Genomic DNA, 57,671 nt, shown 5'->3' on the forward strand with positions numbered 1-57,671 from the left:
ATAAAGCAATCGAAAAAGTATTATCAACAATTCTTACAGAAGACACAGCAAGCGAGTTAGCAAACTTGAAAGGCAAAGCACTAGAAGAAACGTTTGAATGTTTGTACGAGCAAATGGACTATCAAAAATTGCTACCAGAAGAACCAACGGTAAGCGGAGTATTGCGTGGCTTGAACGATTTAGTACAAGCAGAGTTTAAAGAACGACTTTCTATTGAAGAGTATCAAGAAATTTTGTATCAGCAAGTTGAGTTATTGAGCAGTATATTAGGTATTGAATTGGAAGGATAAAACATGAATAAAGGCAGAAAAAAAGCCTTAACTCACTTAGTCTTGGCGGACAGAGTTAAAGGCATCACAACGGCTAATACAGCCTAATTCTGCCTTCATTCTAACACAAACAAATGGAGGAATAAAACAAAATGAATAAAAAAATAATCGATCCAGTTGATTTAATAATAGATTCTACAAATATTGCAAGCGCCTTAGAAGGCTTGGGCCTTTTTGCAAGTGAACTCACAGTAAACTCTTTAAAAAGAAATGACTTAAATATTTTAAATGGAATGATTGCAGCTGTCGCATGTTTAGCAAAGCAACACTCGGATGATATTGTTCATTTTGAAAGTGAGGTACCTGTAAATGAGTAAGCGTAGAAATCTGTTTTTACTAGCCTTTCTTTTTGGATCGCTCACTAAGTTGTTACCTTTTATTTTATGGCTGATTTGTGTAGTACCTATTGCTGTATGTTTGTTTTTGGCCTTTGATTTTTGGGAGTATGAGAGACATGTAGGAGGTACAAGCAATGATTTATATAGGTAAAGTCCGACCGTCCATCATGGAACCACCAATTGATAAAAGTATTATTCAATTTTTTTCAGAATATACACCGATTAAAGTTGATGTTTCTGATGATCCCGAAGAACAGAAGAAATTAAAGACGATGGGAATTGACGGTTTTATAGCTGGTGAAATGAAGACGGCACACCAAAGGCAATTTTTGCTAGTTAGGAGGGAAGTTTATTGGCAAATAATTATCAAGCAGCAACGGAATTACAAAAGTCGGGATGGTCAATTTACCCCTTATCTCCTGGAACTAAAATTCCAATAAAAGGCTCTAGTGGTTGGAATGATGCAACTAACGATTCTAATCAGATTAATGAATGGTGGACGGAAGATGCAACTAGAAATATTGGGTTAATGCTTGAAGATCATCAAATGATGGTAGTTGACCTAGATCAACATTCTGAAACACGAAACGGCGTTAAGAATTATAAAAAACTTGCTTCAATGTATGATCCATTTCCTTCTACTTATACGGAAATCACACCAGGTAAAGGAATTCATTTCTTCTTTAAAATTCCTGATGGTGTAATTATCCAACAAGAAACAGGCGCATTTGCTGATATCTTTGGGCGTGATGATAAAGGTAAAAGTTTAAGCGGGATTGATATTATCACTAAAGGAGTTCCAATAGCGCCAACTATGATTATTTCAGGAAGTGTTGGGAGAGCATATGAACCTATTGAAAACGTATCTCTAAATAATATTGCACCAGCTCCCGATTGGCTAGTGAACCTACTGCTAAAAAAACCGCAAGAAATAAAGACTCAATACCGACCCGTAGCAAAAACAGGGACAGCAAAAAAATTAGATATGATTGTTCAAGGCGCTGGCGAAGGTAGTAGAAACGATCATTTAACTAAGTTATGCGGTTGGTTGCTATGGCACGGTGTAGATAATCAAACTTTAGCAGAATTAATTTATACAGCAAATGCGTACAATGAACCACCGCTAAAAGATAAAGAAGTGAATCAAATTATTCGATCGATGATTAAAAAAGATTTGAGGGGGAAAGCTCATGGCGCATAAACATAAATTAGACAGTGTTTTAGACTTTCCCGAAGCCAGCGAGCGTGAAGATAACATCGTTGAATTGAAAGCTTGGATGTCCCGATTAAGATGCAATAAAGACGATCAGATTAAAAGTAACAGTGTTGTGAATGCAGAATTGATTTTAACCAATGATAGCAATTTAGCTGGAACAATTGCTTATAACGAATTTAGCGGATACATTCACTTATTAAAAGATTCTCCCTGGATCAATCGCACTGCTGGAGAATGGGAAGACAGTTTTGAGGATGCCTTAACAGCTTACATTGAAGAAAACTATAACGTGGTCTTTGATGATAACAAAATCCATAAAGCGGTAGTAAATGTAGCTAGAAAGAATGTTTTCAACCCAGTAAAAGAACGTATCGAAAAAGTTAAATGGGATCAACAGCCTAGACTGGAAACACTGTTTATTGACCTTTTAGGGGTAGACGACAACCTTTACACACGAGAAGTAACAAAACGTTGGATAGTCGGATCAGTCGCACGTATCTATAAACCAGGAATAAAGTTTGAGATCGTTCCAGTTTTGGATGGACCGCAAGGGATTGGTAAGAGTACCGTTCCAGCATTACTTTACACGGATGATTTTTTCACCGATTCATTAGATTCGTTAGGTGAAAAGAAAGATGATTATATGCAACTTCAAGGCAATGTAATCATTGAACTTGGAGAATTATCTTCAATGGGCAAAACTAAAATAGAACAGATAAAAAACTTCATTAGTGCCAAGATCGATAAAATTAGACCTCCTTATGGTCGGAATGTCATAGCTTGGGCAAGGCAATGTGTATTTATTGGAACATCAAATGATGGGCAGTATTTGAAAGACGATACAGGAAACCGCCGTTTTTATCCTTTACCTTGTAAGAATAAGCCGAAGATGAATCCGTTTAAAACAAAGGATGAATATTTTCTTCAAGTGTTAGCTGAAGCAAAGGTGCTTTTTGATAAAGGACAACGAATCTATTTTAGTCCCGATGAAGATAAAGAAGTCTTAGAAATTGCAAAAGACTATCAAGAGGATGCCAAGGTGGAGAATCCAATTAAAGAAGCAATCACTAAATATTTGGAAATGGAAATCCCGTATAAATGGGAAGAAGCTCCAGCGTGGGCGAGACGTTCTTATTATCAGAACTATCCTGACAGTAAATGTAATGAGAAAAATTTACAGCATTTCTACAATGGGGCTACTATGCAACAAAAGTTTTATTTAGTTGATAGCGTACTAACCGCTGATATTTTGGAAGCTGTTTTTGATAAACAAGCAAAGGATTTATTGAATGGTCGATCAGATGCAGAAACTAAAAAGATTGCCTTGATTATTACCAGTATTCCTGGTTGGGAACGGAAGCAACTGTATAGCAGAGGAATGCGCCGAGGATTTTACAATAAAAGAAATGCTGGAATGAACAAAACGAAAAGAAACAGAAATACTTAACAGGTCTTAACGGGTACTTAACACCTAGCCCGTTAAGTGATAAGCCATACTCCCCCAAGGGATACAAAGATTTCTTAACAGGTTAACACCTTATTTCCTTAAAACTTTTGAAATAGTTAGCTAATACTCAGGAGGTAATGTTACTGGGTTTTACCCGTTAACCCGTTACGAAAATGCTGTAACCCTTGTGTCCGTTGGGATGAATACTTAACAGGTACCCGTTAAGGTAGGCGTTAAGTACGTGTTACGAATCGAGGAGGAAAGTAAATGCTCAATATTATTTCAACAAACAAAGCACCGAACTTTCAATATACAGATGAAATGGATCGGTTTCTAATGAACACGCTGGCATTTAGTGTGGGATTGGTAACAGAAGATTATTCCACATTTGATCCAGAAGTATTAAAGATAATGGAAGAAGAACCTGATTGGCTGCAGGAGTCAGTAGTGTGGTGTCAATCGCTTATCGTTGGTTCACTGGCAGATAGTGGCAACTATGATGATACAGGTGAGCTAATGGATGAATTTAATTGTCTGCTTAACCTATATGATCAAGCGAGACAACGAGAGCTTATACCGAGCGAGGATGATTTATTTTTGAACATTCACGATAAGTTCTTGGCGTTGTTACTGACTGATGATGAATTGATAACTAACTTATTGGAGGTAGAATAATAATGAAAGAAAGTATTAGATATTTTAATGGTGAACGATTAATTGAGTATTCAAACACTCAAGAAGATGTAGAATTTATTAGTTGTGAAAAGGATAAATCTGTCAAGGTTAATTTTAAAGATGGAACGTGCTTGAAGATAGTTTCGCCTTATATGGAATATAAATCAAAATGGACTCAAGAAGATTCTGACGAACTAGATCGCTTTGGTTGGTAATCTATGGCAGTTAAAAAACAATGTAATCATGCTGGGTGTAAAGTATTGGTCGATTATAGGCAAAAGTATTGTGAGAAACACAAACCAACAACGAAACAGACCAACGCTGACCGATATGAGCACCGCAAACGTACTGGTGGGAAGTATTTCAAGTTCTATCACTCGAAACAATGGCAAAGAGCTTCACAATTATACAAGCTAAATCATCCATGTTGTGAGATGTGCTTAAAAGAGGGAGTTGTCCGCAAAGCAGATATAACTGACCATGTGAAAGAATTGCGTGACCGATGGGATTTACGGCTTGATGAAAATAACTTTATGGCGTTGTGTCACTATCACCACAATCTTAAAACGAGACAAGAGAAGGCGAAAAGAGCCACCCTTAACAGTTAGGGGGCTGGGTATCTGGTCGCTGGAAACCGAGGGATGGGTCATTTTCTCATGAATAACCGTTGTAAAAGGCTTCATAGCGAGTTTAGCATAATGATTACAATTGTAATCGCAAATGAAACAGTATATAATGAAAGTAGGAGATTTAGTGAAAAATACAGTTGTCATTACTGATGAAACAGGGAAACAGCGCACCATTGAGTTACCTCATTTTGGACAGGTAACCATTCAAATGCAAAACGGAAAAATCATTTATATAGATAAATTAGACAAAGAAAAATTCTGATCGAAAAACGAAGGAATGTTGGCTTAATTGCTGGCGTTCCTTTTTCTTTTGTCTGAAAGGAGGATAACATGGGACACCCAAAATTATTGGAAGATACAAAAGGCAATATATCAAGCGAAGAAAAGGCAATCCGTGTGGACGCTAGAGAAGAATTGTTCAAGCAGCAACCATTAATAAATATCACGCCCCCTGACTGGATGGCGGCGAGTGCCAGAAGTGAGTGGAAACGTGTAATCACTGCTCTAAAAAAAGATTATCCATTGAGTGAAACGGATTATGGGTCATTGGTGGCATACTGTTTAGCCTTTGCACGAGTCAAGACTGCGGAAGCAGAAATTAAAAAGTCAGGAACGTTTGTTACTTGCGAAAATGGCGTAAAAAAAGCCAATCCAGCGGTTCGGGTTCAATCACAAGCCATGAGCGATTTGAAAAAACAAGCCACGTCATTAGGTATGACCTTAGAATCACGATCAAGACTAGCTTTGAATAAGGTTAAAAATGATGAACCCGAAGACCCATTCAAAGAGTTGATGAATTCATGAATGATTACATTGAGAAAGTCCTATCAGGTAAGCTGACTGCACCCAAGAAAATTATCCAAGCGTGTGAGCGCCATATAAGCGATTTGGAGCGTTCTAAGTCAGATAGCTTCCCTTATGTGTTCGATGAAGAACAAGCCACCAAAGCGATTAAATTCATGCAATTACTACCAGCAACGAACGGTGACAAGATTGATATGCTAGGCTTTCAGAAGTTTATTATTGGTTCATTGTATGGGTGGCGAACTAAAGAGAATGATTATAGGCGATTCAATCGAGCGCTAATCTCAATGGCACGTAAGAATGGAAAGACATATCTAGTGAGCGGCTTAGGAGCTAATGCGTTGATTCTTGAGAAAGAACCGGCGGAAGGAAGACAGGTATTGTTTACCGCTAACAGCCATAAGCAAGCTAAACTGGGCTATGACATGCTTTCTAATTCGCTTAGAAACGTGGTCAAATCTAGTAAGTTTTTAAGACCACAACTAAAGATTATGAACTCTAAGATTCAGCATTTACCTTCTAATTCGTTCGCTATGGCATTGGCTAGTGAAACCAGCACGTTAGATGGATTTGGCGCCACGGTTGCTATCAGAGATGAAGCTCATGAGAACAAAGATAGAAAGGTTGAAAACGTCCTTAAATCGGGTATGGCACAACAAAAAAATGGGTTACTTGCTACTATTTCAACCGCTGGTCTATCGTTGAATGTTCCACTTTATGAAGATTATTTGCTTACAAATTTAATTCTTGAAGGTAAGGAGCAAGCTGACAGGTATTTCATAGCGATATGGGAATTAGACGATCCCGAAGAAATTCACGACCAAGAAAAATGGATCAAAGCGAACCCGATTTTTGAAAGCGAAGAAATCAAGAAAGTAATGATTCCGACCATTCAAGATGATGTGGACTTGGCATTGAAGCAGAACAATCTAAATGCTGTGCTGGTTAAATCATTCAACTTATGGCGACAAGCCAGTGAGGACAGCTATATGATTGCTGAAGACTGGCAGGCAACCGAAGTAGAACCACAAGATATTACAGGCAAGCCCGTTTATATCGGAGTGGATTTATCTAAAACAGATGATTTAACTAGCGTTTCATGGATCGTACCGCTAGATAACGGCGAACTTTATTGTGATTCTCATAGCTTTGTAGCCACCAAATATGGGCTTCAAGACAAAGAAAAGCGCGACGGTTTGCCTTATCGAGAACTAGAAAAAGCTGGTGAGTATTCCATTACTCAATTAGAAAGTGGAATCGTGGACTATGACCAAGTATTTCAGTTTATTCAAGATTTGATTCAAGAAAATGATTTGGAATGTATGGGGATTTGTTATGACCCGTATAACGCTAATTCGCTTATTAGTAAAGCTGAAAAAGCCAACTACCCAATGTTAGAAGTAAGACAAGGAACGATTACTCTAAACGTTCCGACCCGAACTTTTAGAGAACAAGTTTATGAAGGCAACGTTATTCACAATAAAAATACGATTCTCACCCATGCAGTGAACAACGCTATTTTAAAAACGGATAACAACGGCATTCAGATTAATAAATCAAAGAACAGTAACAAAATTGATCCAATAGCTGCATTAATCAATGCCTATGTGTTTGCAATGGATTACTTCACCACAACGGAAGGAGCGAAAGCAGACAATGAATTTTATACAAGTGAAGAATTTTCTTTCTAATTACATTCATACCGTTCTTTTACTTCTCGGATTGGTGTGTGTGTTGGTTGCAATCACCTTACTAACAAATGTCTACTATGGCTTGTTAGCGCTGGGCATAGTGCTTATTGGGGTAGCGGTCATGCTAAATACAGAACAGAAGGGAGGTTAAAAGATGGCATTTTTTAAAGCGAGACAAAATACAACGGGAGATCCTTTCCTACAACATGTGGTATCAATCCAATCGGATGATTACACCACCAGCTTTACAAGCGTTCGTGCATTAAGAAATAGTGATGTGTTTGCAGCCGTTCGAATTATTGCTAGTGATATTGCTTCAAGTCCGATTCAATTGGTCAAAAACAATATGCCACAAGCTGATAATGAACTGGTGAAGTTACTAAACGAGAAACCTAATTCAGAAATGGATGGTTGGCATTTAAAGTTTGCTTTGGCGGTCAATATGTTGCTAAACGGTAATAGCTTTGCAGAGATTAAACGCAACGGTGAAAAGGTAGAAGAAATTCACTTATTACCTAACTCAAGTGTAACGGTTACTCAATTAGATAATGGTACGTTGTCTTATCAGATTGGTGATAAAAAAAGACGTGTGAAGTCTAGCGATATTTTGCACTTCAAATATTTCACCCAAGATGGTTTAACAGGATTACCACCACTTTATGCGTTACGTGATGAACTGAAAATTCAACAAGCTGGCAACCGCACATTGCACAATTTCTTTACTCGTGGTGTCAGTGGGTCAGGTATTTTGAAGGTTCATAAGTCAGATTTAGACGGATCAGCAAAGAACGCAATTCGTGAAAAGTTTGAAGAAGCCAACGGTTCAAGTAGTGGAGATAATGCTCTTAGAACGATCATTCTTGATGAAACAATGGACTACAAAACATTAGAAATAAACACCGATGTTTTGAAGCTTATCAATTCCAATGATTGGAACACAAAACAAATTGCCAAGGCGTTTGGTGTACCGATTGAGCGTTTAGGCGTTGAAAATGAACATTCTAGCACAGTTCAAAGTAATCTCCAATACATTCAAAGCACATTGATTCATTACTTTAATGTCTTTGTGAGTGAATTTGATACAAAACTAGAAACCAACACACGCTTTAATTCCGATCAGTTACTAGAGACTGACCCCGAAAACAAAGTAAAGAACGTATTGGAACAGGTCAAAGGATCGCTACTCACAATTAATGAAGGGCGGTCGAAAATGGGGCTACCCCCAATGGATGGCGGAGATCGTTTACTAGCAAGTTTGAACTTTACTTATTTAGATACATTAGAGAAATACCAATTAAAAGAACAGGAAGGAGTTACACCAGTTGAATAACGAAGAAGAAAAAGAAAAACGGCTGACAGAAGAAGCCGATCTAAAAGCCGATTCTCCCAAAGTGGAGAAAGAAAATGAAGAACAACCAACAGACGGTAAAACTATTTCAGGCTATGCGTTGAAATTCGGGCAACCGTCAAAAGATTTAGGCGGCTTTGTGGAAGTCATTACACCCGAAGCATTAAAAGAGGTGGATTTATCAAATGTGTTCTTATTGCAGAACCATGATTATAGCAAGCCTTTAGCAAGCGTTAAAGCAGGCACGTTAAAATTAAACATTGATGATGTTGGTTTACATTTTGAAGCAACATTGAATGATACCAGCTATGCCAATGATGTATATGAGAATGTCTCAAAAAAATTGCTTGATTCTATGTCATTTGGTTTTGTGTTAGGGATCGATTCCTTCGACAAAAAAGAAGATGGTGAGGTAGTCCGATCCATTGAAAAAATGAAAGCCTTGAATGAAATTAGTGTCGTGACCGTTCCCGCTTATGATTCATCAAATGTCCAAGTCAATAAGCGTTCTTACGAATCGTTTATGAGTAACAACCAAGCAAAGCAAACAAACAATAGCTTAGAATCCACTTCTAAAGCACAAAAGGAGAGTAATAACATGGAAAAAACTTTAATCGATAACGAAAAAACAGAAATGCGTGGGTATGAAGAATATATCCGTTCACAAGGCGAAGTGCGTGATGGAGTCACTACTGTAAATGCGGCGGCAGTTGTACCAGAAGAAGTAATTGGTGAAGTATTTGACTTGAAACGTTCAAGTTATAATTTGGCACAATATGCAACAGTAAAAACAGTATCAAATGGACAAGGTAAATATCCAGTAGCAACTAACCAACAAGCAGTGTTAGCAACAAAAGCTGAACTCGCTGAAATTGGTGATATTGACGCTGAAATGTTTACTTCAGTTGATTATAAAGTAGAAACTCGTGCTGGCAAGATTGCCTTATCAAATGAGGTTGTGGAAGATTCAGCAGTAAATATCGTTCAAGAAGTCAAAGATCAGTTAGCGAAATTGGTTGAAAATACCGACAATAAGCATATCGTGGATTTGTTGAAAACATTCACCAAGAAAACGGCTGCTACGTTGGACGATTTGAAACAACTATACAATGTGGCATTAGACCCAGCATTAAATAAAATGGTAATTCTAAACCAAAGCGGATATCACCACCTAGATACATTGAAAGATTCAGATGGACGTTACATTTTACAACCCGATGTGACAGCGCCTAGTGGTAGATCATTGTTCGGTATGCCAGTAGTAATGATTGCAGATACATTGTTTGCCAATCCTAAAGTTGGAACATTCCCTATGATTATGGGGGATATTGCACAATCTATCTTTGTTGCTCGTAGAAATCAAGTAACGACTCAATGGGAAAAATTCGATTATTATTCTCAAGGTTTAGCGGTAATTGTGCGAAATGATTACAAGAAAATTGATGAAAATGCTTCAGTTTATATTGAGTTTACGCCAGTTGTAACACCAAAAGTATAGAAAAATATTGGGCGGCGGAATTTTCCGCTGCCATTTTCATTAGGGGGGGGATAGAATGCCAACATTAGAAGATTTAAAAAATAGTTTGCGGATAGACCATAATTTTGATGATGGATTATTGCAGCAATTACTAGATACAGCTTGTCAGTACGTTATCAGTGCTATTGATTCAAAAGCAGAAGAAGGCGTCATAGAGGCTTATAAGCAGTTTAATTGGGCAGTGTCATTACTTACTCAGCATTGGTATGAAACAAGAGACACTCCAAACAGTGAACGTATGCCAGTAACGGTACAAGCCTTAATCCAGCAAATGAGGGGGCTATACTATGCCGATCATTAAAAATATCAATGAATTAAATGAACGAATAGACGTTATCACAGTAAAGACTAAACCAGGGCCAATGCCTGGTGAAGATGTTGAAACAATTATTTTTAGTTGTTGGGCTAAAATACGAACCCAAAATATTAAAGATGTAAAAGAAATGGCTGGGACAACGTATGATGACACCTTAGAAATAGTCATTCGTCAAGACCAAAAAAAGACTATCACTACCAAAATGAAGATAGACTGGCAAGGGAATCGTTATAGTGTCGTGAAAGTCAATCCAGACACGGCTTTTAAAGAATATATGGTACTTTTAGTAAAGCAAACTAATTAAGATTACAGTTGTAAACGTTGTAAGAATTTAGTATAATTAAGGTAGTAAATGAAGGGGTAGCTGCCCGAATTTTGCAAGACTTAGCTAGTCGAAATCTATTGTTGGACTGAAAATTGTAGGTGTGGTTGCAAACATGCTGGACTAAGAAAGATGATAGATGATGAACGTTCAAAATTATTTGTTGCTCCGTCGCTTATCGGCTCAACATTCCTGACGACAGTCGGGGCTACGCTTTTTTGCTAAGCGGAATGCAGAAGCTAGTTTTAATTCAAAAATTGTTTTTCATAAGGTGAACCATTGTTGACAGTAGTTAATGAGTGGTCACGAATTGTTTTAAATTCGTTTGATAATTTTAACGGGCACGTCCTTTATGGGCGTGTTTTTTTGTATTTTGTTAAAATTGAATATAAAAAGTGTATATTAGAGTGTAAGATAAATTTTAGGAGATGATTAGATTGATAAAAGAAGAAAAAATCCTTGTCGAATTTGAAGAAGTAATAAATAAAATGATTGCGGAGACTACACCATTTCCTGCAAGGTTTAAACAGATGATTCAAGAAAGTTCAATTTTGGAAGCTTGTCAAGCGTTACTAGAGAGTAATAAAATCAGTGACGGCTTTACGTCCATGATTCTAAAAAATAGAATGGATTTAACGGTAGAATATGTAGTAGCAAACAACGAAGAATTCCAAAAACTTTTTACTGAGAAACAAATAAATCATGCTAAAGAAAGAATTCAAAATAATAATTAACCCCCACGGCTTATTGAAGTTTTTTGACCAGTCAGTGACCCAGACACGCTTGAAAAACATTGATTCTTACTGATTATTTTTTTTACTAAAAGGAGTCCTTTTGCTTTCAGATAAGGGAAAATGACAGTATATTCAATGTTTCTGTGATTCCTGTACCTTCCTTATATCAACGATTAGAGGTTGTGAAGAAGCTGTCCTGCATCAAGTAATAAGAACGGCCAAACAAAAATAGCTTTTCCTATTTTTTCGTTTGGTTGGGCTTATTACCGCAGATGCAAGCTTTTGAACACCGTTTGTTCGGAATAAGGGGCTGTGACAAGACTTTTGTCACAGCCCCTTATTGTTGTACTTTTAACCTACAATATTTTTTGATTCCCCCTGAGTACTATTTTTTATAAATGCTAGTAAATCAATCTTCTTTGGCCTTTTTTTTGATAAAAAAAATACTAGATGTAAGATAAAAGTGTAAAAACGATTTGTTTTAGGAGGGGAAACGATGTGTACCGCAATCACTTATGCAACGAAAGACCATTATTTTGGAAGGAATTTTGATTATGAGATGTCTTATAATGAAGTAGTCACTATTACTCCAAGAAATTATCGTTTCGATTTTAGAAAGGTAAAAAATTTAGATAAACATTATGCAATGATAGGAATAGCAGCTGGGGTATCCAACTATCCACTCTATTATGAGGCTACAAATGAAAAAGGGTTGAGTATGGCAGGACTGAATTTTCCTGGCAATGCTGATTATAAAGAATTACAAGAAGGAAAAGATAACGTTGCACCATTTGAGTTTATTCCATGGATACTAGGGCAATGCTCAACCATAGACGAAGCTAAAGAATTATTGGCTACTATCAATCTAGTCAATATCGATTTTAGTGAAAAACTACCCTTGTCACCTTTACACTGGTTATTAGCTGATAAAGAAAAATCGATAGTAATTGAAAGTATGAAAGATGGACTTCATTTATATGATAATCCTGTCGGTGTGTTGACAAATAATCCGCCATTTGATTATCAATTATTTAATCTGAACAATTATCGCTCGCTATCAAATGGAACACCAGAAAATCATTTTTCAAACCAGATCAGCTTGAATGTTTATAGTCGTGGGATGGGAGGATTGGGCTTACCTGGAGATCTCTCTTCTGTTTCTCGATTTGTAAAAGCCACATTTACTAAAATGAATGCTGCATCAGGTGATTCAGAATCTGAAAGTATCAGTCAATTTTTTCATATACTAGGCTCAGTCGAGCAACAAAAAGGAGTATGCGATACTGGAGAAGGAAAATACGAATATACGATTTATTCTTCTTGCTGTAACGTTGATAAAGGGATTTATTATTATCGTACGTATGAAGACAGTCAAATTACTGCTGTAAATATAAATAAAGAAGACTTGGATCGTCATGAATTGGTCAGTTATCCAGTCATAAAAGAGCAACAGATAAACTATGTCAATTAATTAATGAATAGATCCGTTTGGTATCATATTTTCTGATACAGTCATAATTAGACACGATCTTTAGGTCGTGTCTTTTTTTGCTGGTTTTTTTGGAAATAGCATCCACTAATATTTTTTTAACACGAAGAGAATAAGGTAGCCTCAAAAAAGAAAACATGGTAAATTAGATATTGGGACTTTATTTTCTGTAAAAACAGAAACTTTCATCTTTTGTTTTCACGTGACGAAATTGTAAGAGAGAAAATATTCGTCCGCTATTTATTCTATGATAAGATGCATATGAATGAAATAAACAGTAATTTTATATTAGGATGTGAAAGTTAAATGTGCGGTATTGTAGGTTTTGTTAACGACAAGGACAACAAAAAAACAATTATTAATACAATGATGGATCGAATCGTTCATCGTGGACCTAATAGTTCAGGAGAATATATCGATAAACATGTTGCTTTAGGATTCAGAAGATTAAGTATTATTGACTTAGAGGGCGGTACTCAGCCTATTTACAATGAAGATCGGACAAAGATCATTATTTTTAATGGCGAAATCTATAATTACCAGCCTTTGAGAGAAGAATTGATTGCAGCTGGCCACGTTTTTCAAACACATGCAGATACAGAAGTCCTTTTGCATGGTTACGAAGAATGGGGAACAGAATTATTGCAAAAGATCCGCGGAATGTTTGCTTTTGCTATTTGGGATAATGAAAAGAATGAGTTATTCGGTGCAAGAGACCACTTTGGGATCAAACCATATTATTATGCAGAAATGAACGGAACATTTATGTTTGGTTCAGAAATCAAAAGTTTTCTGCCTCATCCTGATTTTAACAAAGAATTGAACAAAGAAGCGTTGAAACCTTATATGACTTTCCAATATTCTCCATTAAACGGCGAAACATTCTTCAAAGATGTCTATCGTTTGCCTGAAGGCCATTATTATACGTATAAAGATGGAAAACTAGACATTCAGCAATATTGGGATGCAGATTTTGAAACAAAAGAAACGCATTCCCGACAAGAATGGATCGAAAAAATCGACGAAACCGTTCAAGCTTCTATTGAAGCACATACGGTCAGTGATGTAGAAGTTGGTTCTTTCTTATCCAGCGGGGTTGATTCCAGTTATGTAACCTCTGTATTGAAACCAGATCATTCTTTCTCAATCGGGTTTGATGATAAAACCTATAATGAAGCGATTGAAGCCAGAAAACTAACCGAACTATTGGACTTAGATAATACAGCAGCAGTGATCGACGGAGACATGTCGTTCAAAGCATTCCCTTTGATCCAGTATCACTTAGATGAACCTGATTCAAATCCTTCTTGCGTACCTTTGTACTTTTTAGCAAATCTTGCTTCACAAAGTGTGCGGGTAGTCCAATCTGGAGAAGGGGCGGATGAACTGTTTGCGGGATACCAAACGTATGGATTCCATACGAATTCAAAATTCATCCGTGTGATTGCTCAAGGATTGAAAAAATTACCAAAAGGAACACGCTATAATTTAGGACGTAAAATCGGAAAAATGAAAAATTTCCATGGACGGATCCATTTATATGAATCACTTGCTCCTGCAAAAGAATATTTTATCGGTCATGCTCGAGTGTTCGAAGAATCAGAAGCATCAGAAGTGTTAACACCAAAATATCAAACAGCACCATCTGTGGATGAAATCATGACTGTTCATTACGAGAAAACAGAAGGAATCAAAGATGAAGTCAATAAGATGCAATATGTCGATCTTCATCAATGGATGCCAAAAGATATCTTGTTAAAGGCAGATAAACTTTCTATGGCAAGTTCTTTGGAAGTCCGAGTACCTTTATTGGATATCGAAGTCATGAAATTGGCTCAACAAATACCAAGTAAGTTTTTATTGAATCAAAACAACACAAAAGATATTTTCAGACAAGCTGCGAACAAACATCTTCCGGAAGAATGGTCGAATCGTGTGAAATTAGGATTCCCTGTGCCAATCAAAGCTTGGTTGAAAGAAGAACACGGCTACGAACAAGTCAAAGCATTGTTCGAAGCAGATTTTGCAAAAGAATTTTTTGATCAAGAAAAAATCATGAAGTTGCTAGATGACCATCACGAAGGACGTAAAGAAGAGCAAAGAAAAATCTGGACAATCTTCAGTTTCTTGACATGGTATAAAGTCTACTTTGTAGATGAAACGATTCCGCAAGCAGAAGCAATCGACTATGTGACTGTTTGATGAAAATCAAATATCAATAAAAAAGAGGTTTTCTCCTACCGTTTAACACTGAGTGATAAGAAACAATTTCAAAAAACAGCTCTTCCCGTTTTATAGATATTATGACTTATGGTTCGGAGTTGGCAGAGGAACACCATTGTTTCGAACATAAGGGGGTTGTGACACGATTTTCGTCACAACCCCTTTACATATGTTCAATAATCGATTTCTTTTTCTTTTGTCCCATCTTTTTTATAAATGAACAAAGTTGATTCTTTGTTTTGTGCTACTTGCTTTCCTTTTTCGATTGCTTCTTTTTTTGTATCAAAATGGTTGCTTGCCTTTTTTGCCCCTTTAGATTTCACGATCCATTGTTCTTCCTCATATTCTACGATCACATCTGAATCAAGCAGTTTTCCAGCACGAGGATTCGTATCGTGTTCATCCGTCTTGCTTGGATTTTTTTCTTTTTCGAAAGTTCGTTTTTCTGATTCACTAGCATCTTCATACCATTTTTTTGCTTGATCAATGGCAATTGGGATCGCACGGTTATCAGGGTACCCTTCATCTAATAATGCATTTGCGATGTCGATTGCTTTTTTTCTTGTCAATTTATCTAAGTTTTTCATTGATGCAGGAAAGTCCTTCATGTTCCATGGCATATTAGTATCCCCCTTTATTAAAAAACATAATCTATATAAACAAGTGTAAGGGTATTTATACAAAAAGAAAAAGATTTTGTTTGAGAAGTAAAACCGTTGTATTTATCGTCAAGTAGTTTTACTTAACAAAATCGTGAAAAACACTAGCAATCTAGAAAAAATCATGGTAAGATAATCAAGTCTGAGAGTCATCTTAGAGGATTCTTGTAAAAATGGGAGGGAAAAACATGCGCGTAAACATCACTTTAGAGTGTACTTCTTGTAAAGAACGTAACTATCTAACAAGCAAAAACAAACGTAACAATCCTGATCGTTTGGAAAAACAAAAATATTGCCCACGCGAACGCAAAGTTACTTTGCACCGTGAAACAAAATAATGTTTTTAAAGTTCTCAATTCCTTGCTGGTCAAAGAATTGAGACTTTTTTTATCTCAAAACATCTAAAATCATAAGGAGCGGATAATATGTTTATTTCCATGTGGGCACAAGATAAAAATGGTCTGATCGGCAAAAATGGTTTGTTACCATGGCGATTGCCAAATGATATGCGTTTCTTTCGCGAACATACAATGGATCGAATTTTAGTGATGGGAAGAAAGACCTATGAAGGAATGGGGGATCTTTCACTTCCTTATCGCCATATCATCGTGTTGACAACGCAACCAAATTTTCGCACGAAAGAAAATGCGGAAGTAATGCATTCGATCGATGAACTTTTGTCGTATAGTCAAACGATCTCAGAAGATATCTATGTTTCGGGTGGTAGTCGGATTTTTCAAGAACTTCTTCCTTACACTGGTCGGATCTGGCGAACATTGATCGATAGCACGTTTGAAGGCGATACGTATATTGGGAATATTGATTTTTCAGACTTCGCCCTTATAGAGGAGTATGAGGGGATAACGGATCAAGAAAATCTATATGCCCATCGTTTTCAAAAATGGGAAAGAGTAAAAAATAGGGTTGCTTCAAAAGAAGAATAAAATCTATGCGTCTAGTTTGTTAATAAGAAAAAAAGCATCTCACGACTAATCGTGAAGATGCTTTTTTTAGTTAAAATCAATTTAGTTTTTCTTTGATATCATTGACCATTTCCTGACTGGCAATAGGTCCGTTATATAGCCAACTAGATTCAGGTCCGAATTGCAGTACATGATTGTCTGTCACTGCTTTAAGATTCTTCCAGCTTGGTTCATTGAACATGGCAGCATCTTTGTCACTGTTCACAAGGATGATGTAGTCAGCATCTAATTCAGCTAGCTTTTCAGAGGAAACAGCAGACCAGTCAGAAGTGGCTTTTTTGGAGACCTCTTCCACTAGATCAGGAACACCAAATTCCAGATCGTCGTATACGATTCTTCCACTTGACCGATTTTTGCTGACCATAAAGGCTGAGTTGTTGGTCACCCACAACACTGCAGCTGTCTTGTTCTCGATTTTATCTGCTAGTTCTTCTCGAGTTTTCTTGATGGATTTTTGATAATCGGAAATGATCTTTTCTGCCTCTTTTTCTTTTGCCAAAGCTTTGCCGACATCTTTTAGTTGTTCTTCCCATGTGACATCTGTTCCGTTTTTTACAACATAAGTTGGCGCGATTTTGCTATATTGTTCGTATTTCCCGCCTTCGACAGTAGCGGAAGAAGAAATCAACAGCAAATCAGGCTCAAAGCTTAACACTTTCTCATAAGGAAGGTCATAAGAAATCGTTGGGACATCCTTTAAATCATCTTGCAGATAATCTTGAATGGAACCACTGCCAACAGTCCACTGGGCGATAGGTTTTTCCCCTAGTGCAATCAGATAGTCTTCTAAGTAACTGCCGATGATCCGTTTGGGCGCGTTTGGAATCTCTACTTTATGTCCAAGTGTATCTGTGACTGTATGAGTACTATTGGATGAAGTCGTCGAATTGGCAGTTGTAGCTGTTTCTTTATCTGAAGAGGGGGAGCAAGCGCTCAGTACTCCAGCCAGCAGCAATATGCTAGATAATGTGAATACTTTTGTTTTTAATTTCATTTCTTTCCTCCTAACATAATTGAGAATCTTTCTCATTGGTTATTATTCCTGATATTTCGAACGCTGTCAACCGCTTCATTTGGCTATAGATATGAAAGTAGCGCTTGACGAAATGTTGAAACAGCGTCATAATTGAGAATGATTTTCAGCGAAAGGATGGGTGAAATGACGAGATTAAGAGCAGCTGACATTGCAGCCGGCTACGAAAACAAAAAAATCATTGAAAACATGTCTGTTACGATTCCTGAAGGGAAAATCACTAGTTTGATTGGGCCAAATGGAAGTGGAAAATCTACTTTATTGAAAAGTTTTACCCGTATACTACCTGTGAAATCAGGAAAGATCATTGTCAATAACTCTGATATCTCTACATACAGTTCAAAAGAACTTGCAAAAAAAATTGCATTATTAGCACAAACTAGTGAACACCCTACAGGTATGACAGTAGAAGAAGTAGTATCTTACGGACGATACCCTTATCAAAAACTGTTCAGTGGCATGGACACGCAAGATCATGAAGCAATCGAGTGGGCGTTGGATGCTACAGGTCTAGCTGGATTTCGTATGCGGGATATCGCAACGCTGTCTGGTGGACAAACCCAGCGTGTCTGGATCGCTATGGCGCTTGCTCAGGAAACAGATATCTTGATCTTGGATGAACCGACAACATTTTTAGATCCGGCACACCAATTAGAGATCCTACAGTTATTGACTGAAATCAATCAAATGAAACAAACAACGATCTTGATGTCGATTCATGACATTAATCATGCTTCACGTTTTTCAGATTATTTATTAGCAATGAAAAACGGTAAGTTGATCACAGAAGGTACACCTGAAAAAGTGATCACAAAAGAGTGTATGAAAAAAATATTTGAGATTGATGCAACGATTGTCACGCTTCCAAGAACAAATAAACCAGTTTTTCTAACCTATGATTTGTTGCCAAAAGAGCAGGAGGATCAATTATGAGGACTATGAAGAAAAATAGACTCCTGCTTTTGGTCTGTTTTGTTCTTTTGATTATTTTTTTTGTTGCTCTTTCAAATGGCGCAGCGACTGTGGGAAAAGCAGATTTTTGGCAGGCGTTGTTTGATTTTGATAGATCAAAACAAAGTCACCAAATCATACGAAATATTCGTTTGCCTCGTGTGGCGGGAGCATTTCTTGTAGGGAGTTGTTTTGCATTGAGCGGTGCATTGATGCAAGGAGTGACAAGAAATCCTTTAGCAGATTCAGGCTTACTAGGAATCAACGCGGGTGCTTCGTTGGCAATGGCCCTTAGTTTTGCTTTTTGGCCTAAAGCTTCTGATTTTTCTGTGTTTCTAATGTCATTGGCAGGTTCTTTTGCTGTAACTTTGCTCGTATTTGGTTTTTTGCAGTTTTCGAAAATGGGCATGAATCCTTTACAGCTGATTTTAGCTGGCGTAGCTATTAGTTCTTTTTTTACTGCTATCAGCCAAGCACTTACCCAATTCTTTAATCTGCAGCAGGATCTTGCTTTTTGGTTTGTAGGCGGAGCTGCCAATATCACATGGAAACAATTAGCAGTATTGTTTCCTTTATATATACTTGCTGTTTTGGTTTCTTTTTCATTAGGAAAAGCAATATCTTTGATTCATTTGAGTGAAACACATGCATTAGCTCTTGGAAGTCATCCTAAACGAACGCGGTTGATTGTTTTCTGTCTAGTTGCAGTGTTAGCAGCCATTGCCGTTTCGTTAGTCGGACCTGTTTCATTTATTGGGCTGTTGGTTCCGCCAGTTGTTCGCGGAATGGTTGGAACGGACTATCGTTATGTTCTACCTGTCTCTTTTTTAGTTGGCGGTGGATTGGTTATGTTGGCGGATTTTACAGCGAGGATGATCAATCCCCCTTTTGAAACACCTTTTGGATTAGTCATTGCATTGATTGGCGTTCCGTTTTTACTGATACAAGTAAGGAGGGAACAACGGTGAAAAAAATATATTGGACGTTCTATTTCTTGCTTTTTGTACTTGTCATCCTGTCTATAGGTAGTTTAATGATTGGTACGCCTTTTATTTACCTGGATCAGCTTTTTGCCACGTTCATAGGGAAAGAATCATCTTCTTTGGCGCTGATTGTTAGAGAATTTCGAGTTCCTCGATTACTGATCAGTTTATTAGCAGGAGCTTGTCTTGGCGTTTCTGGTTATATCTTGCAAGGAGTAACAAGAAATGAATTGGCAGATTCTAGTATATTGGGCATTAATGCCGGAGCAGGATTTTTAGTGATGCTTTATTTAGGTTTCTTTTCGCACTATTCGCTGCCGTTTCTATTGCTAGTTGTAGCCTTTCTAGGTGGTGTTTTAGCTGCTTGCTGTGTCTATCTTGCGGCCTATGATCGAAATGGCTTTTTGGGTATGAATCGAATCTTATTGTCCGGTATTGCCGTTAATGCCGGCCTTTCTGCATTAACATTGCTATGCACGATCCAATTATCTAAGGAAAATTATGGATTTGTGAATGCATGGTTAGCGGGATCAATCTGGGGTGCGAGCTGGCCTTATGTTTGGGCATTGCTTCCATGGGCGGTTATCTTAATTCCGCTAGGAGGACTTTATGCACAGAGGATTGGATTGCTATCATTTGGTCAAGAACGCGCGCAAGGATTAGGCCTTAACGTGGCTAAAAGTCAAAAAATCCTTTTGTTGTTAGCTGTTGCTTTGGCAAGCGGTAGTGTAGCGGTGACAGGTAGTTTATCTTTTGTAGGACTACTAGCTCCTCATGCTGCGAAGCTAGTCGTACGTAAAGAAAATAACTGGACCTTTGTTCTGAGCGGTTTGTTCGGTTCCATTTTTCTGCTTAGTGCAGATATGGTTGCTAGAGTGATTCTACCAAGTGGGGAAGTACCTACAGGAATTTTGATTGCCCTTTTTGGTGCGCCATATTTTCTGTATGCACTTTTTATCAGACAAAAACACGCGCTGAACAGTTGAAATTCATTAAAAAAGGAAGGCCAATCATTTCTAGGTCTTCTTTTTATTCTATTTATGCATTTATTTGAAAGTTCGATTGCTATTTTTCTTTTTTTCCTATACCATTTTATGAGAGAAGGAAGGGTGAGTTTTTGGACCAATTGAAAGTAAGATTACGCCGGAAAGGAATCGAAAAGCTGAAAAATCTGGCCAAAAGTGGCAAGAAAAAGGAAAAAGAACAGCGAATCTATAAACAGCTATTCGCCAGCGAGTACTGGAAGTCAGCAAAAGTGATAGGGACGACTTTATCGAATGAATTTGAACTGGATACACAGCCGGTTATCCAACGAGCAGAAAAAGAACAAAAGAAAATAGTTGTACCTAAAACTTTGCCGAAACGTCAGATGGCGTTTTATGAAATGGATGAACAGTCCGTTCTTGTACGTTCGAGTTTTGGTGTTCTTGAGCCACAATCAGAGAAGCTCTATTTGCCGGAGATGATCGATCTCCTCATTGTACCAGGTATTATCTACAATAGAGCCGGTTATCGAATCGGTTTTGGCGGTGGTTATTACGACCGGTATTTAAATAATTTTCATAAAAAAACATGTAGCCTTGTTTTTCGTGAACAATTGAATGAACAATGGCAACCGGAGAGCTTTGATCAGAAGATCCAACAATTGTTTATTGACTAAAATGAAATGGGAGGTTTTCATGAATTATCAACAGCAAATAAAATTGCGTGCATGGTTAAGACGACCGTTATGGACCTATGCTTTTTTAGGGATACAGACAGCAGTCTTCCTCATGATGGAATTATTTCCGCGACTTGAGATCCCTTATTATGCCGGAATGTATGGTCCTTATCTTGTTCACTTCAATGAATGGTGGCGTTTAGTGACACCAATCTTCATCCATTTTGGACTGATGCATTTCGTAATGAACTCACTGATACTGTATTTTATGGGGCAGCAAATCGAGGCAATCTATGGCCATTGGCGTTTTTTCTTGATTTATATGTTCAGCGGGATAATGGGAAATACAGCAAGCTTTGCTTTTAACGAAGCGAATGTTCTGTCTGGTGGTGCAAGTACTTCGATATTCGGTTTGTTCGGTGCGTTGTTTATCTTAGGGTTTCATTTTAAACATAACCCAGCGATCCAGCAGCTAGTCAGACATTTTCTTTTATTTATTGTGTTGACATTTGTTTTTGGTCTTCTGGATACCTCTGTAGATGTTTGGGGACATGTCGGTGGGCTAATTGGCGGATTAGTGTTAGGGAATGTTTTGGGTCTACCGAAACAACAGACAAGCTATTCGATACACCAAAGGATTCTTTCTACACTAGTTTTTGTATTTCTTTTTGTAATATGTATTTTACTGGGTTTAAAAAAATATGGTTTACTTGTATAATATGAAGGAAGTGCTTAAAGATGGAGAGCTTATATGATGTACAGCAGCTGTTCAAAAAATTTGGCATCTTTATCTATGTGGGTGCACGCATCTATGACATTGAATTAATGACTATCGAATTGCGTAATCTGTATGATAGCCGTTTGATTGATCATGATACATACATGACAGCGTGGCGCATATTAAAAAGAGAGCACCGAATTGAAGAAAGCCGAAAGAAAGGAAATTTGTAATGGACAAGAAGATTATTGGGATTGATTTAGGTGGAACAACAGCAAAATTTGCAATTTTAACACCAGAAGGAGAGATTCAGCAAAAATGGAGCATCGATACCAATATTTTGGATGATGGTAAGCATATCGTTCCTGAAATCATTGAATCAATCAATCATCGTTTGAATTTATATAATATGAAAGCCGAAGACTTTATCGGAATCGGCATGGGTACCCCAGGAAGCGTGGACAGCGAAGCTGGAACGGTTATTGGTGCGTATAACTTAAACTGGACAGAAGTTCAATTTGTGAAAAAACTGATCGAGGCAGGAACAGGAATCAAATTCGCTATCGATAATGATGCGAATGTTGCTGCTTTAGGTGAACGATGGAAAGGTGCTGGAGAAAACGATCCAGACGTTGTATTCGTTACTCTAGGAACAGGTGTTGGCGGAGGTATCGTTGCTGGCGGAAATTTGATTCACGGCGTGAGCGGAGCTGGAGGAGAAATCGGACATATCACTGTGGATCCTGAAGGGTTCGAATGTACTTGCGGTAAACGCGGATGTTTAGAAACTGTATCTAGCGCTACAGGTGTGGTACGCCTAGGTCGTTTCTTGGCAGAAGAATACGCAGGGGATTCAAAACTGAAAGCAATGCTAGACAACGGAGAAGAAGTAACAAGTAAAGATATCTTTGAAATGGCTCAAGAAGACGATCCGTTTGCATTGATGGTTGTTGATCGCGTATGCTTCTACTTAGGTTTAGCTTGCGGAAACTTGGGGAATACATTAAATCCGTCAAGTATCGTGTTAGGTGGAGGAGTATCGGCAGCAGGAGAATTTTTACGTAGCCGTGTAGAGAAATATTTTAAAGAATTTACTTTCCCGCAAGTAAGAGAATCAACAAAAATCAAATTAGCAGAGCTTGGTAATGAAGCTGGTGTCATTGGTGCTGCCTCATTAGCCTTGAAATTTGCTTAAAAAAACGGAGGCATTACATGGTTTTATGGGTAATTAATATCATTTTGCTATTGATTGTGCTTGCAATCATCCTTTGGGAAGTCTATCTACGAGTAATGGCCAAACGTTCAGCAACGACTTTGACAGAAGAAGAATTTCGAGAAGGAATGAGAAAAGCACAAGTAATCGATGTTCGCGAAAAAGATGTGTTTGATGCTGGGCATATTTTAGGTGCAAGAAACATCCCTTACACTGTTTTGAAAGATTCATTAGGATCTATTCGAAAAGACCAGCCTGTCTATATTTACGATCAAAAGAAAAGTTTGAGCATCCGTACAGCAAATAAATTACGTAAAGCAGGTTATCAAGAGATTTATTTACTTAAGGGTGGATATGACGGATGGTCTGGAAAAATCAAAAGTAAAAAAGTATAAAACAGATGATTGTATGACAGCTTTAAAAACCGAATCAATCATTAGATTTTGACCAAGATCACATGAACGGCGCAATGGATAGTTGTGCCGTTTATTTTTTTTATTTTGTGCTATTATCTACATATATAAGCTAAGCGAAAAGGCAGAAAGAAGGAAACAACTATGATCAAATTAAAACGTGTTTACCTTGATGCTGAAAAAGAGGATGGCTATAGAATACTCGTGGATAGATTCTGGCCACGAGGAATTTCAAAAGAAAAAGCGCAGTTAGATCTGTGGTTGAAAGAAATTGCACCTAGTAATGAAGCACGCAAAACTTTTGACCATGTACCAGAACGATTTGCTTCATTTGCAAAGAAATACCAGCAAGAATTGATTTTCGAAGAAGAAAAGAAGCAAGCTATTTTTAAACTCAGTCAACTTATGAAAGAACATCCAGTCATTACTTTTGTTTATGGTGCAAAAAATGAACATCAGAACCATGCTGTTTTATTGAAAAAATTTATCGAAATGGAGGCATGCAAATGAAAATAGGGATCATTGGTGCCGGACCTAGAGGATTAAGTGTAGCAGAAAGGATTCTCCATAATAATCAGGACAGACATTCTCTTGAACTTTTTCTTTTCGATCCCAATGGTCCTGGAGGTCGAGTTTGGCGGTTGAATCAGCCACCGGAGTTATTAATGAATTCTGTTTCTCAACAAGTGACGCTTTTTACAGATGAAACATTGTCCAGTGGAGGATTGGTAACACAGGGACCCAACTTGTTTCAATGGAGTAAAGGACCTGCTACAGATTATATCGAACAGACGGTAACCAAAAATAAGCAACTAATTATAGAAGAAATCAATCGTCTGGAAAAAGATCAGCAATCTACTCGATGTTTATACGGACTCTATCAACGCTGGTTTTTCTCAAAGTTGCAAGAAGAATTTCCAGCTTCTATTCAGTTTGTTTATTCTTTAGTAAAAAAGTAAGCAAAAGAAAAGATGGTTATCTTTTACAGACAGATCGGCAAAGCTATTCTATCGATCAGCTTGTTTTAGCAAGCGGTCACTGGGAAAATGATGAGACAGAAGAAGAAAGAGTGTGGGTAGACTACGCAAAGAAAAATGTTTTACTGTATCAGCTTCCTTCTAATCCTGCAGATGTAGATCTTTCGAAGATACCGCCTAAAGAAAATGTCTTTTTAAGAGGTCTAGGCTTAAGTTTTTTTGATTATGTCGGATTGTTTACAGTATCAAGAGGAGGGCGCTTCGAGAACGAAAAGGGAAAACTGGTCTATCATCCATCAGGCAAGGAACCGATTGTATACAGTGGATCAAGAAGGGGGCTCCCTTATTACCCTCGAGGAAGAAATCAAAAGCAAGGCGGAGCAATGGCATGGCCACGGTTACTAACAAAAGAAAACCTGGAGCAATGGCATCAGTCGGGATTTTTGACTGGCGAAACATTTTTTGACTATCTGAAAAAAGACGTTGAGTTGTTTTATTACAAGAAAATCATCGAAGAATATCACTTGCCGATTCCAAAGAAAAATTTTGAGCATGATTTTCTCTCCCTCTCTTCAGAGGAGTGTCTCGGAAAGCATCCAGCACTAATCCCTTATAGATGGGATTGGTCGTATTTAGAAACTCCTCTTGCCTATCAGAATGAGCCCTTTTCAGAAGCTAGCCGAATATTTATTGAAGGGCAGATAAAAGAAGCGGAAAAAGGCAATTGCACAGGAGCATTTGCTTCAACATTTGATGCATTAAAAGACTGGCGTGATCCAATCCGGCAGGCTATTGAATGGCACGTTTTTTCTGCTAAGGAATACAAAGAAATACTATGGGGATGGTTTACTCATCTAAATAGCTTTTTAACGATCGGTCCGCCAATCATTCGGACGAAAGAATTAGCAGCACTGATAGATGCGGGTATTTTTCATTTGATCGAACCGCCATTTGATATTCAGCAAAAGCACAACCGCTATGTTATTTCTCTACAAGATAAAGAAATCAGCAGTCGCTATTTGATTGAAGCTCGATTGCCACAAACAAGCTTTTCTCGTTCAAGTAATCCTGTCATAAAAAATTTGAAGGAAAACAAACTTGTTCGCCCTTTTTCATTTTCAGATAATACAGGAAGTTATCATTCAGAAGCTATAGATGTTGAGCGAGGTACGAATCGCGTGATTGATGCTTCAGGGAAAATCCAGTCTGACTTTTATTGCTATGGAATACCTGTTGAAGGTGTGGATTGGCTAACTGCAGCAGTAGCTAGACCTTATACAGATCCATGGAATCTGAGGCAGGCAGATAAAATAGCACAACTTATATTGACTGACAAATAAAAATACGCATGATGACTTATATGTTTTTTAGAAAGTCTTCATGCGTATTTTTAAATAATTATTAACGAGAAACGCGTTTACGCATTGCTTTTTTACGGTTTTCTTCGATCATTGCTTCTTTTTCGTCAATTGGATCGATCACTGTTTTTTTCACAGAAGCAACCAAACCAGCAACGGCAGCGGCTGTTGCCAGACTTCCTACTAATATTCCAGATACAAATTTTTTCATTGAATCCACCTCATTTATTATTTGTTATATCTATTATGGAACAAAAGAGAAAAAAAGGCTAGTTTTACGTTTGTTTGTAAACCTTTGCAAAAAATCCTTGAAAATGTTTACTAAATGTTTTATTATAAATTTACCATATGAATTTACGAAATTTTACTTTGTTTGTTTTCACCATAAAAGTAAACTTCGTTTTTTTAAATTATATAGAATCAACAAACACAATTTTACTAATCAAAGGAGTGTTTTTTATGACAATTTTAGTACTAGGCGGAGCCGGTTATATCGGTTCGCACGCTGTAGACCAGCTAGTTCAAAAGGGGTATCAAGTAGCTGTGGTAGATAATTTGCTCACAGGTCACAAACAAGCAGTACATCCAGATGCTCATTTTTATGAAGGAGACATCCGGGATAAAGAATTTCTACGTTCCGTATTTGAAAAGGAACCGATTGAAGGAGTAATCCATTTTGCTGCAAGCTCTTTAGTAGGAGAATCTGTCGAAAAACCATTGATGTATTTCAACAACAACGTATACGGTATGCAAATCTTACTTGAAGTCATGCACGAGTTCAACGTGAATAAAATCGTATTCTCTTCTACTGCAGCAACTTATGGAGAGCCGAAAGAGTCTCCAATCACAGAAGATACACCAGCTAATCCTAAAAATCCGTATGGTGAAAGTAAATTGATGATGGAAAAAATGATGAAGTGGTGTGACCAAGCATATGGCATGCGCTATGTCGCTTTGCGCTACTTCAATGTAGCCGGAGCAAAAGCAGATGCATCTATCGGAGAAGATCATACACCAGAAACGCATCTTGTCCCAATCATTTTACAAGTAGCTCTTGGTCAAAGAAAAGCCTTGGCTGTTTATGGAGACGATTATGATACACCAGATGGAACATGTATCAGAGATTATGTTCAAGTAGAAGATTTGATTGCTGCACATATTTTAGCTTTGGAATACTTGAAAGAAGGAAATGAAAGCAACTTCTTCAATTTAGGCAGCAGCAAAGGATACTCAGTCAAGGAAATGCTGGAAGCAGCTAGAGAAGTGACAGGAAAAGAAATTCCAGCAGAAATAGCACCAAGAAGAGCTGGAGATCCTAGCCGATTAGTCGCTTCAAGTGAAAAAGCGAGAGAGATTCTGGGCTGGAAACCTGAATACACAGATATCAAAGCGATTATCAAAACAGCATGGGATTGGCATGTCAGCCATCCAAATGGTTATGAAGAATAGGGGAATGAGATATGTCAATCAGTCAAACGATTTGTGATTTTGCCACACTTGCGATCGAAGCTGGCGGATGGATGGAAATGGACCGCTTATATTTACAGAATCGTCTTTTAGGGATGGTAGGAGAAGATGCTCTAGAAAGCATTGAAGTAAGACCAGTTAAGGAAGAATCTGTAGACTTATTGGATCAGCTTGTCGCTAAGGCAAGAGAAAATGGTGTTCTTTCAGAATTGCCAGCAGAACAAGAGATTTTTGAAGCGCAATTAATGGATTTTCTCACACCGCCACCTTCAGTCGTCAATGCATTCTTTGCACAGCACTATTCGAAAAGCCCAGAGGAAGCAACTGAGTATTTCTTTAATTTAAGTAAGAAAAATGACTACATCAAAACAAGAGCCATCGCAAAAAACATCAAATTTCCGGCAGAGTCGGAGTATGGTGAACTGGAAATCACAATCAATTTATCTAAGCCAGAAAAAGATCCAAAACAAATCGCAGCAGAACGCGAGGCGGTAAAAGTAGACTATCCTACCTGCATGCTTTGCATGGAAAACGAAGGATATAGAGGTCGCTTGAACTATCCAGCCCGCACCAATCACCGGATTATTCGAATGAATCTAGACGGTGAAAGCTGGGGATTCCAATATTCCCCTTATGCTTATTACAATGAACATTCGATCATTTTATCAGAACAACACCGCCCGATGAAAATCACAAAGGAAACATTTGCTAGACTGCTTCGGATTACTGAAGTCTTGCCTCATTACTTTGTTGGTTCGAATGCTGACTTACCAATTGTTGGAGGATCGATTCTTTCTCATGATCATTATCAGGCAGGACGTCATGAATTTCCTATGGCAAAAGCACCGATAGAAAAACTTATCAAACTAGAAGATTATCCGCAAGTCATCGCAGGAGTCGTGAAATGGCCGATGTCTGTGATCCGTTTGCAATCAACAGAGAAAAACTTGCTTATTGAAGCAGCTAACTCAGTATTGGAAAAATGGAAAGCATATTCGGATGAAACAGTATCTATCAGAGCTTTTTCAGCAGATGGTACACCACACCATACGATTACGCCAATTGCACGAAGAAGGGACAATTACTTTGAGTTGGACCTTGTCCTTCGAGACAACAATGTTTCAGAAGAACATCCTGATGGGATTTTTCATCCACATAAAGATGTCCAACATATCAAAAAGGAGAACATTGGGTTGATCGAAGTAATGGGGCTTGCTGTTTTACCACCTCGTTTGAAACCAGAACTAGTAGAAGTAGAGCATTTCTTATTAGGAGAAGAAAACCAGATGGCTGAATATCATCGTCCGTGGGCAGAACAATTAAAAAAAGAACATCCTGATTTGACGAAAGATACGGTCACCGATGTCGTACAAAAATCTGTAGGTCAGGTTTTTGCACGTGTACTGGAAGACGCTGGAGTATTCAAGCGAGATGAAAAAGGACAGGCAGCGTTTGAACGATTTACTGCGATTTTATAAACGTAAAAAAGGAGGAGAGACAAATGGCAACAATTAAAGACATTGCGCAGTTGGCAGGAGTTTCTCCTGCTACTGTTTCAAGAGTTCTCAACTATGATCCTGATCTTTCCGTTGGCTTAGCCACAAAGCAAAAAATTTTTGAAGCAGCAGAACGCTTAAATTATACGAAACATCGTAAAAATGCAGCAAATACTAAGCAAACGCTTCGCCTGATCCAGTGGTACGACGATACGGAAGAGCTTGAAGATCTTTATTATTTATCTATTCGCCTAGGAATTGAAAAAAAGGCAGAAGAAGCAAACGTTACTTTATTGAAAGAAACGTGGGATTCCATTAGTGATCTTCCGGCAGATGGAACGATCGCACTAGGAAAATTCGACGAAGCTCAGTTATTAGAAATGAAAGGATCCCAAAATGCCTTGCTTTTGGTAGATTCTGACGGCACTTCTCAAGGAATCGACTCTCTAGTTGTCGACTTTAAGTCAAGTGTTCAAAAAGTCATTGAACACTTTGTCTCCCATAAAGCGCAACATATCGCTATGCTTGCTGGAACAGAATATACGAAGAAAAACCATCAGCGGCTAAAAGATCCCAGAATTATGGCATTTCAACAAGTTTTGGCAGAAAAAGGCTACGACGAAGGTCTAATTATCGAAGCAGATTTTTCTGTCGAGTCAGGATATCAAGCAGTGAAGCAGTATTTAAAAACGAATCCGCATGTTCCTGATGCGCTTTTTGCAGCTAATGATGCATTAGCGATTGGCGCACTGAAAGCGATTCAAGAAAAAGGTTTAGTGGTACCAGAAGATATTTCTGTGATGGGTTTCAATGATGTCAGTGTAGCGAAATATGTAACGCCCTCTCTTTCTACTGTAAAAGTTTATACCGAATGGATGGGAGAGCTAGCAGTGGAGACGATTCTTCAATTAAGTAATTCCAAAGCACCGGTTTCAAGAAAGATTATTGTGGAAACAGAGTTGATTATTCGAGAATCAACGAAATAAAAGATGGAAAAGCTGTGGGGAAATGGAGTGATACCGCAGCTTTTTTGTGTTTCAGGAAGGGGCAAAATTTGCCCGCCAGCAGATAATCATGTATCATTGTACTAGTTTTGCCTTTGGTATTTTCATCCTCAGAATAAAAAAGTATGCTACAATGGAAGGCGAGAATGTCATAGCAGAAAGGATCAAATATATGATTACATTAGGAATAGATACTGCAAACCAAACTTTGGCGATCGGTGTGGTAGAAGACGAACAAATTCTTGGACAAATACAAACAAATATCAAACGCAACCACAGTGTAACACTGATGCCTGCAATCGACCAATTGTTTGCAGATCTTCAAATAAGTCCAAAAGACATTGACCGAATCGCGGTTTCTGATGGTCCCGGTTCTTATACAGGGCTTCGTATAGGTGTAACGACAGCAAAAACGATTGCTTATACATTAGATAAAGAGCTAGTAGGAGTATCTAGTCTGAAAACCATCGCGGCTAATTGCATCGGTGTGAATAAAATTATTGTGCCCATGTTTGATGCTCGAAGAAAAAATGTATACGCTGGGGCATACCGCTGGAAAGAAAATAGATTAGAAACTGTACTTGAAGATGTACATATTTCTGCTTCTGATTTGTTCACACAACTACAAAAGCTGAATGAAGCTATTTGTTTCGTCGGGAGTGATTGTCACAAATTCTTCTCTGAAATAAAGGAAATATTGCCTAGTGCGACGATTAATACAGTTCCAGCATGGGATATTCCAAGTGGTGTAACTGTGGCTCAATTAGGTACTTTAGCTGAACCAGTTGCAGAGAAACAAGCTTTTCTTCCTCGCTATTTAAAACGAGTAGAAGCAGAAGAAAAATGGTTGGAGACGCACACACCTGGAGACGAAAGTTATGTTGAAAAAATTTAGAGCGTATGCCAGAAGCTTTTTTCAAGATAAAATGATTTATACAGAAAAAACAATCGAACAAATCGATCGTCGTTACGTACTAAGAGAATTGACTACAGAAGATATCAAAGAGCTGCTGGATGTCGAACGAGAAGTCTATAATGGCGAATTGCCATGGACAAAAAGTGCCTTTATATCAGAATTGAAGTCACCGCTTCCTCATCTATATCTAGGTATCTTTGATAATGGAAGAATGATTGGTTTTATCGGTTCAAGAGCGTTCGGTTTAGATTGCCATATCACGAATATTGCCGTTCGACCGGCATATCAGCGTAAACGAATCGGTTCGCTGCTTATTGACGAAATCGAGAACTTTGCTATAATGAATCGCTGTGAGACGATGTCATTAGAAGTGCGTATGAGTAATCAAGATGCACAAAGACTTTATCGGAAATTGGGGTTTCAAGCAACAACGATCAAAAAAAGATATTACACTGAAACAAAAGAAGATGCGTTGGATATGATAAAACTTTTAGAAAATGAGTGAGATTAGTTGATTTGCAGAAAAAAAGATTTTGATGAAGCGTACTTGGCAGAATGCGTATGGATGATTAGCGAAAATGCTTATCCACATGGTTCACCTTGGACGAAAATGCAGTTTTTGGCAGACATCCAACAGCCTCACTCTGATTATCTGCTTTTAGTTGAAGATAACCAGATCTGTGGCTTTATTGGATACTCGAAAGTAATAGATGAAGTCGAGATCACAAATATTGCTGTTGCAGTTTCAGAACAAGGAAAAGGGCATGCACGGCATTTGTTACAATTACTGATTACGGAACAAATAAAAGATTCGCTGCATGTTTTTTTAGAAGTACGTCTATCTAATGAAGCAGCAAGAAAACTTTATGAATCAGAAAAGTTTCGTATATTAGGTAAACGGAAATCATATTATCGCAATCCGACGGAAGATGCGATAATTATGAGCAGAAAGTTAAAAACGGAGACGATGAAATGAATGAAGAATTGATTCTGGCGATTGAATCAAGTTGTGATGAAACGAGTGTAGCGGTCGTTAGAAATGGAACAGAGATCTTATCTAACATCGTTGCTTCTCAAATAAACAGTCATAAACGTTTTGGTGGCGTAGTTCCTGAAGTAGCTAGCCGCCATCACGTAGAACAAATCACCTTATGCTTGGAAGATGCACTGGTAGAAGCTGGTGTGTCGGCAGAAGATTTATCGGCAGTCGCTGTCACTTATGGACCAGGACTTGTCGGCTCGTTGCTGATTGGTATTTCTGCAGCTAAGGCTTTTGCTTGGGCACACCAATTGCCGCTTATTCCTGTAAATCATATGGCAGGGCATATCTATGCAGCCCGTCTGGTTAAACCATTCCAGTTTCCATTGATGGCACTTCTTGTTAGCGGAGGACATACAGAATTAGTCTATATGCAAGAAGATGGATCATATGAAATCATTGGGGAGACAAGAGATGACGCAGCAGGAGAAGCTTATGACAAAGTTGGAAGAGTATTAGGTCTTTCTTACCCAAGCGGAAAAGAAATCGATCAGCTAGCTCATCAGGGAAAAGATAATTACCATTTTCCACGAGCGATGATCCATGAAGATAATTATGATTTCAGTTTTAGCGGATTAAAAAGTGCATTTATCAATTTGGTGCATAATGCACAACAGCGTGGAGAAGATCTAGACAAAAATGATTTAGCAGCTAGCTTTCAAGCAAGTGTGATCGATGTATTGATTACTAAAACACTTCGAGCTTGTCAAAATTATCCAGTCAAGCAACTGATTGTAGCTGGAGGTGTAGCGGCCAATCAAGGGTTGCGTGAAGGATTGCAGGATGCTTTGGCAACTAAACTCCCTGAGGTAGAACTAGTGATTCCCCCTCTTCGACTTTGTGGAGATAATGCTGCAATGATTGGAGCAGCAGCACATGTGGAAATGCAAAAAAGAAATTTTGCTAGCTATCAGTTGAATGCTGATCCAAGCTTGGTTTTATCTGAATAAAGAGGTTGTGAAAAATCTGCCCTGCATCAAGTAATAAGAACAGCCCAGGAAAAACGGCTTCTCATGTTTTTGACCTGGCTGTTCTTATTACCGCGTATGCAAGCTTTTGAACGCCGTTTAATCAAGAGTTCGTAAGCCTGTCGTTTAACTCTGATTCACAAGGAACAATTTCAAAAAACAGCGCCTCATGTTTATGAACATTATGACTTGTGACCGAAGAGTTGACAGGTACACACCGTTTAATCGAAATAAGGGCTGTGACACGCTTTTGTCAAAGCCCTATTTTTACATACTTTTAATCATTATTGTTATTTTGCTATTTTTTACAGCTTATTCATCATTATCCGTTCCTCTGATTGCCTCTCTGATTAATCGTTTATTGTCGAGGAATATCGAATAATCTAGGTCGGATGAGGACAAGACGCTTCCTCTAGTTAATCTATCAGTATTTTTTGCAAACAGTGAATATTACATAACTGAAACACACATAGAAAATCTTTGAGTCTTGCCCAGTGATCTAAAACTGCCGGATCTTTCAGAAGTTTTAGGGAGGAAAATAAGCAGTGACCCTGATATTTATCAGGGTCACTGCTTATTTTTGTTCGCGTTATTCTCTCATAGCTGGAGTAGTAGCTGTCTTACAGAAAGTAAAACGCTTTTTGTCATAATCTAACAGTCCCGAATCACGTAGTTGTTTGATTACTTGTCCAGCAGTTTCACGTGTCGTGCCGCTATTCACTGCTAATTCTTTTAAGGTGATCGGATAAGGAATGGTGATATGACCATCTTTTGTTGGTACGCCCAATTCTTCTTTCAAAATGAATAAATTTTGTTTTACCCGGTCAAAGGCGCTAGAGGTCAATCCGATTTGGATACGCAATTCATGTATTTCAACTACTTTAGAAATTTTTTGTATCATATAGATCAACTGTTCGGGATTTTTTCGTGCTAATTTTTCATAGTAGGAAACAGGAAGGTAGAATGTTTCAATATCAGTCAGCGCTTGAGCTGTATAAGTGTAGGTCTCTTCTCCAAACATTCCTGACATAGGAAAAAGGTTATTTGTATTCACATAGTCATAGTAGTAATAAGTTGCACTTTCATCATAACGTTCTAAACGAACGAGTCCTTTGGTCAAGATATACAACCGTTGTCTGGGATCACCATCGTCGAAAAGGATCTGTCCTTTTTTATAAGAACGAAGAACAGTATGTTCCTTGATCTGTTGGAACTCTTCATCCGAGAAATGTTCAAAATCAGGTTGATATCTGAGTTTTGAAAAGTGAAAATCGATTTTATTAACACGCATTAAAAAGTCCTCTCCTTATTGTTCACTATATTTATTGTCACTTTTTTTAAAGAATTTGTAAAGTTTTAACATACCAACATTAGAAACAAGTTTTAATACTTTACAAATATAATTTGTTATTATGTAAAAAATATACAATGGTATTGAATAATTTGTTTTGAAGCGAATGATTTGCGTATAAAAAACAACAATAATACATATAGTAAACGCTAACAACGCTAATATAATTTATTTTTTAATTTATTCAAAAAAATTTTTTAAATGAATAAATATTTTTTTGAAAGTGTATACAGAATAAAAAATGAATAAATTACGCTTAAAAATAGAAAAACGTTTAATTATTTAATTATCGAATATTAATGTGAGGAATGTCTCATTTTGAATGAGACAAAATTATGAAAGTGATTACAAAAGGAGGATATCCTATACATGTGATCAAAAAGAAGGAGGCAACACAACATGGATAAACCTATTCACGTTTTCTCTGAAATAGGGAAATTAAAGACAGTTTTACTGAAAAGGCCTGGACAAGAAGTGGAAAATTTGACACCAGATATTATGGATCGTCTGTTGTTCGATGATATTCCATATCTTCCGATTGCTCAAGAAGAACATGACAACTTTGCAAAGACATTGCAAAATGAAGGCGTCGAGACTCTTTACTTGGAAAAATTAGCGGCAGAAGCGATTGACGCAGGCAATGTCAAAGAACAATTCTTGAATAAAATGTTGGATGAATCTCATATTGCATCGAATGCTGTAAGAGAGGGTCTTCATGAGTTCCTTCTATCAATGGAAACGCAAGAAATGGTAGATAAAATCATGGCTGGGGTTCGTACAAAAGATATCGAAGTACGTTCTAGCAGTCTATACGATCTGTCAGCAGACGATGACTATCCATTTTACATGGACCCAATGCCAAACTTGTACTTTACACGCGACCCTTCCGCATCAATGGGAAATGGGATGACAGTCAATAAGATGACTTTTGAAGCACGTCGTCGTGAATCGATGTTTACAGAATATATTTTGAAACATCATCCAAGATTTGCAAATAAAGGAATCGAAGTATGGTTGGATCGTGAAAATCCAGATCATATCGAAGGCGGAGACGAATTGATCTTAAGCGATAAAGTAGTAGCTGTTGGGATTTCTCAACGAACTAATGCGAAAGCTTTAGAAAAATTAGCACGCCACCTATTCGCAAAAAATTCAGGATTTGAAAAAGTGTTAGCAATCAAAATTCCAAACAACCGTGCAATGATGCATTTGGATACCGTATTTACAATGGTAGATCACGATAAATTCACTATCCATCCAGCAATTCAAAGTAAAGACGGTAAGATGGATGTCTTTACAATCGAACCAGATGGTGATGATATCAAGATTACTCATTCAGATAACTTACACGAAACGATGAAAGCTGCTCTTGGATTAGATGATCTTGTACTGATCCCAACTGGTAATGGAGATGAGATCGTTGCACCTCGAGAACAATGGAATGATGGATCAAACACATTGGCAATCGCTCCAGGTGTTGTAGTCACTTATAACCGAAATTATGTATCGAACGAATTGCTTCGTAGCTATGGCATCAAAGTGTTAGAAATCAATTCAAGTGAATTGTCACGAGGACGTGGTGGTCCACGCTGCATGAGCCAACCACTTGTCCGTGAAGACTTGAAGTAATTTGTTTCCTGACGGCAGTCTTACTGTCAGCTGCCGTCGGGATTTCCTCTTTAATCTTAAATAAAAACAATCTAAAGGAGAATGTTTAATATGAAAGAATCAGTATTCCAAGGAAGAAGCTTATTAGCAGAAAAAGACTTTACAAAAGAAGAATTACAATATTTGATCGATTTTTCAGAACACTTGAAAGACTTGAAAAAACGTGGTATCCCACATCACTATCTAGAAGGAAAAAATATTGCGCTTTTATTTGAAAAAACATCTACACGTACTCGTTCTGCATTTACTACTGCAGCGATCGATCTAGGTGCACATCCTGAATATCTAGGTGCAAATGATATCCAATTAGGTAAAAAAGAATCCACAGAAGATACAGCTAAAGTACTAGGACGTATGTTTGACGGAATCGAATTCCGTGGATTCAGTCAAAAAATGGTAGAGGAACTAGCAGAATTCTCTGGTGTTCCAGTTTGGAATGGCTTGACTGATGAATGGCATCCAACACAAATGATCGCTGACTTTTTAACTATCCAAGAAAACTTTGGAACAGTAGAAGGTATCACTGTTGCTTACTGCGGAGATGGTCGAAACAATATGGCTAACTCTTTATTAGTCACAGGTGCAATTTTAGGAGCGAATATGCGTATCGTTGCACCAAAAGAATTACAACCTGAAGAAGAAATCGTCAAAATGGCAGAAGGCTTTGCTGAAAAATCCGGTGCACAATTGATGATTACCGACGATGTTGATAAAGGTGTAGACGGAGCAGACGTCCTTTATTCTGATGTATGGGTATCAATGGGTGAAGAAGATAAATTCGAAGAACGTATCAAATTGTTGAAACCTTACCAAATCAATATGGAAATGGTAGAAAAAACACACAACACAGATCGTTTGATCTTCCTGCACTGCTTGCCAGCTTTCCATGATACAAACACTGTTTACGGTGAACAAATGAAAGAACGCTTTGGCATCACTGAAATGGAAGTAACAGATGAAGTCTTCCGCAGCAAATATGCTCGTCAATTTGACCAAGCAGAAAATCGTATGCACTCAATCAAAGCGATCATGGCAGCAACATTAGGTAACTTGTTTATCCCTCGCGTTTAAGCATAACCACATTCATCTCACGAAAAAACGAGTCAGCATTGAGGGAAAATCACAAAACGCTGGCTCGTTTTGTTATCTAGAAAATTCGGTAGAACTGAAGAAAGGACGAATGAAATGGCCAAACGAAAAGTAGTTGTCGCTTTAGGGGGCAATGCCATCTTGTCTACGGATGCAAGTGCAAAAGCCCAACAAGAAGCGTTAATGGAAACAGCAAAGTATTTAGTGAAATTTATCGAACAAGGAGATGAATTGATCATCTCCCACGGAAATGGTCCGCAAGTCGGTAACCTATTGATTCAGCAGCAAGCTGCTGATTCTGAGAAAACACCGGCAATGCCTTTAGATACATGTGTTGCAATGACAGAAGGATCTATCGGTTACTGGTTACAAAACGCCATGGGCGAAGTACTGAAGGAAAAAGGGATCGATAAAGATGTGGTTTCTTTAGTCACTCAAGTTATTGTGGATGAAAATGATCCTTCCTTCAAAAATCCAAGTAAACCAGTCGGTCCATTCTACACGGAAGAAGAAGCCAAAGAACAAATGAATGCTGACTCCACTGTGACATTCAAAGAAGATGCTGGACGTGGATGGAGAAAAGTAGTCGCTTCCCCTAAACCCATCTCGATTAAAGAAGCACGTGTCATCGAAACGCTGGTCGATCAAGGAGTTATCACAGTCTCTGTTGGTGGCGGTGGGATTCCTGTTGTAGAAACAGCTACTGGATTAGAAGGACGAGAAGCCGTAATCGATAAAGATTTTGCTTCAGAAAAATTAGCCGAAATCATTGATGCGGATTTGCTGATCGTATTGACAGGAGTAGACAATGTGTATGTCAATTACCAAAAACCAGATCAAAAGAAATTAGAAACTGTTACTGTTTCAGAAATGAAACAATACATTGATGAAAAGCAATTCGCTCCAGGAAGCATGCTTCCGAAAGTAGAAGCAGCTATTGCATTTGTTGAAGCAAAACCAAACGCTAAGGCAATCATCACTTCTTTAGAAAATATCGAGAATCTTTTAGCTTCTGAAGAAGGAACGATTATCGTAGCTAATTAATTTGTTAAGTCTTTCGTATTTACGAAATGATTTATAGCTATCCAGGTGGTATTTCTTCTCCTTTAGGCCATCTGGATTGTTTTTTTATGAAACGACTAGCCTTTCGTTTTTTTTTCTGATATAATTCAAGAAAGTTTAATAAGACTAAGATTTGTTGAACAAGAGAGTACTTGTATCATTCTTGGCTAGCGAATTCGGAAGTGGTGGAAGCCGAATGAAGAAGATACAACGAAGCGCACTTGGAGAATTCTGTTTTAAACAGACGGTCGTCTACCGATATCAGATGGAGCTGGTCCTTTTTTAGGACAATTGGAGTGGTACCGCGGGAAATCTCGTCTCTAGTGATGGCATACTAAGTATGCCGTCGCTAGAGATTTTTTTTGTTTAACAATCAAGGGAACACTTTAGGAGGAATAAAGATGAATAATAAAGATCTTGTCGCAAAAGCTGTCTATGACGCTGTCAAAGATGATTTAACACTGGAACAAGTCGAACAATTACTAGAAAATCCAAAATCAGCTGAACACGGAGATGTTGCATTTCCAGCCTTTTCATTAGCAAAAGTTTACCGAAAAGCGCCACAGCAAATCGCTGCAGATTTAGCAGAAAAAATCGATTCTGCCAACTTTGAAAAAATCGAAGTTGTCGGACCTTACTTGAACTTTTTCATGAACAAAGAACTTATCAGCAAAAAAGTTTTGCAAACAGTAGTGAAAGAAAAAGAACATTATGGGGATAGCAATATCGGGAATCAAGGAACAGTACCAATCGACATGTCTTCTCCTAATATTGCCAAACCAATCTCAATGGGACATTTGCGTTCGACAGTTATCGGTAATTCGATCGGTTTCATTATGGAAAAAATCGGTTATCAGCCAATCCGCATCAACCATTTAGGTGACTGGGGAACACAGTTTGGAAAACTGATCGTCGCTTACAAAAAATGGGGTACAGAAGAAGCTGTTAAAGCAGAACCAATCAATGAATTGCTTCGTTTATACGTCCAATTCCATGAAGTAGCTGAAACAGAACCAGAATTAAATGAAGAAGCTCGTGCTTGGTTCAAACGTCTGGAAGAAGGCGATGAAGAGGCTATTCAATTATGGCAATGGTTCCGTGATGAATCGATGAAAGAATTCAATAAAATCTATGATCTGCTGGAAGTACATTTCGATTCGTTGAACGGTGAAGCTTTCTACAATGACAAGATGGATGAAATCGTCAAACTTTTAGAAGAAAAACATTTGCTGAACGAGGATAAAGGTGCAGAAATCGTTGACCTATCTGCTTATGACCTGAATCCAGCGTTGATTAAGAAGTCAGACGGTGCGACACTGTACATTACACGTGATTTAGCTGCTGCATTGTACCGTAAACGTACTTACGACTTCAAACAATCTCTATATGTAGTAGGGAATGAACAAAGCTATCATTTTAAACAGTTGAAAGCTGTCTTGAAGGAAATGGGCTTTGACTGGTCTGACGACATGCACCATATTCCATTTGGTTTGATCACGCAAGGTGGTAAAAAATTATCAACTCGTAAAGGAAAGATCGTCTTATTAGAAGAAGTATTAAATGAAGCAATCCAATCTGCTAAAGAACAAATCAGCGAGAAAAACCCTGATTTGGAAAACAAAGATGCTGTAGCTAAACAAGTTGGGGTTGGGGCAGTCATTTTCCACGATTTGAAAAACGATCGACTGAATACATTTGACTTTAACCTGGAAGAAGTTGTTCGATTTGAAGGAGAAACTGGACCTTATGTGCAATATACACATGCTCGTGCAGTCAGCCTGTTGGAAAAAGCAGGATTTGTCCCTTCAGAAACAGCAGACTATGCATTGAATGACGATACCAGCTGGGAAGTGGTTAAATTAGTTCAAAAATACCCTGAAACGGTCTTGTCTGCTGGGGAAAAATACGAACCGTCAGTGATTGCGAAACATGCAATCAAATTAGCACAAGCATTCAACAAATACTATGCTCATACGAAGATTTTAGCTGATGATGAACAAAAAGAAGCACGCTTAGCTCTAGTTTATGCAGTGACTGTATTATTGAAAGAAGACCTTCGTTTGCTAGGACTTCATGCACCAGATAAGATGTAAGAAAAAGAGAATGTGAAATCAGCGTTCTGATCCGAGTATTAGAGAAACAAAAGAGAAAATAGCTTTTCAAATTTTATCGTTTTTTGAGCAAATACCGAGAGTCAGCTGAATGAACACCGTTTAGTGGAGAGGTTGTCTCTTAAACACTGTTTGTTTGCAAATAAGGGGACTGTGACAAAAGTCGTGTCACAGCTCCCTTTTTTTTTCGAATAAACGGTGTTCAAAAGCTTGCATCTGCGCTAATAAGCCTAACCAAACGAAAAATATGAGGAGCTATTTTTGCTTGGCTGTTTTTATTACTTGATACAGGACAGCTTTTTCACAACCTCTTATTTTGTATAAAAGTCATTCTGGATTCTTGTCAGCGTACAAAATGTATTCTGTTAACTCTTTTAAATTGTTTACACAAATATCAGCGCCGGCTTGTTGGAATCTAAGAGCAACAGACTGTTTTAAACGATCTTTTTCCCCATCTCTAATTTTTGGTACTCATCATAAGAAATCCCCATTAGCGAACTACCTTCAATTACACCTACTGTCAACACTCCGGCATTTTTCCCTTCCTGGATATCTGAGACCGTATCTCCGACTTTGATTACTTCATCAACCGACTTGTTTTTGAAGTACTGCATGTTTTTATGGATCATATAAGGAAACGGTCGACCATACCCTTCGACGTCTTCAGAAGTTGCCATGAAGTCTGGTGAATACCTTTCTTTTTTTGCGGTTTCTGCTACGATTGTCATCATAGGAGCATTAAATCCAGTCGTGGAACCAATATTGATCCCAGCGTTTCTCAACCGTTCGATCGTTTCCAATGTGTCGGGTTTCAAGGTAGAATGCTTGACCAAATCTTTAAACAGATAATGTTCAAATTGTTGATACAATTCCTCCACCTCTTTTTCCTGAGGTAGTTGTCCATAAATAGCTATCCATTGTTTTTTGACAGAAGGGAGGGAAAGAAGCTGTTGGATATGATCCCATTTTAATTTTCCCATCGGTTCGCGGATTTCTTTGTCAGTCAGTTGGATTCCTTTTTCTAGAAAAGCATTTCTAAAAGCGTGGACAGGAGCCATACAGCCAAAGTCCACAGTTGTTCCTGCCCAATCAAAAATTACAGTTTTAATCATTAACGTTCTCCTTATAGTCTTTGATAATTGCTGTCAGTTCCAAAATATCTTCCGGATAGATCTCGCCAATATTTCCGATACGAAAACATTCATGATCGCTGATTTTCCCGGGATAGATCACAAATCCATTTTGCTTTAAATACTGATAAAAATGATTAAAATCAAATCGCCAGTCCTTAGGGTAAAGAAAAGAGGTGATGAATGGCCCCTGATATTCTTGAATGAAAGGCTGGAACCCCATCTCTGTCATTTTTTGTCGTAGCACATGATTATTGGCGAGATAACGTGAATATCGAGTTTCGATTCCTCCTTCTGCCTCTAGTTCCTTCAGCGCTTGTTGAAAAGCCAAAACCGTATGGGTAGGGGAAGTGAAACGCCATTTGCCATTCTCGTTTTCCATCACGCGGTACTGGTCATATAGATCAAGTGACAAACTTCGGCTAACATTTTTTCGTTTTTCCAGTTCCGCTTTATTAGCAAGTACAAAAGAAAAGCCTGGAACACCTTGAATACATTTGTTTGAGCTGGAAATCAAAAAATCAATCCCTAGTTCGGCTACACAAATCGGTATCCCACCAAAGCTTGACATCGCGTCCACTATAAACAAAAGATCTCTTTCTTGTGTGACAGCAGCAATCTCTTCCAAATTATTCAAAATACCGGAAGTAGTCTCGCTATGGACCATTGCTAGTGCGGAGATAGACGGATTCTCTTCAATCAGCTGTGTAATCACATGAGCTTGGAGGATTTGATGTTCCGATACCTCATAAACGGTATAGTTCAGTTTCAGACATTCGCACATGTTGATCATTCGTTGTCCATATGCGCCGTTTGAACAAATCAGTACAGTATCTTCTGGCCTGATCACAGAACTTAATACCGATTCTACCCCGAAGGAGCCGCTACCTTGCATTAAGACCGTTGTGTATATTCCTTCCGATACTTGAGCAAGATCCAATAATTTTTTTCTTATCCATTGTGTAATTTCTTTGTATTCTTGATCCCAAGTACAATGATCGATCAGCATAGCATTTTTCACTGTTTCAGAAGTCGTCAATGGTCCAGAAGTTAATAATTTATACATATGATTTCCTTTCATTTCTTTTTTGAAATACACAAAGAGCAAGAGGGAGCGTCAATAATTTTGTGTAAATAAATTGTCCTCCTGCAAAATAATTAGTTACTCAGTAAACATTGAAACTAATGTATCGGTTACCTGTTGAAAACCTTTATGGCTTCTGTTTAGAAATTTTTGATTGTATGTATCAAAAATGCTGACTAGAAAGCGTTCTAGTGATTCTTCATTTTGAAACTGCTCTTTTCTACGGCTGTATCTTTTAATTTGCTTATTGAAAGACTCGATTAGATTGGTTGAGTAAATGGTTCTACGAATGCTAGGTGGAAAATCATAAAAAGTTAATAAGTCTTGGTTTTCTATGAGTGACTGCGTCACTTTAGGATAGTTTTTCTTCCATTTCTCAATCATGCCGGATAAGAAGGTATTCGCTTCTTCTTTTGAGTTAGCTTGATAAACAGCCTTAAAGTCATCACAGATTTCTTTTCGGTCTTTGACACGTACTTTATGAGCGATATTACGAGATACATGGATACAACAATGCTGATATTTTGCTTTAGGATAAATTTGATGGATAGTATCTTTCATGCCTTTTAAGCCGTCCGTAATAAAAAGCAAGACTTCTTGAACTCCTCTGGAGTTAATATCCTGTAGCAGCTCATTCCAAACGTATGTTGATTCAGTTGGAGCAATCGCATAACTCAGTACTTCTTTAGTGCCGTCTTCTCGTATACCAATGGCAATATAAATCGCTTCTTTGGATACAGTTTGACGTTTTAGTGGAATGTAAGTAGCGTCCATAAAAATAGCGACATACTTATCATTTAAGGCTCTGGATTTAAAGGCATTTACTTCTTCAGTCAGAACTTTAGTCATGTTGGACATGGTTTGTGGAGTATAGTGATGACCGTACATTTTTTCGATCAAATCAGCAATTTCAGACATCGTAACACCTTTTTCGAATAAATGGATAATAGTGGTTTCCAATGTATCGTTTGTTCTTTTGTAGGCTGGTAAAGTTTGTTGTTTAAACTCACCATTACGATCTCTAGGTATTTCCAATGTTAATTCACCATATTCGGTTTTGATTGATCGAAAGTAAGAACCGTTTCTCGAATTACCTGAATTAAAACCAGTGCGATCATATTTTTCGTAATCTAAAAAAGCCGTTAATTCAGTCCGTAGGAGTGTGTTTATCGCTTTTTCTAAGTGCGAACGGAATAATTCATTTAAATCGCCTTTAGTGACTAGAGTTTGCACAATTTCTGTAGTAAAATCATTCATAGGGAAGTCCTCTTTTCTGTGAATTGGTTGTCGTTAACTTTATTCTACAGAAGGGACTTCCTTTTTTGTATGGATTTTTTCATTTACACAAAATATTTTATACTCTCGAGCAAGAAGCTGCTCTTGTTAACATCCAATATAAATGATGATTATTGTGATTCAATCAAGGTGTTGAAAAATTTGAATAAAAAATGATGTATTTTTGTAAAGAGTGTAAAGGTTTATTTAATAAGGAAAATATTGAAAATAAAAAAACACGCATTCCATATTAGGAATACGTGCTCTGATTAAAAAAGTGATACTTCAGTTGGATGGTGAAGAAATTCTTCTACTCGTTTTGCGTCCTCCTCATTTTCCGAGATGACCATGATCGTATCGAATCCAGCAATTGTACTGACAATAGAGGGAGGTTTGATCTCATCTAAAACAGATGCAAATAAATGAGCATTGTCTGGCAAGGTATTGACGATCGTCAAAAAGTGGACTCGTTCGACTTTCAATACAATGTCTTCAATCATTTGAACCAGCCGATCCTCTTCCTCAGTCCTAGTCTCAGGAGTTCCTTTTTCGCGAAACAATACGAAGCGGGAAACGCCATTTTCATCAGGTGCCTTCACGATTTTTAGATCACGGATATCTCGAGAAATCGTTGCCTGCGTGGCGGTAACGCCATAATGCCCAAGTTTGTTTAATAGTTCTTCTTGCGTACGGATCGGGAATTCTTCAATGACTTGTTTAATCAGCAAATGTCTTTGAGCTTTGCGCATTTTCTTTCTCCTTTACGAAAGATTTCACATGTATCATAACAAAAAAAAGAAGGATTGCCCAATAATATTCGTCTTTTATACCTAAAATTATTTTATGGAAAAAGGATAATAAAGAAACAAAGAGAAATCTACTGTTTTTCTTGAATTCTTTTTATCTTTCAGGTAAACTATTGAATGTTGAGCAGAAAAGTATATTTGCTCTTGCGATACGGATCTTTTGTCTGTATAATAGCTGAGGGTGCTTTATGCATCAGCAAATCCACATTCTTATTGGATTGTCGGTAGGTGCTTGAAAAAGTTTGCCGGCAAGGTAGAAGATAAGAAGAGGAAAAATAAAACCAAATCGGAGGAAACAAACATGGCAGTAATTTCTATGAAACAATTACTAGAAGCCGGCGTACACTTTGGTCACCAAACTCGTCGCTGGAATCCAAAAATGAAGAAATATATCTTCACAGAAAGAAACGGAATCTACATCATTGACTTGCAAAAAACAGTTAAATTAGTAGATGCAGCTTATGATTACATGAAGAGCGTTGCTGAAGAAGGCGGCGTAGCATTATTCGTAGGTACAAAAAAACAAGCACAAGAAGCAATCAAAGAAGAAGCAACTCGTGCAGGACAATACTTCGTTAACCATCGTTGGTTAGGCGGAACATTGACAAACTGGGATACTATCCAAAAACGTATCAGCCGTTTGAAACAAATCAATGCAATGGAAGAAGATGGAACTTTTGAAGTTCTACCTAAAAAAGAAGTTGCTGGTTTGAACAAAGAACGTGAACGTCTTGAAAAATTCTTAGGCGGTATCGCTGATATGCCAAGAATCCCAGATGTAATGTACATCGTTGACCCACGTAAAGAACGTATTGCTGTTCAAGAAGCACACAAATTAAATATCCCAATCGTAGCTATGGTTGATACAAACTGCGATCCAGATGAAATCGACGTAGTAATCCCTTCAAACGACGATGCAATTCGTGCCGTTAAATTGATTACTTCAAAAATGGCTGATGCTTTCATCGAAGGAAACCAAGGTGAAGATCAAGTAGTTGAAGAAGATTTCACAGAAGAAAACACAGCAACATCAATCGAAGAAATCGTAGATGTTGTTGAAGGCGACAATTCTTCAGCAAAATAATTTTGAATGATGGAGCTGTTTCAAAGGCTGGGCGACAAGCCTCACTCTCCTTTGAAGCAGCTTTTTTTAAAAAGAAAAACACACAGGAGGAGTTAAACATGGCAGACGTTACAGCTAAAATGGTAAAAGAACTACGCGAAATGACTGGCGTAGGAATGATGGATGCGAAAAAAGCATTAGTTGAAGTAGAAGGCGACATGGAAAAAGCAGTTGATCTTTTACGTGAAAAAGGAATGGCAAAGGCTGCGAAGAAAAATGACCGCATTGCAGCTGAAGGATTGGCTTCAGTTGCTGTGAAAGGTAACACTGCAGCAATCGTTGAAGTAAACTCAGAAACAGACTTTGTTTCTAAAAACGAAATGTTCCAAGATTTAGTAAAAGAAATCGCAGAACTTGTTGCTGAAAACAAACCAGCAGACATGGAAGCTGCAATGAAAATCAAAACAGATAAAGGTACAATTGAATCTGACTTGATCGAAGCAACTCAAGTTATCGGAGAAAAAATCAGCTTCCGTCGCTTTGAAGTTGTAGAAAAAGACGACAATGCTGCATTTGGTGGATACTTGCATATGGGCGGACGTATTGCCGTATTGACTGTTCTAGATGGAACAACTGACGAAACAGTTGCAAGAGACGTAGCTATGCACGTAGCAGCTATCAATCCTCGTTATGTAAACGAATCACAAATTCCAGAAGCTGAATTAGAACATGAAAAAACTGTTCTTACAGAACAAGCATTGAACGAAGGCAAACCAGCGAATATCGTTGAAAAAATGGTAGAAGGACGCTTGAAGAAATTCAAAGCAGAAATCGCTTTGGTGGACCAACCATTCGTTAAAGATCCTGATATGACTGTTGAAAAATACGTTGCATCAAAAGGCGCAACTGTTAAAACATTCGTACGTTTCGAAGTTGGCGAAGGTATCGAAAAACGCGAAGATAACTTTGTAGAAGAAGTTATGAGCCAAGTGAAAAAATAATTCTGTTGAATAACAGACGGGAACGCACGGTTTGTGCGCTCCCTTTTTTTAAGCAAAACAAGAAAAACCAGTCTTAGAGTGTCGAAATCATCTAAGTATGGTAAAATGGCAATAGAAAATATTGGAGGAATGAACATGGTCACACCGAAATATCAGCGTGTAGTCTTAAAATTGAGTGGAGAAGCTTTAGCTGGGGACGCAGGATTTGGAATCAAACCACCAGTAATCAAAGAAATCATCCAAGAAATCAAAGAAGTTCACGAGCTGGGCGTTGAAATGGCAATCGTTGTGGGCGGCGGAAATATCTGGCGCGGACAAATCGGAGCACAAATGGGCATGGAACGTGCTCAAGCTGATTACATGGGTATGTTAGCTACAGTTATGAATGCCTTAGCTTTACAGGATACGTTGGAAAACGTGGGTGTACCGACACGCGTGCAAACTTCGATTGAAATGCGTCAAATCGCAGAGCCATATATTCGCCGTAAAGCAGAACGTCATTTAGAAAAAGGACGGATCGTTATCTTTGCAGGCGGTACCGGCAACCCGTACTTCTCGACAGACACAACAGCAGCATTACGCGCGGCAGAAATCGGCGCAGATGTTATCCTGATGGCTAAAAACAATGTAGACGGTGTTTATTCTGCTGATCCGAAAGTAGATGCAAATGCAGTAAAATTTGAAGAACTGACTCATCTGGAAGTTATTGCCAAAGGATTACAAGTCATGGATTCAACTGCAAGTTCACTAAGCATGGATAATGATATTCCACTGCTTGTCTTCAATTTAAATGAACACGGAAATATTCGCCGTGCAATCTTAGGCGAAAATATCGGAACAACTGTAAGGGGGAAATAAAAATGGCAGATGCAATTATGACAGAAGCAAAAGAAAAAATGAAAAAAGCAGCACAAAATCTTCAACGTGAACTTGGGCAAATCCGCGCAGGCCGTGCGAACGCTAGCCTTTTGGACCGTATTACTGTGAACTACTACGGTGCGCCAACACCATTGAACCAAATGGCATCAATCCAAATTCCAGAAGCACGTGTTTTAATGATCACACCTTTTGACAAGAGCATTCTTCAAGATGTTGAAAAAGCTATTATGGCAAGTGATATCGGAATCAGTCCAACCAATGATGGAAATGTCATTCGCTTAGTTATCCCGCAACTGACAGAAGAACGCAGAAAAGAATTAGCTAAAGATGTTAAAAAAGAAGCAGAAAATGCAAAAATCGCGATTCGTAACATCCGTCGTGATGCGATCGATGAATATAAAAAACAACAAAAAAATGGTGATATTACCGAAGATGATTTGCGCGGATTAGAAAAAGACGTACAAACATTGACAGATAACAGCATCAAAGAAGTAGATAAGATCGCTGCTGATAAAGAAAAAGAATTATTGGAAGTTTAATAAAATCATAAAAACAGAGGGGCGGATCATTCCGCTTCCTCTGTTTTTATTTATATTTCTTTTATTTAAAAATTAAAAAAAGAAAAAATTATTCAGTTTTTAAATAAAAAAACAATGATTTCATAGGAAAAACAGTTAGATATTGCTATAATACTTAAGATAGTGGGAATCTTTTAAGTATAGGAGGAAAAAGAATGTTACGTTTTTTTCCGCAAAAAAACAAATATATTCAAGAAAAAAGCGAATTTCAATTTAATACCGATGGACCAATTCCTCAGCACATTGCCATCATCATGGACGGCAATGGTCGTTGGGCGCAAAACCGTCGTTTGCCACGAGTTGCTGGCCATAAAGAAGGCATGGAAACAGTAAAGAAAGTCACAAAAAAAGCATCAAGGCTTGGAGTGAAAGTGTTGACGCTTTATGCCTTTTCGACTGAAAACTGGAAGCGACCAAAAGATGAAGTAAGTTTTCTCATGCAACTACCTGTCGACTTCTTTGATACGTTCGTACCAGAATTGATTAAAGAAAATGTCAAAGTTCATGTCATGGGTTATGAAAACGTATTGCCAGAACATACGCAAGATGCTGTAAGACGTGCAATTGAGCAAACAAAAAACAATACTGGAATGGTATTGAATTTTGCTTTGAATTATGGAAGCAGAGCAGAGATCGTGACTGCTGTCCAAGAAATTGCCGAAGAAGTAGCAAAAGGAGAAATACACGCAGAAGAAATCGATGATGAATTGATTGCTAAGCATTTAATGACAGGTTTCTTGCCTAAAGAGTTACAAGATCCTGAGCTGATGATCCGTACAAGTGGAGAAGAGCGAATTAGTAATTTTCTGTTATGGCAGATCGCATATAGTGAGCTGTATTTTACAAAAGCGCTTTGGCCTGATTTTGATGGTGCGCATCTTGAAGAAGCAATCGCCTCTTATCAAAATCGAGACCGTCGATTCGGCGGTGTAAAAAAAACAGAAGATGAGAAAGGGGATCAGTCATGAAACAACGTGTGGTCACAGCAGCCGTGGCGCTAGTCTTGTTTATTCCGATTATATGGATCGGAGGCATAGCGGTTGAGCTTACAGCAGCAATCTTAGCGGTAATAGGAGTTTACGAGCTGTTTCGGATGAAAGGATTGACACTCTTAAGTTTTGAAGGATTTTTATCCGCCGTTGGTGCAGTGTTACTTGTTTTGCCAAAAGAAAGATGGTTTTTCTTTCTTCCAGAGAATGTAAGTACATTTATGTTATTTTATCTTATAGTTATGATTCTTTTAGGAACATCAGTTATTTCTAAAAATACGTATACGATTGATGAAGCAGGTTTTCCTGTGCTTGTCAGCTTGTATGTGGGAATAGGTTTCCAGAATTTTGTCAATGCACGAACAGAAAGCTTGGCTGTTTTGATATTTGGTCTATTTATTGTTTGGGCAACTGATATCGGAGCATATATGGTTGGTCGACGTTATGGTCAGCATAAGTTAAGTCCTGATGTTTCGCCCAACAAAACGATTGAAGGTGCGCTCGGTGGTATTGGTAGTGCTGTTGTAGTCGCATTTCTTTATTTATTGCTATACCCAGCAAAAGAACTATTTAATCATGGTATGTTTGTCATGCTTCTGATGACGATTATTTTTTCAGCAGTCGGACAATTTGGTGATTTGGTCGAATCTGCAATCAAACGTCATTATGATGTGAAAGACTCGGGAAATATCTTACCAGGCCATGGTGGAATCTTAGACCGTTTCGACAGTTTGCTGTTTGTATTTCCTATCATGCATTTATTTGGCATTATTTAGTAAGTATACCTGCGTTTCTTTGTGAATTTCATAAAAGACGCAGGTTTTTATTTTTCATTATATTGATACTATTGGTGTCTTTGGTATACTATGGTAAAATTATAGTGTTTTATCGTTGTTTTATAAAAAACACAAAAAACAAGTAAAGGAGAAAAAAGCTATGAAAACGATTCTGACATTTATCATCGTTTTTGGTATATTAGTGATTGTTCATGAGTTTGGTCATTTCTTCTTTGCGAAACGATCAGGAATCCTCGTTCGCGAATTTGCTATCGGTATGGGTCCGAAAATTTATGGGCATCAAGCAAAAGACGGGACAACATATACGCTTCGCCTATTACCTATTGGCGGTTATGTTCGAATGGCAGGCAATGGGGATGATGAAACAGAAATGGCACCAGGAATGCCTCTTTCTCTTTTACTAAATTCTGACGGCATCGTAGAGAAGATAAATTTAAGTAAGAAAATCCAATTGACAAATGCTATCCCGATGGAATTGAGCCGTTATGATTTAGAAGATGAGCTGACTATCACTGGTTATGTGAATGGAGACGAAACAGAAGTAGTAACCTACCCTGTTGATCACGATGCGACGATTATTGAAAACGACGGAACAGAAATCAGAATTGCGCCAAAAGACGTACAGTTCCAATCGGCTAAATTGTGGCAGCGTATGCTGACCAACTTTGCTGGACCCATGAATAACTTTATTTTGGCAATCCTGTTATTCATCATTCTGGCATTTATGCAAGGTGGTGTTCAAGTGACGAACACTAATCGCGTAGGAGAGATCATGCCTAATGGAGCTGCGGCAGAAGCAGGCTTAAAAGAAAATGATGAGGTAGTCAGTGTGGACGGAAAAGAAATCCATTCATGGAATGATCTGACAACAGTCATTACGAAAAATCCAGGTAAAACATTAGACTTTAAGATCGAACGAGAAGGTCAGGTGCAATCTGTCGACGTGACACCGAAATCTGTAGAGTCAAATGGCGAAAAAGTTGGCCAACTTGGTATAAAAGCCCCAATGAATACAGGTTTTATGGATAAGATCATTGGAGGGACGCGTCAAGCTTTCAGCGGTTCATTGGAAATTTTCAAAGCCTTAGGATCACTATTTACAGGTTTCAGTTTAGATAAATTAGGCGGACCTGTCATGATGTACCAATTGTCTTCAGAAGCAGCAAATCAAGGTGTAACAACTGTTATTAGTTTGATGGCGCTTCTTTCAATGAATCTCGGAATCGTCAATCTGCTTCCGATTCCTGCCTTAGATGGCGGGAAATTAGTCTTGAATATTTTTGAAGGGATTCGCGGGAAACCATTAAGTCAAGAAAAAGAAGGAATATTGACATTAGCTGGCTTTGGATTTTTAATGTTGTTGATGGTGCTAGTTACATGGAACGATATTCAACGATTCTTTTTCTAGAAAAAGTTGACAAATAGGGTATAATAACAAACGATAACTATTTTGAGGAAATAAAGGAGTATATAGAATGAGACAATCAAAAATATTGATTCCAACATTACGCGAAGTTCCAAATGATGCAGAAGTATTAAGCCATCAAATCTTGCTAAGAGCTGGATATATCCGCCAAGTATCAGCGGGTATTTATTCATATCTGCCATTAGCAAATCGTGTATTGGAAAAACTGAAACGCATTATGCGGGAAGAATTTGAAAAAATCGGAGCGGTAGAAATGCTGATGCCTGCCATCTTGCCAGCAGAACTTTGGGAAGAATCCGGGCGTTACGAAACATATGGACCAAACTTGTATCGTTTCAAAGACCGCAATGATCGAAAAATGATCCTTGGACCAACTCACGAAGAAACTTTTACTGATTTGATGCGTAATGAAATCAATTCATATAAGAAATTACCTTTAAATCTTTATCAAATCCAACCTAAATATCGTGACGAAAAACGACCTCGCTTCGGTTTGCTTCGCGGAAGAGAGTTTATCATGAAAGATGCATATTCTTTCCATGCAACGGAAGAAAGTTTGGACGAGACATATAAAGATTACGAAAAAGCCTATACCGAAGTATTCAAGCGTTGTGGCTTAGAATTTCGCTCGATCATCGGAGACGGCGGCGCAATGGGCGGGAAAGACTCAAAGGAATTCATGGCGATCTCAGAAATCGGGGAGGATACGATCTGTTATTCGACTGAAAGTGATTATGCTGCAAACTTGGAGATGGCTACAAGCTACTATGTATCAAAAAAATCGCATGAAACACAGCTTGAATTGGAGAAAGTAGCTACACCTAACGTAAAATCAATTGACGAAGTAGCAGATTTCTTTTCTGTTGAACCTCAAAAAATCATCAAGTCTGTATTGTTCATTGCGGATGAACAACCTGTCCTTGTTTTGGTACGCGGAGACCATGAAGTCAATGACGTAAAACTGAAAAACTATCTATCTGCTGACTTTTTAGAAGAAGCAACAGAAGAAGAAGCACAAAAATATCTAGGTGCTGAGTTTGGTTCTGTCGGACCAGTCGGTGTTTCAGATGACGTAAAAGTATATGCAGACCGTTATGTCCAAGATTTAGCGAATGCCATTACTGGAGCGAACGAAACAGGATTCCACTATAAAAATGTGAATCCAGAACGCGATTTCACTGTACTTTCTTATGAAGATCTTCGTTTTGTACAAGAAGGAGATCCTTCACCAGACAACAACGGTGTTCTTGCCTTTACTCGAGGAATCGAAATCGGACATATCTTCAAAATCGGCACTCGTTACAGTGAATCTATGGGAGCAACTGTACTAGACGAAAATGGACGAGAAAAATTTGTGATTATGGGCTGTTATGGTATCGGTGTAAGTCGTTTATTATCAGCAATCGTAGAACAACATTCAGATGAACAAGGAATCAACTGGCCAAAAGGAATTGCGCCATTTGATTTGCATATCGTCCAAATGAATCTAAAAGACGAATACCAAACAAGCCTGACGAATGAACTAGAAGAAGCGATGACAAAAGCTGGCTATGAAGTACTAGTTGATGACAGAAATGAACGCGCAGGAGTGAAATTCGCGGATTCTGATTTGATTGGCTGTCCAATCAGAATCACTGTCGGTAAAAAAGCAGTGGATGGAATCGTAGAAGTAAAAATCAAGAAAACTGGCGAAATGGTTGAAGTACGTAAAGAAGAATTGGCGAATACTTTACCAATCCTCTTGAACCAAGGCGAATAATAAGCGTTAAAACACAGAAAATAAAAATAGCTGAATCAGATGTTTTTGACAATCTGATGATTCGCTTTTAAAATTGGAACTGCGATTCAAATCGCAGTTCCAATTTTTTAATGTAAAACTCAGAAAAAACGAGTATACTAAAAGGTACTGAAAAAGAAGAGGATAAGATGCGATCAATTGCATTGTTTCTCATCAGAAAGGGCGTATATCTTTGTCAGAAAAACGAGATTTATTTGAAAAACTGTTGGAACAAATCCAATTAGAGGAAGCAGAAAGAAATCATCCACTGCTTACTGCTGGTGAAATGGATAGTGTAGTGGTCCATCGTAAATCGCGTTTATGGGAATTTACGCTGCATTTTTCCAAAATTTTGCCTATTATGCTATATCGGTCATTAACTCAGCATCTGACTATCGCTTTTAAAGATATTGCACAAGTCAAACTGAATATCTTAGCAGATGACCAGACATTCGATGAACAGCTCTTGCAAGATTACTGGGCCCAAGCTTTGGAAAATCAGCAATGCGATACACCACTAGCACAGCAAGTATTGAAAACGCAGGTACCTGTGATAAAAGATCGTAAAGTCATCTTGCCAATCGACAGTACAGGAGCTATTTCTTATTTGAAGCAACAATACTTGCCATTAGTAGAAGAGTTATTCGTCAGTTACGGATTCCCAAAATTTCGTATCGAACCAGAAGTGGATGAGCAGCAAGCGGAACGAGTATTGAAACTTTTTGAAGAACGCAAACAAGAACAGGCAGAAGCCTTTATGAAGCAAGCAGCTGAAAGTCTAGTTGTCCACGAACAAAAGAAAAAGGAAAGAAAAGAGCAATCGCCAGCTCTTGAAGGACCCATCCAGCTAGGACGAAATATTCCAGCCGATGAACCAACGACACCAATGATCAGTATCGTTGAAGAAGAACGAAGAGTCACACTTGAGGGGTACGTATTCGACAAAGAAGTCAGAGAACTACGTTCAAAACGCAAGATCTTGACTTTGAAAATCACAGATTATACTTCATCATTTATCGTCAAAAAATTCTCGAACGGCGAAAAAGATGAACAAGTATTTGATGCGATCAGTGTCGGTAGCTGGTTAAAGGTACGAGGAAGTATTCAAGAAGATACGTTTGTCCGTGATTTGGTCATGAATGCGCAAGATATCATAGAAGTCAAACATACACCTCGCAAAGATTATGCTCCTGAAGGGGAAAAACGAGTAGAGCTTCATGTTCATAGCAATATGAGTACGATGGATGCAACAAACAGCATCTCTGATCTTGTGGCACAAGCAGGGAAATGGGGGCACCGAGCTATCGCCATTACAGACCACGGTGGTGCGCAAGCCTTTCCGGAAGCACATAGTGCTGGAAAAAAAGCAGGTGTGAAAATCTTATACGGCGTGGAAGCGAATGTCGTAGATGATGGTGTCCCAATTGCTTATAATGATGCACATGAAGCATTGAGTGAAGCCACATATGTCGTATTTGACGTGGAAACGACAGGATTGTCTGCAGTATATGACACGATCATCGAGCTAGCCGCAGTCAAAATGTATAAAGGAAATGTAATCGAAAGCTTTGATGAATTTATCGATCCAGGACATCCCTTGTCACGAACAACGGTAGATCTGACTGGTATCACGGATGAAATGGTTCGAGGGTCAAAGTCGGAAGAAGAAGTATTGCGGATGTTCCTTGAATTTTCAAAAGATACAATTTTGGTAGCCCACAACGCGGCTTTTGATATGGGGTTCTTGAATACTAGCTACGCAAGGTATGGTATTCCTGAAGCGGCCAATCCAGTCATTGATACGTTGGAATTAGCTAGATATCTGTATCCTCAATTCAAACGTTTCGGATTAGGTGTGTTATCTAAAAAGTTTGGTGTCAGCTTGGAACAGCATCACCGAGCAATCTATGATGCTGAAGCAACTGGTCACTTAGCATGGATCTTTGTGAAAGAGGCAATGGACAATCATAACATGCTTTATCATGATCAGCTAAATGAGCATATCGGAGAAGGAGATTCTTACAAAAGGGCTCGACCTTTCCATGTAACGATTTTAGCAAAAAATCAGGCGGGACTGAAAGATTTGTTCAAACTGATTTCAATGTCGAATGTCGAATACTTCGAACGCGTCCCACGAATACCACGCTCCCAATTGAAAAAGATGCGTGAAAATCTATTGATCGGCTCAGCTTGTGATAAGGGAGAAATATTCGAAGCCATGATGCAAAAAGGGGTAGAAGAGGCAAGAAACCGAGCAAAATTCTACGATTATATTGAAGTTATGCCAAAAGCGGTCTATGCGCCTTTGATCGAGCAAGAATTGGTAAAAAATGAACATGATTTGGAAGAAATTATCCAAAATTTGGTAGAAATCGGAAAAAGTTTGGATAAAATCGTTGTTGCAACAGGTAATGTACATTATCTGAACGAAGAAGATGCCATTTATCGAAAAATTTTGATCAATTCTATGGGCGGAGCGAATCCGTTGAATCGTCATAGTTTGCCGGATGTCCATTTCCGAACAACCGATGAGATGCTAACTGCATTTCACTTTTTAGGGGAAGAAACAGCGAAAGAGATCGTAGTAGAAAATACGAATAAAATCTCAGATATCTGCGAAGAAGTGATTCCAGTCAAAGATGAACTTTATACACCGAAGATTCCAGGTTCAGAAGATGAAATATCAGAATTGAGTTACACAAAAGCAAAACAAATGTACGGAGATCCGTTACCTGAGATCATTCAAAAACGATTAGAAAAAGAGTTGAATTCTATTAATGGTAATGGCTTCTCGGTTATTTATCTGATCGCCCAAAAACTAGTGCATAAAAGTAATGAAGATGGCTATCTAGTAGGTTCACGTGGCTCTGTTGGCTCTAGCTTTGTTGCGACGATGACAGGAATCACTGAAGTTAATCCATTAGCCCCTCATTATTATTGTCCAGAGTGCCAATATTCCGAGTTTTTTGAAGATGGTACGTATGGTTCTGGATTTGACATGCCAGAAAAACAATGTCCAAAATGTGGTGCACGCTTAAACAAAGACGGTCATGATATTCCATTTGAGACATTTTTAGGATTCCATGGAGACAAAGTGCCCGATATTGATTTGAACTTCTCAGGTGATTATCAAGCAGAAGCCCATAACTATACGAAAGTATTGTTTGGCGAAGACTATGTTTACCGTGCCGGAACGATTGGTACAGTCGCCGACAAAACAGCATATGGCTATGTAAAAGGATACGAAAGGGACAATAATCTGCAGTTTCGAAGTGCAGAAGTCGACAGATTAGCAAAAGGCGCTACTGGAGTCAAACGGACAACCGGCCAGCATCCAGGGGGGATCATCGTTATTCCCGATTATATGGATGTCTATGATTTTACGCCGATCCAATATCCAGCAGACGATCAAAATTCGGAATGGAAAACGACTCATTTTGATTTCCACTCGATTCACGATAATGTATTGAAATTAGATATTCTAGGGCATGATGACCCAACTGTTATTCGGATGCTTCAAGATTTATCAGGGATCGATCCACAAACGATCCCTACGGATGACCCGGAAGTGATGCGGATATTTGCCGGTCCTGAAGTACTTGGAGTAAGTCAGGAACAAATTTATTCCAAAACAGGGACATTAGGTATTCCAGAATTCGGCACTCGTTTTGTTCGAGGGATGCTAGAAGAAACGCATCCTACAACTTTTGCAGAACTACTGCAAATTTCCGGACTATCTCATGGTACAGACGTATGGTTAGGAAATGCGGAAGAATTGATTCGACGAGGAGATGCGACACTGGCGGAAGTAATCGGCTGTCGTGATGATATTATGGTTTATTTGATCCATGCTGGATTAGATAGCGGGATGGCATTTAAAATCATGGAAACTGTTCGTAAAGGACAATGGAACAAGATCCCTGATGAATTGCGAGAAACCTATCTATCGGCGATGAAAGAAAATAATGTGCCCGACTGGTATATCGATTCTTGTTCAAAAATCAAATATATGTTTCCGAAAGCCCATGCTGCAGCTTACGTATTGATGGCTCTTCGTGTCGCTTATTTCAAGGTTTATTTCCCTATTTTGTATTACTGTGCATACTTTTCTGTACGTGCAGACGACTTTGATCTAGTCTCCATGTGCAAAGGAAAAGATGCTGTGAAACAAGCAATGAAAGAAATCACGGACAAAGGATTAGATGCTTCCGTAAAAGAAAAGAATCAACTGACAGTGCTGGAGTTAGCCAATGAAATGCTGGAACGAGGATTCAAATTTGGAATGATTGATTTGTATAAATCGGATGCCGTTAACTTTGTTATTGAAGGTGATACGTTGATCGCACCATTTAGAGCTGTCCCAAGTTTGGGAACCAACGTGGCAAAACAAATCGTTGAAGCAAGAAAAGACGGTCCATTTTTATCCAAAGAAGATCTTGCCACCCGCGGTAAAGTTTCAAAAACATTGATCGAATATATGAACGACAATGGCGTATTGAAAGATCTACCAGATGAAAATCAATTATCGTTATTCGATATGCTATAAGCATCTGTTTTCCTGTCTGCTTGTAATTTTAAGCAGAGTATGGTATAGTTCTTATAGGTAATGATACTAACTGTGAGTGAGCGGATTTTTCGCTCACTCTTTT

Annotated in this window: 57 protein-coding genes and 2 pseudogenes (1 of these 59 running past the window's edge); 51 read left to right on the top strand and 8 right to left on the bottom strand. The window is 38.2% G+C overall.

The window, feature by feature from the left end:
* The 19 genes from RBL01_RS04620 to asnB form a co-directional block, all read left to right on the top strand.
* Positions 1-290 carry the 3' portion of a hypothetical protein gene (locus tag RBL01_RS04620; protein ID WP_307780940.1) on the top strand. Its footprint begins 16 nt before the window's first position, so 290 of the gene's 306 nt are visible here — the last part of the coding sequence; its start codon lies beyond the left edge, outside the window; its stop codon occupies positions 288-290.
* Between the two features lie 131 nt (positions 291-421).
* Entirely contained in the window at positions 422-646 is a 225-nt protein-coding gene (locus RBL01_RS04625; protein WP_307780939.1) for a hypothetical protein, read from the top strand.
* A gap of 155 nt (positions 647-801) precedes the next feature.
* On the top strand, positions 802-1,107 hold the full coding sequence (locus RBL01_RS04630) for a hypothetical protein (protein WP_307780938.1): 306 nt from the start codon (positions 802-804) through the stop codon (positions 1,105-1,107).
* Entirely contained in the window at positions 1,020-1,868 is an 849-nt protein-coding gene (locus tag RBL01_RS04635; RefSeq protein WP_307780937.1) for a bifunctional DNA primase/polymerase, read from the top strand. Before RBL01_RS04630 ends, RBL01_RS04635 begins: the two co-directional genes overlap by 88 nt.
* On the top strand, positions 1,858-3,330 hold the full coding sequence (locus RBL01_RS04640; RefSeq protein ID WP_307780936.1) for a virulence-associated E family protein: 1,473 nt from the start codon (positions 1,858-1,860) through the stop codon (positions 3,328-3,330). Before RBL01_RS04635 ends, RBL01_RS04640 begins: the two co-directional genes overlap by 11 nt.
* Before the next feature lie 267 nt (positions 3,331-3,597).
* Positions 3,598-4,005, top strand: coding sequence for a DUF3206 domain-containing protein (locus RBL01_RS04645; RefSeq protein WP_307780935.1), 408 nt, complete (start codon positions 3,598-3,600; stop codon positions 4,003-4,005).
* The gene (locus RBL01_RS04650; RefSeq protein WP_307780948.1) at positions 4,005-4,220 is read left to right on the top strand and encodes a hypothetical protein; all 216 of its coding nucleotides are present in this window, start codon (positions 4,005-4,007) and stop codon (positions 4,218-4,220) included. Before RBL01_RS04645 ends, RBL01_RS04650 begins: the two co-directional genes overlap by 1 nt.
* A 3-nt stretch (positions 4,221-4,223) precedes the next feature.
* Positions 4,224-4,613, top strand: coding sequence for an HNH endonuclease (locus RBL01_RS04655; RefSeq protein ID WP_307780934.1), 390 nt, complete (start codon positions 4,224-4,226; stop codon positions 4,611-4,613).
* Between the two features lie 127 nt (positions 4,614-4,740).
* Entirely contained in the window at positions 4,741-4,896 is a 156-nt protein-coding gene (locus RBL01_RS04660; protein ID WP_005879181.1) for a DUF2292 domain-containing protein, read from the top strand.
* Between the two features lie 68 nt (positions 4,897-4,964).
* Positions 4,965-5,438 carry a phage terminase small subunit P27 family gene (locus tag RBL01_RS04665; RefSeq protein ID WP_307780933.1) on the top strand — a complete coding sequence of 158 codons (474 nt, stop codon included), beginning with the start codon at positions 4,965-4,967 and terminating at the stop codon, positions 5,436-5,438.
* Positions 5,435-7,129, top strand: coding sequence for a terminase large subunit (locus RBL01_RS04670; RefSeq protein WP_307780932.1), 1,695 nt, complete (start codon positions 5,435-5,437; stop codon positions 7,127-7,129). Before RBL01_RS04665 ends, RBL01_RS04670 begins: the two co-directional genes overlap by 4 nt.
* Entirely contained in the window at positions 7,095-7,280 is a 186-nt protein-coding gene (locus tag RBL01_RS04675; RefSeq protein ID WP_002317249.1) for a hypothetical protein, read from the top strand. Before RBL01_RS04670 ends, RBL01_RS04675 begins: the two co-directional genes overlap by 35 nt.
* A gap of 3 nt (positions 7,281-7,283) precedes the next feature.
* A complete protein-coding gene (locus tag RBL01_RS04680; RefSeq protein ID WP_195640795.1) occupies positions 7,284-8,459 on the top strand; it encodes a phage portal protein in 1,176 nt (391 codons plus the stop codon).
* Complete coding sequence (locus RBL01_RS04685) at positions 8,452-9,975, top strand: phage major capsid protein (protein ID WP_307780931.1); 1,524 nt, start codon at positions 8,452-8,454, stop codon at positions 9,973-9,975. The genes RBL01_RS04680 and RBL01_RS04685 overlap by 8 nt, the downstream gene beginning before the upstream one ends.
* A gap of 55 nt (positions 9,976-10,030) precedes the next feature.
* A complete protein-coding gene (locus RBL01_RS04690; RefSeq protein WP_048721460.1) occupies positions 10,031-10,315 on the top strand; it encodes a head-tail connector protein in 285 nt (94 codons plus the stop codon).
* A complete protein-coding gene (locus RBL01_RS04695; RefSeq protein WP_307780930.1) occupies positions 10,302-10,634 on the top strand; it encodes a phage head closure protein in 333 nt (110 codons plus the stop codon). The genes RBL01_RS04690 and RBL01_RS04695 overlap by 14 nt, the downstream gene beginning before the upstream one ends.
* 455 nt (positions 10,635-11,089) lie before the next feature.
* The gene (locus RBL01_RS04700) at positions 11,090-11,386 is read left to right on the top strand and encodes a hypothetical protein (protein WP_104889744.1); all 297 of its coding nucleotides are present in this window, start codon (positions 11,090-11,092) and stop codon (positions 11,384-11,386) included.
* 496 nt (positions 11,387-11,882) lie between these two features.
* Positions 11,883-12,857, top strand: coding sequence for a choloylglycine hydrolase (gene bsh, locus RBL01_RS04705; protein WP_002317802.1), 975 nt, complete (start codon positions 11,883-11,885; stop codon positions 12,855-12,857).
* A gap of 324 nt (positions 12,858-13,181) precedes the next feature.
* Positions 13,182-15,077 (top strand): asparagine synthase (glutamine-hydrolyzing), encoded by a 1,896-nt coding sequence (gene asnB / locus RBL01_RS04710; RefSeq protein WP_002293915.1) that lies wholly within the window; start codon positions 13,182-13,184, stop codon positions 15,075-15,077.
* A 194-nt stretch (positions 15,078-15,271) separates the two neighbouring features.
* Here the strand turns inward: asnB and RBL01_RS04715 are convergent, their stop codons facing one another.
* On the bottom strand, positions 15,272-15,718 hold the full coding sequence (locus RBL01_RS04715; RefSeq protein WP_002288531.1) for a DUF2188 domain-containing protein: 447 nt from the start codon (positions 15,716-15,718) through the stop codon (positions 15,272-15,274).
* A 212-nt stretch (positions 15,719-15,930) separates the two neighbouring features.
* On the opposite strand from RBL01_RS04715, the gene rpmG reads away from it, so the two are divergent.
* Both rpmG and RBL01_RS04725 read left to right on the top strand, forming a co-directional pair.
* On the top strand, positions 15,931-16,095 hold the full coding sequence (gene rpmG / locus RBL01_RS04720; RefSeq protein ID WP_002320810.1) for a 50S ribosomal protein L33: 165 nt from the start codon (positions 15,931-15,933) through the stop codon (positions 16,093-16,095).
* An 87-nt stretch (positions 16,096-16,182) separates the two neighbouring features.
* Positions 16,183-16,701, top strand: coding sequence for a dihydrofolate reductase (locus tag RBL01_RS04725; protein ID WP_002296121.1), 519 nt, complete (start codon positions 16,183-16,185; stop codon positions 16,699-16,701).
* Positions 16,702-16,777: 76 nt separating this feature from the next.
* Here RBL01_RS04725 and RBL01_RS04730 read toward each other — a convergent pair whose 3' ends face one another.
* Positions 16,778-17,734, bottom strand: coding sequence for an ABC transporter substrate-binding protein (locus RBL01_RS04730; RefSeq protein WP_002293906.1), 957 nt, complete (start codon positions 17,732-17,734; stop codon positions 16,778-16,780).
* A gap of 165 nt (positions 17,735-17,899) precedes the next feature.
* Here RBL01_RS04730 and RBL01_RS04735 point away from each other — a divergent pair, with 165 nt between their 5' ends.
* From RBL01_RS04735 to RBL01_RS04780, 10 genes and pseudogenes are all read left to right on the top strand, one after another.
* Positions 17,900-18,706 (top strand): ABC transporter ATP-binding protein, encoded by an 807-nt coding sequence (locus tag RBL01_RS04735; RefSeq protein ID WP_002319728.1) that lies wholly within the window; start codon positions 17,900-17,902, stop codon positions 18,704-18,706.
* On the top strand, positions 18,703-19,692 hold the full coding sequence (locus tag RBL01_RS04740) for a FecCD family ABC transporter permease (RefSeq protein ID WP_002293904.1): 990 nt from the start codon (positions 18,703-18,705) through the stop codon (positions 19,690-19,692). The genes RBL01_RS04735 and RBL01_RS04740 overlap by 4 nt, the downstream gene beginning before the upstream one ends.
* Positions 19,689-20,693 (top strand): FecCD family ABC transporter permease, encoded by a 1,005-nt coding sequence (locus tag RBL01_RS04745; protein ID WP_002319727.1) that lies wholly within the window; start codon positions 19,689-19,691, stop codon positions 20,691-20,693. The genes RBL01_RS04740 and RBL01_RS04745 overlap by 4 nt, the downstream gene beginning before the upstream one ends.
* Positions 20,694-20,824: 131 nt before the next feature.
* Positions 20,825-21,367, top strand: a complete 543-nt coding sequence (locus RBL01_RS04750) for a 5-formyltetrahydrofolate cyclo-ligase (protein WP_002289886.1) — start codon at positions 20,825-20,827, stop codon at positions 21,365-21,367.
* A gap of 19 nt (positions 21,368-21,386) precedes the next feature.
* Positions 21,387-22,085 carry a rhomboid family intramembrane serine protease gene (locus RBL01_RS04755; protein ID WP_002289885.1) on the top strand — a complete coding sequence of 233 codons (699 nt, stop codon included), beginning with the start codon at positions 21,387-21,389 and terminating at the stop codon, positions 22,083-22,085.
* 20 nt (positions 22,086-22,105) lie between these two features.
* Positions 22,106-22,318: a YqgQ family protein gene (locus tag RBL01_RS04760; protein WP_002293902.1), complete on the top strand. Its 213-nt coding sequence runs from the start codon at positions 22,106-22,108 to the stop codon at positions 22,316-22,318.
* The gene (locus tag RBL01_RS04765) at positions 22,318-23,280 is read left to right on the top strand and encodes an ROK family glucokinase (RefSeq protein ID WP_002288462.1); all 963 of its coding nucleotides are present in this window, start codon (positions 22,318-22,320) and stop codon (positions 23,278-23,280) included. Before RBL01_RS04760 ends, RBL01_RS04765 begins: the two co-directional genes overlap by 1 nt.
* Before the next feature lie 17 nt (positions 23,281-23,297).
* Positions 23,298-23,693, top strand: a complete 396-nt coding sequence (locus tag RBL01_RS04770; protein ID WP_002288461.1) for a rhodanese-like domain-containing protein — start codon at positions 23,298-23,300, stop codon at positions 23,691-23,693.
* A 162-nt stretch (positions 23,694-23,855) separates the two neighbouring features.
* Entirely contained in the window at positions 23,856-24,221 is a 366-nt protein-coding gene (locus RBL01_RS04775; RefSeq protein ID WP_002288459.1) for a DUF488 domain-containing protein, read from the top strand.
* Positions 24,218-26,028, top strand: a pseudogene (locus RBL01_RS04780) (FAD/NAD(P)-binding protein). The gene RBL01_RS04775 and the pseudogene RBL01_RS04780 overlap by 4 nt, the downstream one beginning before the upstream one ends.
* Positions 26,029-26,089: 61 nt before the next feature.
* On the opposite strand, the gene RBL01_RS04785 reads toward RBL01_RS04780, so the two are convergent.
* Positions 26,090-26,257: a DUF3042 family protein gene (locus RBL01_RS04785; protein ID WP_002288457.1), complete on the bottom strand. Its 168-nt coding sequence runs from the start codon at positions 26,255-26,257 to the stop codon at positions 26,090-26,092.
* A 248-nt stretch (positions 26,258-26,505) separates the two neighbouring features.
* Here RBL01_RS04785 and galE point away from each other — a divergent pair, with 248 nt between their 5' ends.
* The 7 genes from galE (at position 26,506) to tsaD (ending at position 32,918) form a co-directional block, all read left to right on the top strand.
* Positions 26,506-27,495: a UDP-glucose 4-epimerase GalE gene (galE, locus tag RBL01_RS04790; RefSeq protein WP_002288452.1), complete on the top strand. Its 990-nt coding sequence runs from the start codon at positions 26,506-26,508 to the stop codon at positions 27,493-27,495.
* A gap of 11 nt (positions 27,496-27,506) precedes the next feature.
* A complete protein-coding gene (gene galT, locus RBL01_RS04795; RefSeq protein WP_002288451.1) occupies positions 27,507-28,991 on the top strand; it encodes a UDP-glucose--hexose-1-phosphate uridylyltransferase in 1,485 nt (494 codons plus the stop codon).
* Between the two features lie 23 nt (positions 28,992-29,014).
* Entirely contained in the window at positions 29,015-29,995 is a 981-nt protein-coding gene (locus tag RBL01_RS04800; protein ID WP_002326912.1) for a LacI family DNA-binding transcriptional regulator, read from the top strand.
* Positions 29,996-30,185: 190 nt separating this feature from the next.
* On the top strand, positions 30,186-30,908 hold the full coding sequence (tsaB, locus tag RBL01_RS04805; RefSeq protein ID WP_002326913.1) for a tRNA (adenosine(37)-N6)-threonylcarbamoyltransferase complex dimerization subunit type 1 TsaB: 723 nt from the start codon (positions 30,186-30,188) through the stop codon (positions 30,906-30,908).
* Positions 30,892-31,434, top strand: coding sequence for a ribosomal protein S18-alanine N-acetyltransferase (gene rimI, locus RBL01_RS04810; protein WP_002293890.1), 543 nt, complete (start codon positions 30,892-30,894; stop codon positions 31,432-31,434). Before tsaB ends, rimI (RBL01_RS04810) begins: the two co-directional genes overlap by 17 nt.
* Before the next feature lie 6 nt (positions 31,435-31,440).
* On the top strand, positions 31,441-31,905 hold the full coding sequence (rimI, locus tag RBL01_RS04815) for a ribosomal protein S18-alanine N-acetyltransferase (protein ID WP_002293888.1): 465 nt from the start codon (positions 31,441-31,443) through the stop codon (positions 31,903-31,905).
* Positions 31,902-32,918, top strand: a complete 1,017-nt coding sequence (tsaD, locus tag RBL01_RS04820; protein WP_002293887.1) for a tRNA (adenosine(37)-N6)-threonylcarbamoyltransferase complex transferase subunit TsaD — start codon at positions 31,902-31,904, stop codon at positions 32,916-32,918. Before rimI (RBL01_RS04815) ends, tsaD begins: the two co-directional genes overlap by 4 nt.
* Positions 32,919-33,525: 607 nt before the next feature.
* On the opposite strand, the gene RBL01_RS04825 is transcribed toward tsaD, so the two are convergent.
* Positions 33,526-34,227, bottom strand: coding sequence for a Crp/Fnr family transcriptional regulator (locus RBL01_RS04825; protein ID WP_002319000.1), 702 nt, complete (start codon positions 34,225-34,227; stop codon positions 33,526-33,528).
* 459 nt (positions 34,228-34,686) lie between these two features.
* Here RBL01_RS04825 and arcA point away from each other — a divergent pair, with 459 nt between their 5' ends.
* The 4 genes from arcA (at position 34,687) to argS (ending at position 40,199) form a co-directional block, all read left to right on the top strand.
* Entirely contained in the window at positions 34,687-35,916 is a 1,230-nt protein-coding gene (gene arcA, locus RBL01_RS04830; RefSeq protein ID WP_002288439.1) for an arginine deiminase, read from the top strand.
* 90 nt (positions 35,917-36,006) lie between these two features.
* Positions 36,007-37,026: an ornithine carbamoyltransferase gene (gene argF, locus RBL01_RS04835; RefSeq protein WP_002288437.1), complete on the top strand. Its 1,020-nt coding sequence runs from the start codon at positions 36,007-36,009 to the stop codon at positions 37,024-37,026.
* Positions 37,027-37,140: 114 nt separating this feature from the next.
* Positions 37,141-38,088, top strand: coding sequence for a carbamate kinase (arcC, locus tag RBL01_RS04840; RefSeq protein ID WP_002339976.1), 948 nt, complete (start codon positions 37,141-37,143; stop codon positions 38,086-38,088).
* A 419-nt stretch (positions 38,089-38,507) separates the two neighbouring features.
* Positions 38,508-40,199, top strand: a complete 1,692-nt coding sequence (gene argS / locus RBL01_RS04845; protein ID WP_002326914.1) for an arginine--tRNA ligase — start codon at positions 38,508-38,510, stop codon at positions 40,197-40,199.
* A gap of 345 nt (positions 40,200-40,544) precedes the next feature.
* On the opposite strand, the pseudogene phnX reads toward argS, so the two are convergent.
* The 4 genes and pseudogenes from phnX to RBL01_RS04865 form a co-directional block, all read right to left on the bottom strand.
* Positions 40,545-41,329: pseudogene (gene phnX / locus RBL01_RS04850) on the bottom strand (phosphonoacetaldehyde hydrolase).
* Positions 41,322-42,413: a 2-aminoethylphosphonate--pyruvate transaminase gene (gene phnW, locus RBL01_RS04855; protein WP_002326915.1), complete on the bottom strand. Its 1,092-nt coding sequence runs from the start codon at positions 42,411-42,413 to the stop codon at positions 41,322-41,324. Before phnW ends, phnX begins: the two are co-directional and overlap by 8 nt.
* A gap of 96 nt (positions 42,414-42,509) precedes the next feature.
* The gene (locus RBL01_RS04860) at positions 42,510-43,688 is read right to left on the bottom strand and encodes an IS256-like element ISEf1 family transposase (RefSeq protein ID WP_000997695.1); all 1,179 of its coding nucleotides are present in this window, start codon (positions 43,686-43,688) and stop codon (positions 42,510-42,512) included.
* 287 nt (positions 43,689-43,975) lie between these two features.
* Positions 43,976-44,455, bottom strand: a complete 480-nt coding sequence (locus RBL01_RS04865) for an arginine repressor (protein ID WP_002293881.1) — start codon at positions 44,453-44,455, stop codon at positions 43,976-43,978.
* A 358-nt stretch (positions 44,456-44,813) separates the two neighbouring features.
* Here RBL01_RS04865 and rpsB point away from each other — a divergent pair, with 358 nt between their 5' ends.
* From rpsB to RBL01_RS04910, 9 genes are all read left to right on the top strand, one after another.
* Entirely contained in the window at positions 44,814-45,596 is a 783-nt protein-coding gene (rpsB, locus tag RBL01_RS04870) for a 30S ribosomal protein S2 (protein WP_038809168.1), read from the top strand.
* Positions 45,597-45,694: 98 nt separating this feature from the next.
* Positions 45,695-46,576 (top strand): translation elongation factor Ts, encoded by an 882-nt coding sequence (gene tsf, locus RBL01_RS04875; protein WP_002293878.1) that lies wholly within the window; start codon positions 45,695-45,697, stop codon positions 46,574-46,576.
* Positions 46,577-46,711: 135 nt separating this feature from the next.
* Entirely contained in the window at positions 46,712-47,434 is a 723-nt protein-coding gene (gene pyrH, locus RBL01_RS04880) for a UMP kinase (protein ID WP_002293877.1), read from the top strand.
* A gap of 2 nt (positions 47,435-47,436) precedes the next feature.
* On the top strand, positions 47,437-47,994 hold the full coding sequence (gene frr, locus RBL01_RS04885; protein ID WP_002293875.1) for a ribosome recycling factor: 558 nt from the start codon (positions 47,437-47,439) through the stop codon (positions 47,992-47,994).
* 194 nt (positions 47,995-48,188) lie between these two features.
* On the top strand, positions 48,189-49,001 hold the full coding sequence (locus RBL01_RS04890) for an isoprenyl transferase (protein WP_002294134.1): 813 nt from the start codon (positions 48,189-48,191) through the stop codon (positions 48,999-49,001).
* Positions 48,998-49,798: a phosphatidate cytidylyltransferase gene (locus tag RBL01_RS04895; protein WP_307780954.1), complete on the top strand. Its 801-nt coding sequence runs from the start codon at positions 48,998-49,000 to the stop codon at positions 49,796-49,798. The genes RBL01_RS04890 and RBL01_RS04895 overlap by 4 nt, the downstream gene beginning before the upstream one ends.
* Before the next feature lie 160 nt (positions 49,799-49,958).
* Positions 49,959-51,227 (top strand): RIP metalloprotease RseP, encoded by a 1,269-nt coding sequence (gene rseP / locus RBL01_RS04900; protein ID WP_002326916.1) that lies wholly within the window; start codon positions 49,959-49,961, stop codon positions 51,225-51,227.
* A gap of 67 nt (positions 51,228-51,294) precedes the next feature.
* Positions 51,295-53,004 carry a proline--tRNA ligase gene (locus RBL01_RS04905; protein WP_002319368.1) on the top strand — a complete coding sequence of 570 codons (1,710 nt, stop codon included), beginning with the start codon at positions 51,295-51,297 and terminating at the stop codon, positions 53,002-53,004.
* A gap of 211 nt (positions 53,005-53,215) precedes the next feature.
* Positions 53,216-57,568 (top strand): PolC-type DNA polymerase III, encoded by a 4,353-nt coding sequence (locus RBL01_RS04910; protein ID WP_038809171.1) that lies wholly within the window; start codon positions 53,216-53,218, stop codon positions 57,566-57,568.
* Positions 57,569-57,671 lie beyond the last annotated feature (103 nt).

Source organism: Enterococcus sp. SB12 (genome assembly GCF_030910025.2).
Taxonomy (GTDB): domain Bacteria; phylum Bacillota; class Bacilli; order Lactobacillales; family Enterococcaceae; genus Enterococcus_B; species Enterococcus_B faecium.

Excerpts from the sequence above, each read along its gene's own strand:
- RBL01_RS04625 (WP_307780939.1), top strand. The coding sequence starts at position 422 with ATGAATAAAAAAATAATCGATCCAGTTGATTTAATAATAGATTCTACA.
- RBL01_RS04630 (WP_307780938.1), top strand. The coding sequence starts at position 802 with ATGATTTATATAGGTAAAGTCCGACCGTCCATCATGGAACCACCAATT.
- RBL01_RS04640 (WP_307780936.1), top strand. The coding sequence starts at position 1,858 with ATGGCGCATAAACATAAATTAGACAGTGTTTTAGACTTTCCCGAAGCC.
- RBL01_RS04645 (WP_307780935.1), top strand. The coding sequence starts at position 3,598 with ATGCTCAATATTATTTCAACAAACAAAGCACCGAACTTTCAATATACA.
- RBL01_RS04655 (WP_307780934.1), top strand. The coding sequence starts at position 4,224 with ATGGCAGTTAAAAAACAATGTAATCATGCTGGGTGTAAAGTATTGGTC.
- RBL01_RS04660 (WP_005879181.1), top strand. The coding sequence starts at position 4,741 with ATGAAAGTAGGAGATTTAGTGAAAAATACAGTTGTCATTACTGATGAA.
- RBL01_RS04665 (WP_307780933.1), top strand. The coding sequence starts at position 4,965 with ATGGGACACCCAAAATTATTGGAAGATACAAAAGGCAATATATCAAGC.
- RBL01_RS04670 (WP_307780932.1), top strand. The coding sequence starts at position 5,435 with ATGAATGATTACATTGAGAAAGTCCTATCAGGTAAGCTGACTGCACCC.
- RBL01_RS04675 (WP_002317249.1), top strand. The coding sequence starts at position 7,095 with ATGAATTTTATACAAGTGAAGAATTTTCTTTCTAATTACATTCATACC.
- RBL01_RS04680 (WP_195640795.1), top strand. The coding sequence starts at position 7,284 with ATGGCATTTTTTAAAGCGAGACAAAATACAACGGGAGATCCTTTCCTA.
- RBL01_RS04690 (WP_048721460.1), top strand. The coding sequence starts at position 10,031 with ATGCCAACATTAGAAGATTTAAAAAATAGTTTGCGGATAGACCATAAT.
- RBL01_RS04695 (WP_307780930.1), top strand. The coding sequence starts at position 10,302 with ATGCCGATCATTAAAAATATCAATGAATTAAATGAACGAATAGACGTT.
- bsh (WP_002317802.1), top strand. The coding sequence starts at position 11,883 with ATGTGTACCGCAATCACTTATGCAACGAAAGACCATTATTTTGGAAGG.
- asnB (WP_002293915.1), top strand. The coding sequence starts at position 13,182 with ATGTGCGGTATTGTAGGTTTTGTTAACGACAAGGACAACAAAAAAACA.
- RBL01_RS04715 (WP_002288531.1), bottom strand. The coding sequence starts at position 15,718 with ATGCCATGGAACATGAAGGACTTTCCTGCATCAATGAAAAACTTAGAT.
- rpmG (WP_002320810.1), top strand. The coding sequence starts at position 15,931 with ATGGGAGGGAAAAACATGCGCGTAAACATCACTTTAGAGTGTACTTCT.
- RBL01_RS04725 (WP_002296121.1), top strand. The coding sequence starts at position 16,183 with ATGTTTATTTCCATGTGGGCACAAGATAAAAATGGTCTGATCGGCAAA.
- RBL01_RS04730 (WP_002293906.1), bottom strand. The coding sequence starts at position 17,734 with ATGAAATTAAAAACAAAAGTATTCACATTATCTAGCATATTGCTGCTG.
- RBL01_RS04735 (WP_002319728.1), top strand. The coding sequence starts at position 17,900 with ATGACGAGATTAAGAGCAGCTGACATTGCAGCCGGCTACGAAAACAAA.
- RBL01_RS04740 (WP_002293904.1), top strand. The coding sequence starts at position 18,703 with ATGAGGACTATGAAGAAAAATAGACTCCTGCTTTTGGTCTGTTTTGTT.
- RBL01_RS04755 (WP_002289885.1), top strand. The coding sequence starts at position 21,387 with ATGAATTATCAACAGCAAATAAAATTGCGTGCATGGTTAAGACGACCG.
- RBL01_RS04760 (WP_002293902.1), top strand. The coding sequence starts at position 22,106 with ATGGAGAGCTTATATGATGTACAGCAGCTGTTCAAAAAATTTGGCATC.
- RBL01_RS04765 (WP_002288462.1), top strand. The coding sequence starts at position 22,318 with ATGGACAAGAAGATTATTGGGATTGATTTAGGTGGAACAACAGCAAAA.
- RBL01_RS04770 (WP_002288461.1), top strand. The coding sequence starts at position 23,298 with ATGGTTTTATGGGTAATTAATATCATTTTGCTATTGATTGTGCTTGCA.
- RBL01_RS04775 (WP_002288459.1), top strand. The coding sequence starts at position 23,856 with ATGATCAAATTAAAACGTGTTTACCTTGATGCTGAAAAAGAGGATGGC.
- RBL01_RS04785 (WP_002288457.1), bottom strand. The coding sequence starts at position 26,257 with ATGAAAAAATTTGTATCTGGAATATTAGTAGGAAGTCTGGCAACAGCC.
- galE (WP_002288452.1), top strand. The coding sequence starts at position 26,506 with ATGACAATTTTAGTACTAGGCGGAGCCGGTTATATCGGTTCGCACGCT.
- galT (WP_002288451.1), top strand. The coding sequence starts at position 27,507 with ATGTCAATCAGTCAAACGATTTGTGATTTTGCCACACTTGCGATCGAA.
- RBL01_RS04800 (WP_002326912.1), top strand. The coding sequence starts at position 29,015 with ATGGCAACAATTAAAGACATTGCGCAGTTGGCAGGAGTTTCTCCTGCT.
- tsaB (WP_002326913.1), top strand. The coding sequence starts at position 30,186 with ATGATTACATTAGGAATAGATACTGCAAACCAAACTTTGGCGATCGGT.
- rimI (WP_002293890.1), top strand. The coding sequence starts at position 30,892 with ATGTTGAAAAAATTTAGAGCGTATGCCAGAAGCTTTTTTCAAGATAAA.
- tsaD (WP_002293887.1), top strand. The coding sequence starts at position 31,902 with ATGAATGAAGAATTGATTCTGGCGATTGAATCAAGTTGTGATGAAACG.
- RBL01_RS04825 (WP_002319000.1), bottom strand. The coding sequence starts at position 34,227 with ATGCGTGTTAATAAAATCGATTTTCACTTTTCAAAACTCAGATATCAA.
- arcA (WP_002288439.1), top strand. The coding sequence starts at position 34,687 with ATGGATAAACCTATTCACGTTTTCTCTGAAATAGGGAAATTAAAGACA.
- argF (WP_002288437.1), top strand. The coding sequence starts at position 36,007 with ATGAAAGAATCAGTATTCCAAGGAAGAAGCTTATTAGCAGAAAAAGAC.
- arcC (WP_002339976.1), top strand. The coding sequence starts at position 37,141 with ATGGCCAAACGAAAAGTAGTTGTCGCTTTAGGGGGCAATGCCATCTTG.
- argS (WP_002326914.1), top strand. The coding sequence starts at position 38,508 with ATGAATAATAAAGATCTTGTCGCAAAAGCTGTCTATGACGCTGTCAAA.
- phnW (WP_002326915.1), bottom strand. The coding sequence starts at position 42,413 with ATGTATAAATTATTAACTTCTGGACCATTGACGACTTCTGAAACAGTG.
- RBL01_RS04860 (WP_000997695.1), bottom strand. The coding sequence starts at position 43,688 with ATGAATGATTTTACTACAGAAATTGTGCAAACTCTAGTCACTAAAGGC.
- RBL01_RS04865 (WP_002293881.1), bottom strand. The coding sequence starts at position 44,455 with ATGCGCAAAGCTCAAAGACATTTGCTGATTAAACAAGTCATTGAAGAA.
- rpsB (WP_038809168.1), top strand. The coding sequence starts at position 44,814 with ATGGCAGTAATTTCTATGAAACAATTACTAGAAGCCGGCGTACACTTT.
- tsf (WP_002293878.1), top strand. The coding sequence starts at position 45,695 with ATGGCAGACGTTACAGCTAAAATGGTAAAAGAACTACGCGAAATGACT.
- pyrH (WP_002293877.1), top strand. The coding sequence starts at position 46,712 with ATGGTCACACCGAAATATCAGCGTGTAGTCTTAAAATTGAGTGGAGAA.
- frr (WP_002293875.1), top strand. The coding sequence starts at position 47,437 with ATGGCAGATGCAATTATGACAGAAGCAAAAGAAAAAATGAAAAAAGCA.
- RBL01_RS04890 (WP_002294134.1), top strand. The coding sequence starts at position 48,189 with ATGTTACGTTTTTTTCCGCAAAAAAACAAATATATTCAAGAAAAAAGC.
- RBL01_RS04895 (WP_307780954.1), top strand. The coding sequence starts at position 48,998 with ATGAAACAACGTGTGGTCACAGCAGCCGTGGCGCTAGTCTTGTTTATT.
- rseP (WP_002326916.1), top strand. The coding sequence starts at position 49,959 with ATGAAAACGATTCTGACATTTATCATCGTTTTTGGTATATTAGTGATT.
- RBL01_RS04905 (WP_002319368.1), top strand. The coding sequence starts at position 51,295 with ATGAGACAATCAAAAATATTGATTCCAACATTACGCGAAGTTCCAAAT.